Source organism: Streptomyces sp. NPDC056628 (genome assembly GCF_042792555.1).
Taxonomy (GTDB): Bacteria; Actinomycetota; Actinomycetes; order Streptomycetales; family Streptomycetaceae; genus Streptomyces.
This window is the reverse complement of sequence record NZ_JBHTWG010000004.1, coordinates 151,851-209,077: the sequence shown is the minus strand read 5'-3', so window position 1 is coordinate 209,077 and position 57,227 is coordinate 151,851. Positions and strand designations below refer to the sequence as shown.

The window sequence follows — 57,227 nt, the reverse complement described above, 5'->3', positions numbered from 1 at the left end:
CAGCGGTCCTCGCCGAACTCGGCGGCGAGTCCGTCGGTGACGCGGAAGACGCCGCCGAGGGTGCCGACGTCCTCGCCCATGACGTGCACGGACGGGTCGGCGGCCATGGCGTCGCGCATCGCGCGCGTGAGGGCCTGCGCCATGGTGGCCGGCTTGACGGCGACGGTCGTCATCGGTGGGCACCCCCGTGGGAGTCGTGCTCGGCGTCGAGCTCGGCCTGCAACTGCGCCTGCTGCTCCCGCAGTTGCGGGGTGGGCTCGGCGTACACCTGGGCGAACAGGTCCGCCGGGTCGAGCGCCGCGTCCTGGTTCATGCGCTCGCGCAGGTCGGCGGCCATGGCCTCGGCGGCGTCCCGGGCGGCCTGCCGGCCGGCGTCGTCGAGCAGGCCGCGCCCGGTCAGCTCGTGCTCCAGGAGCGCGATGGGGTCGTGGTCGCGCCAGGCGTCCACCTCGGCGTCGCCGCGGTAGCGGGTGGCGTCGTCGGCGTTGGTGTGGGCGTCGATCCGATAGGTGATCGCCTCGATCAGCGTGGGGCCGCCGCCCTCGCGGGCGCGGCGCACGGCCTCGCGGAGCACCTCGTGCACGGCGACCGCGTCGTTGCCGTCGACCAGGCGGCCGGGCATGCCGTAGCCGACGGCCTTGTGGGCCAGCGACGGTGCCGCGGTCTGCTTGGCGAGGGGGACGGAGATCGCGAAGCCGTTGTTCTGGACGAGGAAGACGACCGGCGCCTGCCAGACGGCCGCGAAGTTCAGCGCCTCGTGGAAGTCGCCCTCGCTGGTGCCGCCGTCGCCGACCATGGCGAGAGCGACCACGTCGTCGCCCTTGACACGGGCGGCGTGCGCGAGGCCGACGGCGTGCGGGAGCTGGGTGGCGAGCGGCGTGCACAGGGGGGCCACGCGGTGCTCGTAGGGGTCGTAGCCGGTGTGCCAGTCGCCGCGGAGCAGTGTCAGCGCCTCGACCGGGTCCACACCGCGCGCGACGGCGGCCAGGGTGTCGCGGTAGCTCGGGAAGAGCCAGTCGCGCTCCTCGAGGGCCAGCGCGGCGGCGACCTCGCAGGCCTCCTGGCCGGTGCTGGACGGGTAGACCGCGAGACGGCCCTGCTTGGTGAGCGCGGTCGCCTGCGCGTTGTACCGGCGGCCGCGCACCAGCTCGGCGTACAGCCGGCGCAGCAGGTCCGGGTCGGCCTCCGCGGCCGCCTCGGTGCCGAGAACGCGGTGGGGCTCCGCGTCGGGCAGCAGGGGCGCGGGGTCCATGCGGGGCTGCCAGGCGGGCGGCGGCGATGGCCGGTACGCGCCTCGCTGCTCCATGACCGTCATGACGGCACCTCCTCGTGGGAGCGGCTACGGGAGGCGCGGCGTCCGTGACGCGCCTCACCTACCGATTGTTCGGTCGTCGGCACATTTTGGCTACAGGCACCCCCAGGCTGTGGACAAACGGTTCTCCACAGCCTCCAATGAACGCAGGACGTCCACGCGAGGAGGGTGGGGGGACATGGACTCTGAACAAATGGCCGAAGGGGACGGGGACGGCCCTCTCCGGCCGCCCGCCCGTCCGCTGGACGCCATAGATCAGGACATCCTCCAGATGCTCCAGGCGGACGGCCGTGCCTCGATCCGGTCGGTCGCCGAGCGGGTGCACGTCTCCCGGGCCAACGCCTACGCACGCATCAACCGTCTCGTCGAGGACGGCGTCATCCGCGGCTTCAGCGCCCGCGTCGACCACGAACGGGCGGGCCACGGCACCTCGGCCTACATCACCCTGAAGATCGTCCAGAACTCCTGGCGCACGGTCCGCGAGGAACTGCGCCGGCTCCCCGGCGCCTCCCACATCGCCCTGGTGGGCGGCGACTTCGACGTCCTGCTCCTCGTGCACACCCCGGACAACAGGGCCCTGCGCGAGCTCGTCCTCACCCGGCTCCAGGCGATCCCCCAGGTGCTCAGCACCCGCACCCTGCTGGTCTTCGAGGAGGAGGACCTGGAGCCCCAGGGCTGACCCGCGCGCGGACGGCCCGGCGGACGGTCAGCCGGCCTTGCGCAGCCCGTCGAAGACCAGGCGGACCACCGTCTCGGCGACCTCGCGCTCGCTCGTGCCGCGGCCGTCCGGCCGGTACCACTCGACGATCGAGTTGATCATGCCGAAGACGAGCCGGGTGGCCAGGCGCACCTCCACGTCGGCGCGCACCTCGCCGTCCGCGGCGGCCGCCTTCAGCAGCGCGGCGACCCGGTGGTCGAAGTCGCGGCGCCGCTCCAGCGCCCACCGCTCGGTGTCCGTGTTGCCCCGCACCCGCAGCAGCAGCGTCACGTACGGCAGCTCGGTCATCAGCACCTCGACCATGCGCCGTACGACGTACTCCAGCCGGTCGGCGGCGTGCCCCGTGCGCGCGTGCTCCTCGTCGAGGATGCCGAACAGGCCGTCCAGGGCCCGGCTGACGGCACGCTGCAGCAGCTCCTCCTTTCCGGACACATGGTGGTAGATCGAGGACTTGGAGATGCCGGCCGCCTTGGACAGGTGCTCCATGGAGGTGCCGTCGTAGCCCCGCTCGTTGAAGACCTGGACGGCGACGGAGAGCAGGGTCTCCGGCGTGTACGTGTCGCGCTTGGCAGTGGTCATGGGGTGCTGCCCTCCCGGGTCATGAGGAGCCGCCCTGGCGCTTGTCGGAGGCGTAGGCGTGGCGGTACAGCGCGAGGGACGGCGCGTAGCGGCCCGACGGATCGCGCAGGTGCAGGTCGTCGAGGAGGGCGTAGGCCCAGTTGCGCCCCAGCCTGCGGCTCCACTCGAAGGGGCCGAGGGGGTAGTTGACGCCCAGGCGCATCGCGGTGTCGATGTCCTCCTCGGTGGCGACGCCCTTGGCGACGGCGTCGTGGGCCAGGTCGACGATCCGCGCCACGGTACGGGCGACGATCATGCCGGGGACGTCGCCGATGACGCTGACGTCCTTGCCGAGCGCCTGGAAGAGCCCGGTCGCCTCGACGAGGGTCTGCGGCGAGGTGTCCTGGGAGGCGGACAGCGCGATCCGGGTGGCCCGCCGGTAGTCGAGGGCGAGATCGAAGTACACGACGTCGCGGAACTCCACCGAGGTCTGCCCGTCGGCGAGCGCGAGCTGGCCGCCGCTCGGCAGCACCAGGCGGGTGCCGTGGTCCTCGTCCTCCTCGCGCACCGGGATGCCGGCCTCGCGGATCAGCGCCAGCAGCTCGGAGGCGGGGCCGAGGCCGCCCTCGGCGACGACGTACGCGGGGGTGCGGCCGGGCTCGGCGGTGTGCGGCTCGGGCCGCTCGGCGGCGCCGCTCCCGTCGGAGTAGTCGTACCAGCCGTGCCCGGTCTTGCGGCCGAGCCGGCCGGCCTCGACCAGGCGCCGCTGGGCGAGCGAGGGCGTGAAGCGCACGTCCTGGAAGAAGGACTGCCACACCGAGTGCGTCACGGACTCGTTGACGTCCTGCCCGATCAGGTCGGTCAACTCGAACGCGCCCATCTTGAAACCGCCGCACTCGCGCAGCACCGCGTCGATGGTGGCGGGGTCGGCGCCCTGCGCCTCGTGGACCGCGAACGCCTCGGCGTAGAAGGGCCGCGCGATGCGGTTGACGATGAAGCCGGGGGTGTCGGCGCAGGCGACCGGCGTCTTGCCCCACGCGCGGGCCGTCTCGTACGCGCTCGTGGCCGACGTGACGTCGGTGGCGAACCCGGAGACGACCTCGACCAGGGGCAGCAGCGGGGCGGGGTTGAAGAAGTGCAGGCCGACGAACCGGCCCGGACGGTCCAGCGCGCCGCCGATGGCCGTCACCGACAGGGACGAGGTGTTGGTGGCGAGCAGGCAGTCCTCGCCGACGATGCCCTCCAGCTCGCGGAACAGCTCCTGCTTGACGTCGAGGCGCTCCAGGACGGCCTCGACGACCAGGGCGCAGTCGGCGAGGTCGCCGAGCGCTTCGGCGGGCAGCAGCCGGTCCCGTGCCGCGTCGCGGTCGGCGCCGGTCAGCCGCTCCTTCTCCACGAGCCGGTCCAGCCGGGCGACGATGGCGTCGGCGGCGGCCCGCGCCCTTCCGGGAGCGGCGTCGTACAGCCGTACGGGATGCCCCGCGAGCAGTGCGACCTGGGCGATGCCCTGGCCCATGGTGCCGGTGCCGACGACGGCCACGGGGCTGCTGAGGTCGATTGCTGTCATGGGCGCGATCCTCCCGCACGGGGTTTTCCACAGATGCGGCGGACCCCCTTGAACCGACCGATCGTTCGGTTACTCTAACTCTGACCGCCTGTTCCTGCCCATGTTTCTGCCCAGGTCATGAGCTCGACGGAGAGCTCAGGAAACGAGGAGTTGGTCCCGCATGGCCACCGCCGAACTCACCGCCCACGAGCTGATCGCCAAGCACCGGCCCACTCTCGACCAGGCCCTGGAGGCGATCCGTACCCGCGCCTACTGGTCCCCGCACCCGGAGCACCCCAAGGCCTACGGGGAGAACGGCAGCCTGGACGCGGCGGCGGGCAAGGCCGCCTTCGACGCCCTCCTCGGCAGCCGCCTCGACCTCGGCCAGCCGGGCACGGACGGCTGGGTCGGCGGCGAGGTCTCCCCGTACGGCATCGAGCTGGGCGTGGAGTACCCGCACGCGGACCTCGACGAGCTGCTGCCGGCCATGCGCTCGGGCATGCGGCGGTGGCGGGACGCGGGCGCCGAGACGCGCGCGGTGGTCTGTATGGAGATCCTCAAGCGGATCAGCGACCGGACGCACGAGTTCGCCCACGCGGTCATGCACACCTCCGGCCAGGCGTTCATGATGGCGCTCCAGGCGGGCGGCCCCCACGCGCAGGACCGCGGCCTGGAGGCGGTGGCCTACGCGTATGTCGAGCAGGTCCGCACCCCCGACAACGCCGAGTGGACCAAGCCCCAGGGCAAGCGGGATCCGCTGGCGCTGAACAAGCGGTTCACGCCCGTCCCGCGCGGCATCGCCCTGGTCATCGGCTGCAACACCTTCCCGACGTGGAACGGCTACCCGGGCCTGTTCGCCTCCCTCGCCACCGGCAACGCCGTCCTGGTCAAGCCCCACCCGCGCGCGGTGCTGCCGCTCGCGCTCACCGTCCAGGTCGCCCGGCAGGTGCTCACCGAGGCCGGCTTCGACGCCGACCTGGTGGCGCTGGCCGCCGAGCGCCCCGGCGAGGGCATCGCCAAGGCCCTGGCGACCCGCCCCGAGATCCGGATCATCGACTACACCGGCTCCACCGAGTTCGGCGACTGGCTGGAGGCCAACGCCCGCCAGGCGCAGGTCTACACGGAGAAGGCCGGCGTCAACACGGTCGTCGTGGACTCCACCGACGACTACAAGGGGATGCTGTCCAACCTGGCGTTCTCGCTGTCCCTGTACAGCGGCCAGATGTGCACCACCCCGCAGAACCTGCTCATCCCGCGTGACGGCATCCGCACCGACCAGGGCCCCAAGACCTACGACGAGGTCGTCGCCGACCTCGCGCGCGCGGTCGACGGCCTCCTCGGCGACGACACCCGCGCCAACGCGCTCCTCGGCGCCCTGGTCAACCCGGACGTGAAGGCCCGGCTGGAGGCCGCCCCCGGTCTCGGCGAAGTCGCCCTCGCCTCACGGGAGATCGCCCACCCGGAGTTCCCGGGCGCGGTCGTGCGCACCCCGGTCCTCGTGAAGCTCGACGGCGCCAAGCCCGACGACGAGGCCGCCTACATGAGCGAGTGCTTCGGGCCGGTGTCGTTCGCCGTCGCCGTCGACTCGGCGGCCGACGCGGTGGAGCTGCTGCGGCGCACGGTGCGCGAGAAGGGCGCGATGACCGTCGGGGCGTACACCACCGACGAGGAGGTCGAGCAGGCCGTGCAGGAGGTGTGCTTCGAGGAGGCGGCGCAGCTGTCTCTGAACCTCACGGGCGGCGTGTACGTCAACCAGACGGCCGCGTTCTCCGACTTCCACGGCTCCGGCGGCAACCCGGCCGCCAACGCGGCGCTGTGCGACGGCGCGTTCGTCGCCCACCGCTTCCGTGTCGTCGAGGTGCGCCGCGAGGCTCAGGGCCTGTCCTGAGCCGGGAGGGCGCCCCGGGTCAGACTCCAGTGGTACAGGGTCATCGCCACACTGGTGGCCAGGTTGTAACTGGAGACCTGGGGGCGCATCGGCAGCGCCACCGACCGGTCGGCCCGCGCGCGCAGCCCGGCCGACAGACCGACGCGCTCGGACCCGAACGCGAGGACGGCGCCGTCCGGGATCTCCACACCCCGGATGTCGTCGCCCTCGGGGTCCAGCGCGAACAACGGGCCCGGCGGCAGCTCCGCCACGGCCAGCCGTTCCACGGCCGTGGCGAAGTGCAGGCCCGCCCCGCCGCGCACGACCGTCGGGTGCCAGGGGTCCAGGGTGCCGGTGGTGACCACACCGGTCGCGCCGAACCCGGCGGCCAGCCGGATCACGGCGCCCGCGTTGCCGAGGTGGCGTGGATCGTCGAGGACCACGACCGGGGCGGTGCGCCCGGGCCGCGCCAGCCTCGCCAGGTTGGCCTCGCGGGACGGGCGTACGGCCAGCGCGGCGACCGCGGTGGGGTGCGGGCGCGGCACGAGCGAGGCGTACTCCGCCTCCGTCACCTCGGTCAGCCGCGCGTCCAGGGCGTCCCGCACGTCCGGGGCCAGCTCCTCGGCGAGGGCGAGCGCGGCCTTGCGGTCGACGGCCACCGCCACCGGGATCTCGGCGCCGAAGCGCACGGCGTGCTTGAGGGCGTGGAAGCCGTCGAGCAGGACGGACGTGCCGGAGAGGCGGTGCCAGACGCGCACGGCACCGGTGGCGGGGTCGGTCATGCCGTGAAGCCTACGTGCGCCGGCTCCGGGTCCTCCGGGGTGCGCGGCTCCGGTACCCGCGCCCCGCCGTCGCGGCGCCGCACCGCCCGCCCCAGCCGGGCCCGGGCGCGGACCGCCCCGTCGCCGACCCGGCGCAGGAACGGCGTCGGCAGGAACACCGCGTCCGCCGCGATCATCGCCAGCGAGAAGAACGGCAGCCCGAGGACGACCGCGATCACGGCGTGCTCGGTCATCATCGCGGCGAGCAGGACGTTCTTCACCCTCCGGTGGAACAGGGTGAACGGGAAGGCGACCTGGACGAGGACCGTGCCGTAGGTGATGAGCAGGACCATCGTGCCGCTGGCGGACAGCAGCTCGGCGAGGGCCGGCCAGGGCGAGAAGTAGTCGAGGTGCAGCGGGTAGTAGACGGCCGTGCCGTCCTGCCAGCGGGAGCCCTGGATCTTGTACCAGCCGGCGGTCGCGTAGATCAGGCACGCCTCCGCCATGATCACGAGCAGGGCGCCGTTGTGCGCGATGTTGCCGACGACGTCGAGCAGGATGCGGGGCTGGTCGGTGCGCGCCCGGCGGTCCACCGCCCACCACAGGGCCGTGCCGAGCCACACCGTCCACAGGATCACCGGGATCGTCGGGTCCCCGTCCAGCCGGCCCACGGCGGTGACCGCGCCCAGCGCCAGACCGAGCACCGCCCACAGTGCCGGGCCCACCTGGTCGGGGCCGACACGCTCCCCCCGCGCGCGTGCCTCACCGGCGCGCCGGACCCGGCGCGCGTCCAGCGACCAGACCTGGCCGCAACGCGTGAAGACCAGGTAGACGCACATCAGGTGCAGCACGTTGTCGCCGCCGTCGCCCACGAAGACCGAGCGGTTCTGCAGCGACAGCACCCCGACCATGAACAGCACGGACATCGTGCGGGTGCGCCAGCCCAGCAGGAGCAGCACCGACGCCAGCACGGCGAAGGCGTAGACGGTCTCGAACCAGACCTGGCTCCCCGACCACATCAGGGCGGTGAACGCCCCGTTCGTCCCGACCAGCTGCTGGGCGAGGTCGAAGTCCCAGGGGCCGTCCGGCCCGTACAGCTCCTGACGGTGCGGGATCTCCCGCAGCAGGAACAGCAGCCAGGTCGCCGTGAACCCGATACGGATCACGGCCGTCTGGTACGGGCCGAGGGCGGACTCGGTCATCCGGGCGATGGCGGCGGAGACCGCGAGGGCGACGCGGTTCACCGGGCGTCCTCCCGCTCACGCGTCTCCGGGATCCGCCACCAGGGCAGGACGCGGTAGGCGGGGCGGTCGGAGACGCGCTCGTCGCTCCACTTCGGGGGGCGCACATTGGTGGTGCGGGAGCGCACCTGGACGCGTTCCACGACGCCGCCCTCGCCGGCCGCGCCCTCCCGGTCCAGCCGCAGCTCGACCGTCCGCCGCAGATACGACTCGGAGAGCGCTCCGCGCAGGCCCACCGGGCGGTTCTGGGCGTCGTGCGTGGCGACGAAGAAGTCCCAGGCCCGGCGCAGCGCGTTCTGCTGGGTGTGGCTGGGCAGCGGATTGCCGTCGATGGACCGGCCGTCCTCGGCCGACAGGTCGTACCAGCGGGTGGTGCGGATCCGGCCGTCGGCGGTCGCCACGGCGGCGCGGGCCTGGACGGCGATGTTCTGCTGGAGCGGGTTGGGCGCGAAGAGCTTCCAGTTCTGCTCGAACTCCGGATATATCCAGTCGTCTATCGCCTGGCCGTGCTGCTTGGTGACCGTGTTCGAGGGCGCGACGTGCAGGAAGACCATGCCGGTGTGGACGCAGACGGTGATGGCCACGACCGCGAGGGCGAGAGCCGCGGCGATCTGGTACCGCAGGGAGAGGGCCGCCACCCCCGCACGGGGTTCCGCTTCCGGCTCCGGGGCGAGCGGGGGCACGTCGGCGGCCGGAGCGTCGTGCGGCTCCCCGCCGGGCCCGTGCCACACGGCCGAGCCTGCCTCGTGCGCGTCCATCCTGCCCCGTTTCCCGATTCCGGTCCGTCTTTCCCAGGTGTCGCACGGGAACGGTACTCAGGCTTGCCCGCCGGGCACAGCCCCTGCCGGGCCGCCGTTGCCCACACCCTACGGGGGTGCGGGCGGCGGCATTCCCTTCTTCTAGAACCTGTTCTATCTTGACGGTCCGTCAGATCGCCGTGCCGGACGTGCGAAAGGTCAGGGACCGTGGACTTCACCTTCACCGAGGAGCAGCAGGCGGCGGCCGAGGCGGCCCGCGGGGTGTTCGCCGGGGTCGCGCCCGACGCGGTGCCCTCGCCCGCCCGCGTGCCGGGCGCCGTCGCCGACGGCTTCGACCGCGCCCTGTGGGACCGACTGGCGGAGGCGGACCTGCTGGGCCTGCTGCTCGCGGAGGAGTACGGCGGAGCGGGCCTCGACCCGATCGCGCTCTGCCTCGTCCTGCGCGAGTCCGCGAAAGTGCTGGCCCGGGTGCCGTTGCTGGAGAGCTGCGCCGCCGCGGCCGCCGTCCAGACGTTCGGCACCGGGGAACTGAAGGACCGCGTGCTGCGCCGGGCGGGACGCGGGGACCTCGTCCTGGCCGTCGCCGCGCACGGCCGCACCGGGCACGGCCCGGCCGAACTCGCCGTGACCGCCCGGCAGGACGGCCGGGACTGGCTGCTCGACGGGACACAGACGGCGGTCGCCTGGGCGTACGACGCCGATCTCGTCGTCGTCCCGGCCCGCACCCCCGCCGAGCGCACCGTCCTCGTGGTGCTGCCGCGCGAGGCCGCGGGCCTCTCGCTCGCCGAGCAGTTCTCGACCAGCGGCGAACGGCTGGGGGAACTGCGCCTGGGCGCGGTACGGATCGCCGCGCGGGACGTGATCGACGCCCCGGACGCCTGGGAGTGGCTACGGCACCTGCTGGCCACCGGGACCTGCGCGCTCGCCCTCGGACTGGGCGAACGGGTCCTCGGCATGACCTCGGCCTACGTGGCGAAGCGCGAGCAGTTCGGGCATCCCGTCGCCACGTTCCAGGCGGTCGCCGTGCAGTGCGCCGACCGCTACATCGACCTGTGCGCGATGGAGGCCGCGCTGTGGCAGGCGGCCTGGCGGATCGGCTCGGGGGCGCCGGGCGCCCTGCCCGCCGCCGCGGACGTCGCCGTGGCCAAGATCTGGGCCTCGGACGGGGTACGGCGCGTCGTACAGACCGCGCAGCATCTGCACGGCGGCTCGGGCGCCGACGTCGAGCATCCGCTGCACCGCTACCACGCCTGGGCCAAGCACCTGGAACTCTCGCTCGGCCCGGCCGCGGCCCACGAGGACACCCTCGGCGACCTGCTGGCGGCCCACCCCCTGGGGTGAAGGCGGCCGCGACGGCCGGCTGAAGCGCGTCGACGCCTCAGAGAACGTGCCCCGGCCCGCCGTCGTCGGTCACCACGGGACGCCCCGACGCGGCCCACACCTGCATGCCGCCCTCGACGTTCACCGCGTCGACGCCCTGCTGGGCGAGGTACATCGTGACCTGCGCCGAGCGCCCGCCGGAACGGCAGATCACATGGACCCGCCCGTCCTGCGGGGCGGCCTCGGTCAGCTCGCCGTAACGCGCCACGAACTCGCTCATGGGAATGTGCAGGGCGCCCTCGGCATGACCCGCCTGCCACTCGTCGTCCTCGCGGACGTCCAGCAGGAAGTCGTCGTCCTTGAGGTCCATGACCTCGACCGCCGGTACGCCAGATCCGAATTGCATACTTCGACGCTACCCGACCCGCGCCCCGCACCGCGGGCGCACGGGTCACCGCCCTCTCAGGCCCCGGTGCCGTCCGCCTGCGCGAGCAGTGCCGCCAGCTCCGTCTCCCGTTCGGCGACCTGCGCCAGGAGCTGCTCGGCGATCTCGTCGAGGAGGCGGTCGGGGTCGTCGGGAGCCAGCCGGAGCATCGACCCGATCGCGCTCTCCTCCAGCTCCTTCGCGACCAGGGTGAGCATCTCCTTGCGCTGGGCCAGCCACTCCAGGCGGGCGTACAGCTCCTCCGCCGGCGTCGGGCCCTGCTCCGCGGGCTTGGGCCCAGTCGCCCACTCCTCGGCCAGCTCCCGCAGCAGAGCCTCGTCGCCCCGGGCGTAGGCCGCGTTGACGCGGGTGATGAACTCCTCGCGCCGGGCGCGCTCGCCGGCCTCCTGGGCCAGGTCCGGGTGGGCCTTGCGGGCCAGCTCGCGGTAGAGCTTGCGCGCCTCCTCACTGGGACGCACGCGCTGCGGCGGCCGCACCGGCTGGTCCGTGAGCATCGCCACGGCCTCGGGGAACAGCCCCGAGTCGTCCATCCAGCCGTGGAACAGCTCCTCGACGCCGGGCATCGGCATCACCCGGGCCCGCGCCTCGTCGGCCTTGCGCAGGTCCTCGGGGTCGCCGGTGCGCGCGGCGACCGCCTCGGCGATCCGGGCGTCCAGCTCGTCGAGCCGGGCGTACATCGGGCCGAGCTTCTGGTGGTGCAGCCGCGAGAAGTTGTCGACCTCGACGCGGAAGGTCTCCACCGCGATCTCGTACTCGATCAACGCCTGCTCGGCGGCCCGTACGGCCTTCTCCAGCCGCTCCTCGGGCCGTGCCGCACCGTCCCGCGCGGCCGCGCCGACGGGCACCTCGGCACCGCCGGGCGCCGTCGCGTCGGCGGTCTCGGCCTGGGACTGCTCAGCTTCCGGCGTAGTCACCCGCCCAGCGTAGGCCACCCGGCCGCCGGCTGTTCGAACACCGCCGCCGCGCCCGCCGCAGGGTCCGCTCACACCCCCAGCTCCGCCGCGATCCGCCCCGACCGCACGGCCGCCACCAGATCGGCGTGATCCGCCTCGGTGCGGTCGGCGTAGGCCACGGAGAACGCGGCTATCGCCTCGTCCAGCTGCTCGTTCTTGCCGCAGTAGCCGGAGATCAGGCGCGGGTCGGCACTGTGCGCGTGGGCACGGGCCAGGAGGGCGCCGGTCATCCGGCCGTAGTCGTCGATCTGGTCGGCGGCCAGCGCCGCGGGGTCGACGCTGCCTTTGCGGTTGCGGAACTGGCGCACCTGGAAGGGCCGCCCCTCCACCGTCGTCCACCCCAGCAGGACATCGCTGACCACCTGCATGCGCTTCTGCCCGAGCACCACGCGCCGCCCCTCGTGCTGCGGCGCCGGCCTCTCGAAACCGGCCGTCGCCAGGTGCGGGACCAGGGCCGACGGGCGCGCCTCCTTCACCTGGAGGACCAGGGGCTCACCGCGGTGGTCCAGGAGCAGGACGACATAGGACCGCGTGCCGACGCTGCCGGTGCCCACGACCCGGAACGCCACGTCGTACACCGCGTGGCGCGCCAGAAGGGGGTGCCGGTCCTCGGGGACCGTGGGGACGTAGCTCTCCAACGACGCCGCGACCGCCGCCGCCTCCGCGTCCCCGACCCGGCGCAGCACCGGCGGCGCGTCCACGAACCGGCGCCCGCCGTCCTCGGTCCGCTCCGTCGACTTCGCCGCGAAACGGCCGCTGGTGTTGGACCGCGCCTTCTCCGCGACCCGCTTCAGGGTGCCGGCCAGGTCATGGGCGTCGGCGTGGGAGACGAGCTCCTCGTCCGCGATGGCGTGCCACGCCTCCAGCACCGGGAGCCGGGCCAGCAGGCGCATGGTGCGCCGGTAGGCGCCGACCGCGTCCTGCGCCGCCAGGCGGCACACGTCCTCGCGCGCGCCGGCCTCCCGGCCCGCGAGCACCAGCGAGGTCGCGAGCCGCTTCAGGTCCCACTCCCAGGGGCCCCGAACGGTCTCGTCGAAGTCGTTCAGGTCCATGATCAGGTCGCCGCGCGGGTCGCCGTACAGACCGAAGTTCGCCGCATGCGCGTCCCCGCATATCTGCGCGCCGATCCCGGTCACGGGCGTGCGGGCCAGGTCGTACGCCATGAGCGCGGCCGAACCGCGCAGGAAGGCGAACGGCTTCGCCGCCATCCGGCCCACTCGTATCGGCGTCAGCTCGGCGATCCGGCCGATATTGGACTCCTCGACGGCGGTCACGGCGTCCGGGCGGGCGCCGTCCACGTCGAAGCGGGCGTGCTCCGCTCGCGGAAGCCGCTTGCGCAGCGCCTTCCCCTCCGCCTTGGGCTTACCTCCGGCGTCCCGGTCGGCGAACCCGCGCACCCGCGGCAGCCGGCGGGTCCACGTGCCCGGTCCCGACCCTGACTCGACCGCGCTCGCCCCGCGCTCGGTATCGGTCATCACGACCTCCTCCACCCATCCCGCGCTCCCGCACTTCCACTCTCCCGCGCGAACATCAACTCGGGCCGACCGTACAGGTGGTGGCCGAAACGCGTCAGGGCCTGTGGACAACTCCGGGCCTGTGGAAAGAGACCCGGCCCGGGACGGCGTCAGCAGTTACCGGGCCGCTCCTTCTCCGGAAGATGCTTCATCGCCCAGCCGCCCAGCTCCGTCAGAGCGGGCTCCAGCGCGGCACCGGCCTCCGTCAGGCGATACACCACACGCAACGGCGGCCCCTCGTACACCTCTCGCACCACGAGCCCCGCCGCCGTGAGCTCCGTGAGCCGATCGGAGAGCATGCGCTCGCTGATCCCGGGGACGGCCCGGCGCAGGGCGACGAAGTAGGCGGGGCCGGCGGTCAGCACCGACACGATCGGCCCGGTCCAGCGCTTGCCGAGCAGCTGGAAGACGCGGGTGATGCCCTCGTCCACCCGTTTGCAGCTCGCTACGTCGTGACTCTCCTCACCCGCCATACCCCAAGAGTACTGGGCAGTCGCGTGCGGGTGAAAAAAAGTAAGTGACTGTGTTATCCATAGTCGAGTACGAAGTTAAAGCTCCTGAGGAAAGCTCAACCTCATGGCGGCAGCTCACCCCTCCATGCCCTTTTGATCCCCTTCCTGGAGACGTCATGGCCACCCTGTTGCACATCGATTCCTCGGTCTTCCCAGCCGGAACCTCCTCGTCCCGCACCGTCACCGACGCCTTCCGGCGGACCTGGGAGGAGCAGCACCCCGGCGGCACGGTGATCCACCGCGACCTCGCCGCGCACCCGGTGCCGCACATCTCCGCGCCCGCCCACAGCGCCGGCTTCACGGACCCGTCCACGCACACCTCTGAGCAGGCCGCCGCCTTCGCGGAGCGCGTGAGGCTGATCGAGGAGCTGGAGTCCGCCGACGCCGTCCTGGTCGGCGCGCCGATGTACAACCTGACGATCCCGTCGACGCTCAAGGCGTGGCTGGACAACGTGATCCTGGTCGGCCGCACCGCCGGCGAGGTCCAGTCGCTGAAGGGCACCCCGGTCACCGTCGTCGCCAGCCGCGGCGGCGCGTACGGCCCGGGCAGCCCGCGCGAGGGATACGAGTACGTGCAGAACTACCTGTCGGCGATCTTCAAGGACTTCCTGGGCGCCGATCTCACGTTCATCGTCCCGGAGCTCACCATGGCCCCGGCCGACCCGAAGATGGCCGACCTGGTCCCGCTGTTCGAGGCCTCGCGCGAGCGCGCCCTCGACGAGGCGGCCACGACGGCCAAGACGCTGGCGCAGCGCCTGGCGGCCTGACACCCCGCGCGGGCGCCCGGTGACCTGCCGGCCACGCCCGCCCCCGCCTTCGGACCCTGCCCGCCCGAACGGCCCTCACCACGGCCGCCGCGGCGGGCGGTGTGCCGCGCCCGACCTGAGAGCTTCATCACAGGACAGCCCGTCAGAGAGGGACAGCCGAGGAGCCCTCGGAGCGGCGACGTGGCGAACACAACAGAAGAGGCGGCACCGTGTGAACGGTGCCGCCTCTTCGTCTGTGCGCGAGGGGGGAGTTGAACCCCCACGCCCTTTCGGGCACTGGAACCTGAATCCAGCGCGTCTGCCTATTCCGCCACCCGCGCATTGGGTGTGTCCTCAGGGCCTTTCCGTGCGGTCCGGCGCCTTCCGACATGCAGAACATTAGCACGCTCGCCAGGGTGGATTCACAACCCTTATGCCCGGGCAGCCGCCGTGCGACCGGCGTACGGACGACGTGCGCGCGCCCACCAGCGCAGTCGCGTCCTGACCCGTACCGACGGGACGCACGGCCGCACCGCCGGGGACGTCCGCCGGCGCCCGTAGCCAGGCCACAGGCACGTTCGCTCCGTATCGGCGAGAACTTGTTCACGTATCAACCTCGTACCGGTACCGCACATCTCCCCAGGACCGGACCGGGGTCCGCGGTCAGGTGCGGGACACTGGTCTGCGGCCCCCTCTACGATCCATGGGCAGGACACCGTCCATGAGGAGTTCGAAGGGGAGCTCCCAGGGGAACTTCGAGGGCGTCGACACCTGTCGACCCGGCCGACAGGGGGAACCAGCCGATCGACCGGCGCGTGGATACGATCAGTAAGCAGTACCAGGTGAGGCAGTACCCGCCCCGCGGGATGCAGGACGTAGGCAACGACGGAGGAGGTGCCCCATGGGAGTCCTGAAGAAGTTCGAGCAGCGTCTCGAAGGTCTGGTCAACGGCACCTTCGCCAAGGTGTTCAAGTCCGAGGTGCAGCCCGTGGAGATCGCCGGAGCGCTGCAGCGCGAGTGCGACAACAACGCCACGATCTGGAACCGCGACCGCACGGTCGTCCCCAACGACTTCATCGTGGAGCTGAGCGCACCGGACTACGAGCGGCTGAGCCCCTACTCGGGCCAGCTCGGCGACGAGCTCGCGGGCATGGTCCGCGACTACGCCAAGCAGCAGCGCTACACCTTCATGGGCCCGATCAAGGTCCACCTCGAGAAGGCCGACGACCTCGACACGGGTCTGTACCGGGTGCGCAGCCGAACCCTCGCCGGCTCCACGAACCAGCAGGCCGGCGGCCCCCAGGGACCCGCCCCGGCCGCACGCCCCGGCGGCGCCCCGGGCGGCTACGGCTACCCGCCGGCCGCCGCGCCCGCCCCGCCGATGCCGGCCGCGCCGCCCCCCGGCGGACGTCCCGGCGGCTACGGATACCCGCAGCCCGCCGGCGGCTCGCGTCCTCCCGCCGCCCCGGCGCCCGGCGGACGCACCCGCTACTGGATCGAGATCAACGGCACCCGCCATCAGATCTCCCGCGCCACGCTCGTGCTGGGCCGCAGCACCGAAGCCGACGTGCGGATCGACGACCCCGGCGTCTCCCGCCGGCACTGCGAGATCCGGACCGGAACGCCCTCGACGATCCAGGATCTCGGGTCCACCAACGGCATCGTGGTGGACGGGCAGCACACCACCCGCGCTACGCTCCGCGACGGCTCGCGGATCGTCGTGGGCAGCACCACCATCATTTACCGGCAAGCCGAAGGGTGAAGCGGGGGCAATGTCAGAGCTGACCCTCACGGTCATGCGGCTGGGTTTCCTGGCCGTACTGTGGCTGTTCGTGATCGTGGCCGTGCAGGTCATCCGCAGCGACCTGTTCGGTACGCGTGTCACCCAGCGCGGGTCCAGGCGAGAGGCCGGGCGGCAGCAGCAGGCCGCCCGCCAGGCCGCCGCGCCGCCGCAGCAGCGCGGCCAGCAGGGCGGCGGCCGCCAGCGCCGTAACGCCCCCACCAAGCTGGTCGTGTCCGAAGGCACCCTCACCGGAACCACCGTCGCCCTCCAGGGCCAGACGATCACCCTGGGCCGGGCGCACGACAGCACGATCGTGCTGGACGACGACTACGCGTCCAGCCGGCATGCCAGGATCTACCCGGACCGCGACGGCCAGTGGATCGTCGAGGACCTCGGTTCCACCAACGGCACGTACCTCGACCGAACGCGGCTGACGACCCCCACGCCTGTTCCGCTGGGCGCGCCGATCCGCATCGGCAAGACCGTCATCGAGCTGCGGAAGTAGTACGAACATGAGCGAGCGGAGCGAGCACGCAGCGGTGGCCCCCACCCCGGGCCCCGGCGCGCTCCCGACCGGAGGGTGGGCACCGTGCGGATGTACCCGGAGCCGACGGGCGAGGTGCGCATGAGTCTGTCACTGCGCTTCGCCGCCGGATCGCACAAAGGCATGATCCGGGAGGGCAACGAGGACTCCGGATACGCCGGACCCCGCCTGCTCGCCATCGCCGACGGCATGGGCGGCGCGGCCGCCGGCGAGGTCGCCTCCTCCGAGGCCATCTCCACCATCGTCGCGCTCGACGACGACGTACCGGGCTCCGACCTGCTCACCTCGCTCGGCACCGCCGTGCAGCGCGCCAACGACCAGCTGCGCTCGATGGTCGAGGAGGACCCGCAGCTGGAGGGCATGGGCACGACGCTCACGGCCCTGCTGTGGACCGGACAGCGCCTCGGCCTCGTCCATGTCGGCGACTCGCGCGCGTACCTGCTGCGCGACGGCGTCCTCACCCAGATCACGCAGGACCACACCTGGGTGCAGCGCCTGGTCGACGAGGGCCGTATCACCGAGGAAGAGGCCACGACCCACCCGCAGCGCTCCCTGCTGATGCGCGCGCTGGGCAGCGGCGACCACGTGGACCCCGACCTGTCGATCCGCGAGGTCCGCGCCGGCGACCGGTACCTGATCTGCTCCGACGGCCTGTCCGGCGTCGTGTCCCACCAGACCCTGGAGGACACCCTCGCCAGCTACCAGGGCCCGCAGGAGACGGTCCAGGAGCTGATCCAGCTCGCCCTGCGCGGCGGCGGCCCCGACAACATCACGGTGATCGTCGCGGACGTCCTCGACCTGGACACCGGGGACACCCTCGCCGGGCAGCTCTCCGACACCCCGGTCGTGGTCGGCGCGGTCGCGGAGAACCAGCAGCACCACCTGCACGACAACGGCATCATGCAGACCCCCGCGGGCCGCGCCTCCGGGCTCGGCCGCCAGGTGCCCGGCCAGGGCGGGGGCGGCGAGTTCGGCCCGCCCGGCTCCGGCGACACCACCGGCTATGTGCCGACGGCCGGCTTCGGCGCCTACACCGACGACGACTTCGTCAAGCCCGGCAAGGGCCGCAAGTGGCTGAAGAGATCCTTCTACTCGGTTCTCGCGCTCGCCGTCATCGGCGGCGGCGTGTACGGCGGCTACCGCTGGACGCAGACGCAGTACTACGTCGGCACCAACGACGAGCACGTCGCGCTGTACCGCGGGATCAGCCAGGACCTGGCCTGGGTGTCGTTGTCGAAGGTGGAGAAGGACCACCCCGAGATCGAACTCAAGTACCTGCCGCCCTACCAGCAGAAGCTGGTGGAGGCGACCATCGCCGAAGGCGGTCTGAAGGACGCCCAGGCGAAGATCGACGAACTGGCGCTGCAGGTGTCCGCGTGCAAGAAGCGGGCCGAACGCCAGGCCGCCGAGAGCGAGAAGAACGCGAAGACGGGCGAGGGCGAGGCCGGAGGCACCACGGGAACCACCCGTACCTCCCTCACGTCCAAGGCGACATCGACACCGTCGACCAGCCCTTCGACCGCACCTCCCTCGTCCACCTCCCCGACACCGACTGCGACGCCAAACCCCGGCCCGACCCTCTCGGAGGAAGAGCAGAAGGTCGTCTCGAACTGCGGTACGCAGTAGGCAAGCCGTGAGAGGCCCCGTCACACGATGAGCAGTACTACGAACTCGCCGACGCACCACACGTCCACGATCGGCGCCATCGGCGCTCCGAGCCGCCGCAACACCGAACTCGGGTTGCTGGTCTTCGCGGTCGTGATCCCGGTGTTCGCCTACGCCAACGTGGGTCTGGCGATCAACGACAAAGTGCCGGCCGGCCTGCTCGCCTACGGCATCGGCCTGGGCCTGCTGGCAGGCATAGGCCATCTCGCCGTACGCAAGTTCGCGCCCTACGCGGACCCGCTGCTGCTGCCGCTGGCCACGCTGCTGAACGGGCTCGGCCTGGTCATCATCTGGCGCCTGGACCAGTCGAAGCGTCTTCAGGCGAGCAGGACGTTCGTCGAGGCGGCACCGCGTCAGCTGCTGTACTCGGCCATGGGCGTGGCCCTGCTGGTGGCCGTCCTGATCTTCCTCAAGGACCACCGCGTCCTGCAGCGCTATACCTACATCTCCATGGCCGGAGCCATGCTCCTGCTGGTGATGCCGCTGATTCCAGGCCTCAGCGCCCCCACCTACGGCGCCAAGATCTGGATCAAGATCCCCGGCCTCGGCACGCTCCAGCCCGGCGAGTTCGCGAAGATCGTCCTCGCCGTGTTCTTCGCCGGTTACCTCATGGTCAAACGCGACGCGCTTGCGCTGGCCAGCCGCCGCTTCATGGGCCTGTACCTGCCCCGCGGCCGTGACCTCGGACCGATCCTCGTGGTCTGGATCATCTCGATCCTCATCCTGGTCTTCGAGACCGACCTCGGTACGTCCCTGCTGTTCTTCGGGATGTTCGTCATCATGCTGTACGTCGCCACCGAGCGGACCAGCTGGATCGTCTTCGGTCTGCTGATGTCCGCGGTCGGCGCCGTCGGTGTGGCGAGCTTCGAGCCCCACATCCAGACGCGTGTGCACGCCTGGCTCGACCCGGCGAACGAGTTCAAGCTCAGCCGTTCCGGCGTCCAGGACGGCATCGTCCACTCCGAGCAGGCCATGCAGGCCCTCTGGGCCTTCGGCTCCGGCGGCACCCTCGGCACCGGCCTCGGCCAGGGCAACTCCGACCTCATCGGCTTCGCCGCCAACTCCGACTTCATCCTCGCCACCTTCGGCGAGGAGCTCGGCCTGGCCGGCGTCATGGCGATCCTGCTGCTCTACGGCCTGATCGTCGAACGCGGTGTGCGCACGGCCCTCGCGGCCCGCGACCCCTTCGGCAAGCTGCTCGCCGTCGGCCTGTCCGGCGCCTTCGCCCTCCAGGTCTTCGTCGTCGCCGGCGGTGTCATGGGCCTCATCCCGCTGACCGGTATGACGCTGCCTTTCGTGGCGTACGGCGGTTCCTCCGTGATCGCCAACTGGGCCCTGATCGGCATCCTGCTCAGGATCAGCGACACGGCCCGCCGTCCCGCGCCGGCCCCGGCGCCCAACCCCGACGCCGAGATGACCCAGGTGGTCCGTCCGTGAACAAGCCCCTACGCCGGATCGCGGTCTTCTGCGGACTCCTCGTTCTGGCCCTGCTGATCCGTGACAACTGGATCCAGTACGTCCAGGCCGACGAGCTGAGGACCGACAAGAACAACCGTCGCGTCATCATCGAGCGCTACGGCACCCCGCGCGGCAACATCATCGTCGACGGCAAGGCCATCACCGGCTTCAAGGAGACGAGCGGCAGCGACTTCAAGTACAAGCGGACCTACGTCGACGGCCCCATGTGGGCGCCGGTCACCGGATACGCCTCACAGGCCTTCGGCGCCACGCAGCTGGAGTCCATCGAGGACGGCATCCTCACCGGCAACGACGACCGCCTGTTCTTCCGCAACACCCTGGACATGATCACGGGCAAGGAGAACAAGGGCGGCAACGTCGTCACCACGCTCAACGGCGCCGCGCAGAAGGCCGCGTACGACGGTCTGAAGGCGCGGGGCGGCAAGGGCGCCGTCGCGGCCATCGAGCCGTCCACCGGCAAGATCCTGGCGCTGGCGTCCTTCCCGTCGTACGACCCCACGTCCTTCGCGGGCAACTCCACGACGACCGACACCAAGGCGTGGACGGGCCTGCAGAAGAAGAACAACCCGGCCGACCCGATGCTCAACCGGGCGCTGCGCGAGGTCTACCCGCCCGGCTCGACCTTCAAGGTCGTCACCGCGGCCGCCGCGCTGGAGCACGGCCTCTACACGGACGCGGACGAGAAGACGGACTCCCCCGACCCGTGGGTCATGACGGGGACGGACACCAAGCTGCCCAACGAGGGCAACATCCCCTGCAAGGACGCGACGCTGCGGGTCGCCCTGCAGTACTCCTGCAACACCGTCTTCGGCAAGATCGGGGCGGACCTCGGCAACGAGAAGATGCTGGAGACCGCGAAGGCGTTCGGCTTCACCGAGGAGCAGTTCACCCCGGTCCGCGCCACCGCCTCCGTCTTCTCCGACGACATGAACCCGTCGCAGACCGCGCTGTCCTCCATCGGCCAGTTCAACACCGCCACGACGCCGCTGCAGATGGCCATGGTCGCCTCCGCCGTCGCCAACGGCGGCACGCTGATGAAGCCGTACATGGTCGACGAGCTCCAGACGCACAACCTGGACGCCATCGAGAAGACGGACCCGGAGGAGCTGGGCAAGCCGCTGTCGGCCGAGAACGCCCAGATCCTGCAGTCGATGATGGAGACGGTCGTCGAGAAGGGCACCGGCACCAAGGCGCGGATCCCGGACGTCACGGTGGGCGGCAAGACCGGTACCGCCCAGCACGGTGTGGACAACAGCGAGAACCCCTACGCGTGGTTCATCTCCTACGCCAAGGTCGACGACAGCGCGCCGGTGGCCGTGGCCGTGGTGGTCGAGGACGAGAACGCCGTCCGTGGCGACATCTCCGGCGGCGGTCTCGCGGCGCCCATCGCGAAGAGCGTGATGGAGGCGGTCATCAACAGCAAGAAGTGACCCCGCTCACGTCCCCTTCACATCGGTGCACGTTGCGATACCGGTCCTGTATCGGGTTACGGGCTTGGCCAGGTCACGCAGGATGAGCCGGGTACCGTATGCCCGGACGGACCACCGCCACACCCACAAGGGTGAGGGCGGGACCGACGGAGAGGGCTGGTAGGTAGCTATGGAAGAGCCGCGTCGCCTCGGCGGCCGGTACGAACTGGGCCAGGTGCTCGGTCGTGGTGGCATGGCGGAGGTATACCTCGCGCATGACACCCGGCTCGGCCGCACCGTGGCGGTGAAGACGCTGCGGGCGGACCTCGCGCGCGACCCGTCCTTCCAGGCCCGGTTCCGCCGGGAGGCCCAGTCGGCCGCCTCGCTCAACCATCCCGCGATCGTGGCGGTCTACGACACGGGCGAGGACTACATCGACAACGTGTCGATCCCGTACATCGTCATGGAGTACGTCGACGGGTCCACGCTGCGTGAGCTCCTTCACAGCGGCCGCAAGCTGCTGCCGGAGCGTGCCATGGAGATGACCATCGGCATCCTCCAGGGCCTGGAGTACGCCCACCGCAGCGGCATCGTCCACCGCGACATCAAGCCGGCGAACGTCATGCTGACGCGCAACGGCCAGGTCAAGGTCATGGACTTCGGCATCGCCCGCGCCATGGGCGACTCCGGGATGACGATGACCCAGACCGCGGCCGTCATCGGCACCGCCCAGTACCTCTCGCCGGAGCAGGCCAAGGGCGAGCAGGTCGACGCCCGGTCGGACCTGTACTCCACCGGCTGTCTGCTGTACGAGCTCCTGACGGTCCGTCCGCCGTTCGTCGGCGACTCCCCGGTCGCCGTCGCGTACCAGCACGTGCGGGAGGAGCCCCAGGCCCCGTCGGTCTTCGACCCCGAGATCACGCCCGAGATGGACGCGATCGTGCTGAAGGCCCTGACGAAGGACCCCAACTACCGCTACCAGTCGGCCGACGAGATGCGCGCCGACATCGAGGCCTGCCTCGACGGCCAGCCCGTCGCCGCCTCGGCCGCGATGGGTTCGGTGGGCTACGGCGGCTACCCCGACGACCAGGCGACGACGGCCCTGCGCCAGACCGACGCCGGCGCCACGTCGATGCTGCCGCCGATGAACCCGGACGACGGCGGCTTCGGTTACGACGACCGCGTCGACCGGCGCCGGCAGAAGAAGTCCAACACCTCCACGATCCTGCTGGCCGTCGCGGCCGTGCTGGTCCTCGTGGGCGCCATCCTCATCGGCAAGTGGGTCTTCGACGGCAACACCGCGAGCAATGACTCCGTCGCCGTCCCGAGCCTGATCGGCGAGAGCCAGAGCGCGGCCAAGGATCTCCTCGCCAACGTCGACCTCCAGCTGGGCGAGGTCAAGCAGGACGAGTGCGAGAACCAGCCCAAGGGCAAGATCTGCTCGCAGAGCCCCGACTCCAAGACCAAGGTGGACAAGGGCTCCGCGGTCGACATCGTGGTGTCCACCGGCGCCCCGAAGGTGACCGTGCCGAGCGTGATCGGGCTCAGCCTGGAGGACGCCCGGAAGAAGCTGGAGGGCGACGACTTCCAGTTCACGATCAAGACCGAGACGCGCGAGGTCTCCTCCGAGGAGCCCGGCACCGTCCTGGACCAGGACCCGCAGCGCGGCGACGAGGTCGAGAAGGGCTCCACGGTCACCCTGACCGTCGCCAAGGCGCAGCAGAAGTCGACCGTCCCGGACGTCGTCGGCCGGACCTGTGACGAGGCGAAGGCGCAGATGGAGGCCAGCGACCTGACCGGCAACTGCACCGAGGTCGACACCCAGGACCCGAACCAGGTCGGCAAGGTCATCTCGACGTCTCCGTCGGCCGGCAGCAAGGTCGACAAGAACTCCACGGTGACCATCCAGATCGGCAAGCAGGCCGCGCAGAAGGCGCAGGTGCCCAACGTCGTCGGTCAGACGGTCGGCCAGGCCAAGCAGACCCTTCAGGCGGCCGGGTTCACGAACATCCAGTTCGAGAACGGCAGCGACCAGGGTGACAACGCCTTCGTCATCCGGCAGGATCCCAACGCCGGCCAGCAGGCCGACCCCGCGAACACCACGGTCAAGCTGACCACGGTCGGCTTCGGCGGCGGCAACAACGGAGGCGGCGGCAACGGCGGGAACAACGGCGGCGGCTTCGGCAACTGACCGGCACGGGCCGGCCGGTCCCCGACCGCATGAGCGAGCCCCGGTGTCCTGGAGAGGACACCGGGGCTCGTCCGTGTCCGGGGCACACCCGGGCCGGTCCGTCTCAGCGGATCAGCGCAGTTCCTCCGGCGGCGTCCGCTGCTCGTCCACCTTCTCGACCCGCTCCAGCTCGCCCCACACGACGTACCGGTAGCGGCTCGTGTAGACCGGCGTGCAGGTCGTCAGGGTGATGTAGCGGCCCGCCTTGGTCTTCCCCGACTCCTTCGGGACGGCGCCGAGGACCTGGACGTTGTACTTCGAGGTCTCCGGCAGGACGGAGTAGACCTTGTAGACGTACCACTTGTCCTTCGTCTCGAAGACGATCGGATCGCCCTCGGCGAGCTTGTGGATGTTGTGGAACTTCGCGCCGTGCCCGTCCCGGTGCGCCGCGAGGGAGAAGTTGCCCTTCTTGTCCGACGTCGGCAGCGTCGCCTTGACCGGGTCGGTGTAGTACCCGGCGACCCCGTCGTTGAGGATCTTCGACGTCGTGCCCTTCTCGACGAGGATCTCGCTCCTGCTCATCGCGGGGACGTGGAGGAAGCCGATGCCGGCCCCGGAGTCGAACTCGACGGGACGGCCGGAGCCGTCGTCCTGGTGTGCCCAGCCGTCGCGGACCTTGTCGGCCTGTTTGTCGGCCGCGCGGTCGGCGAGGACGTTCGTCCACCACAGGGAGTAGACGACGAACAGGCCCATCACCAGGCCCGCCGTGATGAGGAGTTCACCGAAGACGCTGATCACCGCCGCCACGGGACCCAGACGGCGGCGGCGGTCCGGCCGGCGCGGGGACTGACGTGTCGCGGAGCGGTCCGCGTACTCGGTGTCGTCGGTGGTCGATGCCACGTTCATCTGCCCTTAACTGACGAGCGCATCCGGCTTGCCCTTGCTGCGCGGCCGTTCCTCGACCATCTTGCCCCAGACGATCAACCGGTACTTACTGGTGAACTCCGGCGTGCACGTGGTGAGCGTGATGTAGCGGCCCGGTTCGGTGAATCCCGATCCCCGCGGAACCGGCTCCAGCACACTGACGTTGCTCGGCGACGTCACCGGCAGGACGGACGCCATCTTGTACACGAAGAACTTGTCCTGCGTCTCCACGACGATGTCGTCGCCCGGGGTGAGCCGGTTGATGTACCGGAACGGCTCGCCATGGGTGTTGCGGTGCCCGGCCAGCGCGAAGTTGCCCGTCTTGGCGTCCGGCATCGCCGTCTTCAGCTTGCCCTCGCCGTAGTGGCCGACCATGCCCCGGTCGAGCACCTGCTTGTTGCTGATGCCCTCGGCGATCGGCACCACGACGTCCAGTTTCGGGATGTGCAGCAGGGCGAAGCCCTGGCCCGGCTCGAAGCTGCCCGGGTTGCGCTTGCCGCTCGCCCAGTCGTTCTGGAGGCTGCTGGCCTCCTTGTCCGCCTGTGCGTGCGCCCGGACGTTCGTCCACCACAACTGGTAGCTCACGAACAGCAGCATCAGCACGCCGGTGGTGATGAACACCTCGCCGATGGCTCGGCTCGCCAGCGTCGCGGCGCTGGGCTTGCGGGCGCGCGCCTGCCGCCGGGCCTCCAGGCGTGAGCGGGGGGCCGTGGGAGCGTCCGGCTCCGTCTCCACGGTCTGCGGGTCCGGCCGTCCGGCACCACGGCGTCCGTGGCGCCGTTTGGCGGCCCTTCTACGGGCAGCGCGGCCACCCACGGGGGATTCGTCGGCGGTCTCCGCGGAAGGGGCGCCAGAACGCGCTCCGGCGGCGACAGCGGTGTCGGCTATCCGCAGGGCGACGGTCTCGTCGTCCGCGGGCGGTATGTACGGCTGCTGCGGCTCCGCGTGCTGGGGCCGGGTGGACTGCGCCTGCGTGTACCGCGGCTGGGCGTACGGCTCCTGGTACTCCTCCGTGCCGTACGTCTGCGCTCCGTACCGCTCGCTGCCGTAGCCGTCGGCGCCGTAGCCGCTCTGGGCCGGGGCGGCGGCCGCGGTGCCGCCGTACCAGTCCCCGTGCGCACCGGGGTCCCCGTACGGCTGCTGCCCGTACGGGGTGCCCTGGTCGCCGGCGCCGCCGTAGGAGTCCGTGGAGGACTGCCCGTAGGAGGTGCCGGACTCGCGCTCGGGGCGCAGCGCGGTCACGCCGTGGCCCTGCCCACCACCGGGGCGAGCCCCGCCGACCTCGCCACCGCGCCCTCGTCGCCGCATTCGGCCAGCCAGTTGGCCAGCATCCGGTGCCCGTGCTCGGTCAGCACGGACTCGGGGTGGAACTGCACCCCTTCGACCGGGAGTTCACGGTGCCGCAGGCCCATCACGATGCCGTCGTGGGTGCGGGCGGTCACCTCAAGCTCGGCGGGCACGGTCGCGGGCTCCGCCGCCAGCGAGTGGTAGCGGGTCGCCGTGAACGGGGTCGGCAGGCCCGCGAAGACGCCCTTGCCCTCGTGCTCGACGAGCGAGGTCTTCCCGTGCAGCAGCTCCGGGGCCCGGTCCACCACACCGCCGTACGCCACCTGCATCGACTGCATGCCGAGGCAGACCCCGAAGACCGGGACGCCGGTCGCGGCGCAGTGCCGCACCATGTCGACGCAGACCCCGGCCTCCTCGGGGGTGCCCGGACCCGGCGAGAGCAGGACGCCGTCGAAGCCGTCCTGGGCGTGGGCCGTGGAGACCTCGTCGTTGCGCAGGACCTCGCATTCGGCACCCAGCTGGTAGAGGTACTGGACCAGGTTGAAGACGAAGCTGTCGTAATTGTCCACGACGAGGATGCGCGCGCTCACTGGTTGTCCACCGTCACATCGTTGAAGGGCAGCAGCGGTTCGGCCCACGGGAAGACGTAGTTGAAGAGGACGTAGACCACGGCCATGACCAGCACGAGCGAGATCAACGCCTTCAGCCACGCGTTCCCCGGCAGATGCCGCCAGATCCAGCCGTACATGCCGTCCCTTCCGTCGCACCACGGCACCAGAATCACGCCGTACCGTCACCAGACTAACGGCGCAGGGCCTTCGGTTTCCCGGCCTCCACAGGCTGCGTGGAGTCCAGGTGGGCCCACACGATCAGCCGGTGACTGTGCCCCCACTCGGGATCGCACGTGGTCAGCGTCAGATAGCGGCCCTCACGCGTATACCCCGACTTACGGGGCACAGGGTCGATCACCTCAATGTCGGAGGGCACTGTTTTGTAGGGGCCTTTGTCGATCCTGTACGTGAACCATGAGGTTCCGTCCGTCAGCACCACCGCGTCGCCCGGGCGCAGCCTGGGGAAGTCCTTGAAGGGGTCGCCGTAGGTCCGCCGGTGACCGGCGACCGAGAAGTTGCCCTTCTGTCCCAGCTGGGCGGTGTTCGCGTAGTGGCCGAGCCCCTTCTTCAGGGTCCTGGTGGCCGTGCCTTCGAGCACCGGCTTGTTCCACGTGAAACCAAGACGCGGGATGTACATGATCGCGAAAGGCCTGTCCGCCGTGTACGGGGCGGGCGTCGGCGGACCGGCGGGCGCCTGCGACACGCCCGATGCCCCGGACGCGCCGGACGAGGGGCGCATCGCGCTCTGGGCCCACTGTTCCTGTAACTGGTCGATCTGGTCGTCCATGACGGTGTCGGCCCGTACGCCCGTCCAGAACAGCACGTAGACGACGAAGAGGACGATCACCGTGCCGACGGTGACGCACAGCTCGCTGACGGTCCTGACGACGACGCGCACCGGCAGCTCCAGTGAGGCTCACTCCACGGGCTTGGCGTACTGCAGATCCACTGTGCCCGAGTAGCCCGGCAGAGTCACCGTCCCGTCCTCCGTGACTTTCCAGCCGAGGCCGTAGACGTTGACGTAGACCATGTAGTTCTGGATCGCCCGCGAGGCCGCGAGGGCCTGCTGCATCTTCTCCGGATCACCGACCGCCGTGATCTTGTACGGCGGCGAGTACACCCGGCCCTGGAGGATCAGGGTGTTGCCCACACAGCGCACGGCGCTCGTGGAGATCAGCCGCTGGTCCATGACCTTGATCCCCTTGGCGCCGCTCTCCCACAGGGCGTTGACCACGGCCTGGAGATCCTGCTGGTGGATGACCAGGTAGTCCGGCTGGGGCTCGGGGTAGCCGGGGAGCTTGGCGGTGGCGTCCGGTGGGGCGTCGTTCAGCGTGACGGTGATCGCCTCACCGGTCAGCTTCTGCGTCCCCGACCTGACCTCCAGCGCGGACAGTTTGGCGTCCTCGGCCTTGGTGCTGCCGTCGTCCCGTTCGGCGAGCGCCTCCACGTCGTTCCGCAGGGCCGCGTTGGTCTCGTCGAGCCGGCCGTTCTTGTGGCTGCGCTCCTGGATGAGGTCGGAGAGTTTCAGCAGCGAGGCGTCCGTACGGATGTCGGTGCCCTTGGCGGTGTTGAAACTGGTGAAGAAGATGAGCCCGGCGAGGGCGAAGACGGCGGCGGTGAGCACCCGTACGGGTCGGAATCGGCCACGGACAGGGCTGGATCCCGTACCGGGGGATTCGGCAGAATTGCTCAACGTACCCTTATCTCCTTCGGCGCCACGGAAGCACTACGCTAACGGACGCCCGGGGGAGCCCCCAGTGTCCCCTTGTACGCTGCCCCGAGCCCGACCCAGTTCCCTGCGCGGCCACGCAGCGCATCGACAGGAGAGACCCTCGTGCCGAAGTCACGTATCCGCAAGAAGGCCGATTACACGCCGCCGCCGTCGAAGCAGGCGACCGCCATCAAGCTGACCAGCCGCACTTGGGTGGCACCGGTCATGCTGGCCATGTTCGTCATCGGTCTCGCCTGGATCGTCGTCTTCTACGTGACCGACGGTTCCCTGCCCATCGAGGCGCTGGGCAACTGGAACATCGTGGTGGGCTTCGGTTTCATCGCCGCCGGATTCGGTGTCTCCACGCAGTGGAAGTGACGGCCCGCGCGGGAGAGGGAGCGGCGGCCACTTCGCGGTGAACGCAGCTCTGCCCACGGCTATCCACTGAGTTATCCACAGCGGTTTTCCACAGTGTTGAAAAAGAACGACGATCTGTGGATAACCAACGAGGATTGACGCCGGTGTGACGGAACTACCGGTGATCATGGACCGTCGAAAGCTTGTTCGCCCCCTGTCTGACCTGCGGAAACGTTGGTCCACGACAGGGGGCGTCCTGCTGCCCGCACACTGTGCACAAGATCCGCCACCCGCTGTGGACAACTGTGCGTCTCAGGTGGCAGAACCCGCTGCTCAGGTGAGCTGAAGGGTTCTGAGGGCGGTCACCAGGACGACCACCGCCAGGACCGCGGCACAGGTGCCGTACTGGATCAGCGCGCGGTGCTCACGTGGGGCGTGGACCATGGCATAACCGATGACGACGCCGGCCACCAGACCGCCGATATGGGCCTGCCAGGCGATGTTGCTCCACCCGAAGGTGAAGATCAGGTTGATCACGAGCAGGGCGATGATCGGGCGCATGTCGTACTGGAGGCGGCGCATCAGGACGGCCGTCGCGCCGAACAGGCCGAAGATCGCGCCGGACGCCCCGAGCGACGCCGTGGTCGGCGCGGCCAGCAGATAGGTGAGGGCGCTGCCCGCGAGCCCCGAGCCGAAGTACAGGGCGAGATAGCGGGCCCGGCCGAGGGCCGCTTCGAGCGGGCCGCCCAGCCACCACAGGCTGAGCATGTTGAAGGCGAAGTGCCAGATCGCCTGGTGCGTGAACATCGAGGTCACCAGGCGGTACCACTCGCCGTCCGCGACCCCCGAGGTCGTCTGGAAGGGAGCGGGCGGCCAGGCCCCGATCAGGAAGAGGTCGTCCAGCAGCGCTTCATTCGTCCGTACGGCGATGAACACCGCGAGGTTGATCCCGATGAGGATCTTGGTGATCAGGCGGGGATCGGCCGCGATGCTGCCGCCCGCGAGCGTGCGGGGCCGGGCGGCGTCCGGGGCGTGGCCGGTGCCGGAGCCGGTGCGGACGCACTCCGGGCACTGGAAGCCGACGGAGGCGCTGATCATGCACTCCGGACAGATGGGACGGTCGCAGCGGGTGCAGCGGACACCGGTCTCGCGGTCCGGGTGGCGGTAGCAGACGGGCAGGCTCTGAGCGTCCTGCGGGCTACCCACCGGCTGGTCCATCGGATCCCCTAGGTCGTCGTCCGCGGCGCACAGGCCCATACACCGCCCCGCCCATCCTTACGGACGAGCGGGGCGATTGGTTCCCTTGGTTCCCCGCGGGAGGTGTCGGACGCCCGAGCGGTCGATGTCCGCGTCAGCCCTGACGCGTCTCGATCACGACGGACTCGATGACGACGTCGTTCACCGGACGGTCGGTGCGCGGGTTGGTCTGCACCGAGGCGATCGTGTCGACCACCTTCTGGCCGGCCGCGTCGGCGACCTCGCCGAAGATCGTGTGCTTGCGGTTCAACCAGGTCGTCGGGGCGACGGTGATGAAGAACTGCGAGCCGTTGGTGCCCGGACCGGCGTTCGCCATGGCCAGCAGGTACGGCTTGTCGAAGGCCAGGTCGGGGTGGAACTCGTCCTGGAACTGGTAGCCGGGGCCGCCCGTGCCGTTGCCCAGCGGGTCGCCGCCCTGGATCATGAAGCCGCTGATGACCCTGTGGAAGACGGTGCCGTCGTAGAGCCTGGCCGCGGACTTCTCGCCGGTGGCGGGGTTGGTCCACTCACGCTCGCCCTGGGCGAGTTCGACGAAGTTCCTGACCGTGACCGGCGCGTGGTGGGGAAGAAGCCGCACCACGATGTCGCCGTGGTTGGTCTTCAGGGTGGCGTAGAGCTGCTCGGCCACGATCTGCCTTCCGTTGTCGTCCTGTGATCCCTCGATCCTCGCACGGACGGTCCCGGCGGTGGCCCGGCGCCCGTCAACCGGCACCCAACCGGGCAGATCGCTTGCGGAAAACGCGTCGAGTCCCCCCGTGGCGGGGGCGCGACACGGCGAACCGTGGCATTGTCGACGACAAGCCGCTGTTGCCCCATATTGATCTGTTATTCGATCACTTTCACCGCACCCGAATGCCCGCCCTCACATGCCCCACCGTGTTCCGGGAGGCATGATCCGTAAAAGGGTGGAAAGTCGAATTACCGTACGCCACCGAGGAGGAGGAACCCGTGACCCGCATCGACAGCGTGCGCGCCGCGACCGGCTCGGCGAAGGACAGCGTGCTGCACGCCGCGGAAGTGGTGGCGCCCTACGCCGACACCGCCAAGGACAGGGCCGCCCACTACGCACACGAGGCACGCGTACGGCTCGCGCCCAAGGTGTCGCTGGCCACCGAGCAGGCCCGCGCCCAGTACGGCGCCCACGTCGCCCCGCGCCTGGAGCAAGCCCGCGCCCATGTACCGCCGAAGGTCGACCAGGCCGCCCAGGAGGCGGCGCTCCGCACCCGCAAGGCGGCCCTGCAGGCCGCCGAGTACTCCCGGCCCAAGCTCGAGCAGGCAGTGGCCGCGGCCGGACCCGTCACAGAGGAAGCGGCCGCCCGTGGGGTCGCCGCACTGGCCGCCCTGCGCGGTCAGGTCTCGCCGAAGGACGTGCAGAAGCTGGTCCGCAAGCACCAGCGGCGCGCCAAGGCCGGCCGTCTCGCGAAGACCCTGGCCGTCGTCGGTCTGCTCGCGGGCGGCGCCTTTGCCGCCTGGAAGTGGTGGGACAAGCAGGCGAACCCGGACTGGCTCGTCGAGCCCCCCGCCGCGACGGAGGTGCCGGAGTCCGGCCGTCTGACATCGGTCGACGGCACGGACCAGAGCGGGCTCGACCCCGAGGTCCAGGCGAAGGAAGCCGAGGAGGCCGCCCGGCGCGACGAGGGCAGGTGACCTGAGCATCGGTCACATCGGCTCGTTCCAACACCGCCAGGGGGCGGGAGACTTGAAGTCTCCCGCCCCCTGGCGGTGTTTCACGTGGAACATCGGCTGCTGCCGAAGATCGGCTGTCTTCGAGCGTCGTCGGCCTCCGCTCGAATCTGTGAGGCGGCTGTGTTCACACCTCCGCCCACGATGACGTTTGCAACGACTTGTGCGCGCGAGCTCCACACAAGCTCCCCTAACGGAATGCACCCTTCTGATTACCTGATCGCCTGAAGACCAGCTCACACGGGGGTTCGACCGCACCGCACAGACACCGACGAGCCCCCGGCCGAGAGCTTCCGCACCCGGGCCGGCGACATCGAGAATGTTTGCGCAAATATGTGCAACGTCACCGCGGCACTCCAGCCGGTGACGCACGTCACGGCCACACGGACAGAAGAACAGCGGCTGGACAGACGAAACCGGCCAGCACCCGAGAGGGTGCCGGCCGGTCCGGAGAGTGGAGCCTAGGGGAGTCGAACCCCTGACATCTGCCATGCAAAGACAGCGCTCTACCAACTGAGCTAAGGCCCCGGAAGAGGAGCATCCGACAGGAACGAGCACGTCCCGGCGGCTACCGCAGACCAGACTACCGGGTCGCGCCCCGTATCTCGCAAAAAAGAAGGGGGGTCCCGATGCACAACCACTCTCCGTAAGATGCTCGGCGTGGTTCGCTACAGCGAACCACGGTTTTGGGGAAGCGATGGGGAGACGCAATGGATGCCGCACAGCAGGAAGCCACCGCAAGAGCGCGGGATCTGCAGCGGAACTGGTACGGGGAGCCGCTGGGGACGCTCTTCCGTAGGCTCATAGACGATCTTGGTCTCAACCAGGCTCGTCTCGCGGGGGTTCTGGGACTGTCCGCGCCGATGCTGTCGCAGCTGATGAGCGGCCAGCGGGCGAAGATCGGCAATCCCGCCGTGGTCCAGCGGGTGCAGCTGCTGCAGGACTTGGCGGGGCAGGTCGCCGACGGCAGCGTGAGCGCGGCCGAGGCCACCGAGCGCATGGAGGAGATCAAGAAGTCGCAGGGGGGCTCGGTGCTCAGCAACACCACACAGACGACGAGCAGTTCGGGCGCGCCCACCGTGAAGAGGGTGGTCCGTGAGATCCAGTCACTGCTGCGCTCGGTCGCGGCCGCCGGGGACATCATCGAGGCCGCCGACAGTCTCGCCGGGACCCACCCGGAACTGGCAGAGTTCCTCCGGGTGTACGGCGCCGGCCGGACGTCCGACGCGGTCGCGCACTACCAGTCGCACCAGAGCTGAGCTGAACCCTGGGCCCGGTCGCCGAAGGGGATCGGCGACCGGGCCGACGGCTGAGTGGACGCCGGCCCGCCGGTGCTTCCGAGGACCGCGCCCCACGGGGAGCCGGGCGGGAGGAGTCGTATCGGCCGTCGTGGGGGAAGCAAGGGGGATGACCACAGGGGGAGGAGCGACGCACAGCCATGGGTGAGGTCTTCGCCGGCCGGTACGAACTGGCCGACCCGATCGGGCGCGGAGGCGTCGGTGCCGTCTGGCGTGCCTGGGACCACCGCCGCCGCCGGTACGTGGCGGCCAAGGTGCTCCAGCAGAGCGACGCGCACTCGCTGCTGCGGTTCGTCCGGGAGCAGGCCCTGCGGATCGACCACCCTCACGTGCTCGCCCCGGCCAGCTGGGCCGCGGACGACGACAAGGTCCTCTTCACCATGGACCTGGTGGGCGGCGGTTCGCTCGTCCACCTCGTCGGGGACTACGGGCCCCTGCCGCCTTCGTTCGTGTGCACACTGCTCGACCAGCTGCTGGCGGGCCTGGCGGCCGTGCACGCCGAAGGCGTCGTCCACCGGGACGTCAAGCCCGCCAACGTGCTCCTGGAGGCCACCGGGACGGCTCGACCCCGGCTGCGGCTGTCCGACTTCGGCATCGCCATGCGGCTGGGCGAGCCGCGGCTGACCGAGACCAACCTCGTGGTGGGGACGCCCGGTTATCTCGCTCCCGAGCAACTCCTCGGCTCCGACCCGGACTTCCCGGCGGATCTGTTCGCCGTGGGACTCGTGGCGCTGTACCTGCTGGAGGGGGCCAAGCCGGACGCCAAGGCGCTCGTGCAGTACTTCACCGAGCACGGCACACCGGGCCCGCCCAAGGGCATTCCGGAGCCGCTGTGGCAGATCGTCGCGACGCTGCTCCAGCCCGATCCGCACGCGCGGTTCCGCACCGCCACGGGCGCGCGCAAGGCCCTCGCGTCGGCCGCAGAGCTCCTCCCGGAACCCGGCCCCGACGACGAACTGATCGAGATCTTCGACCAACTCGGCCCCCTGCCGGTGGGATTCGGCCCGGAGGGGCCCCAGACGCGCGCGCCCGGGGTGATCGACGGGACGGGCACCACCTCGGGTGCCCTGCGGGTGGACAGGTCCGGACCGGCCGGAGCCGGCTCGTCCGCGTCCCTGACCGGGGACCACCCGCCTTCCGTGCCACCTCGCCCCGTCCCGTCCCCACCCGTGTCGGCGCCATCCATACCGGCCCCACCTGCAGTGGCGCCACCGGTGCCGTCCGCTCCCGCGCCGGCACCGCCCCCACACCGCCCCGAGGCGCCGCGGCAGGGCATCCGGACGCCCACGGCCCCCTCACCGTCCGCCGGCGGCCATCGGCTGCCCAACATGTCGGACACCGGCAGCTTCCCGCTGCCCCCGCCCGACAGCACCGCGTCCACCGCCCGCGCCACCGCGCCCCCACCGCCGTACGACCGCACCCGCGACCTCGCCGCCCATCGATCCCCCGTCCCGCAGCACCCGTACGGGCCCCCGGCCCCCGCGGAGCCGCCGACGCCCACTCCCGCAGCCGCACCCGCACCCGCACCCGCACCCGCACCCGCACCCGCACCCGCACCGACGCCGTATCACCGCGTCGACGCCTCTACTGCCTCATACACCGCCCAGAGCCCGCAGGTTCCCTTTTCATCGCCGCCCGTCGCGCAGCCCCGTCGTCGCGCCGGTCATCGGGCCGTGCGCCGGCCCGGTCCTCCCGCCAAGGTGGCCGTCCCGCTCCTGCTGCTGGCGCTGGTGTGCTACGTCGTGGGGTTCTGGGCGCTCAGCCGGATCTGAGCCCCGGCGCACGACCGCCGCGCTCTCCTGGCCCTCCGGGCGCTCCTACGGGCTACCGAGCCTCCGGCGCGCGACCACCCTCCACACGCCGAGTACCCCCAGCAGAGCCGTCCCCGTACCGATGCCGCTCACCGCCAGCACGGTCATCGCGGCATCCCCGTGCCCGCCTCCACCCGCCGTACCGCCCTTGGCCGGGCCCTCGGTGACCTCGCCCAGTTCCAGGTCCACGGGCACGGCCTCGAAGACGTCGTCCGGCCTGGGCTCACCCGCGTAGTCGGGCACGGCCTTCTCCGAGCCGTCCGTCCGAACCCGCAGGGCCACGCCGAAGGGCCCGTCGCCGAACTTGTCGGCCACCTCGGACGCGAGGTGCACGACCAGGTAGTAGGAACCGGCGAACCGCATGGCGCTGAGCCGGTCCGGTCCCGCGTACCGGTTCTCGTAGGCGACCGGAGGCAGGGGCGGCAGTGCGGCGGACTCCCGCCGGCCGGCGTAGTTGGCGCTCACGTCGTCGACGAACCCGCGCGCGGGGTTGTAGAGCGTGAGGCTCAGCGCGCCGGTCGTGTAGCCGCCCCGGCCGTCCGCGGCGGCCAGTTCGGCGGTCGCGGAGAGCTGCCCGCCCCAGCCGACCGGCACCTTGTAGAAGAGCGTGCCGCCGGGCTCGATGTCCGCACCCCACACGCCCGGGCCGACGGGCACCGCCGAGGCGAAGCCCGAGCCGCCCTCGCGCGCGACGGGCTCGCCGGTGGCGGGCGCCGGGGTCCGCGAGTTCCAGGCTTCCGGGACCTCGGCAGCGGGCTCGCGCAGCGCCGGCTCGGAGACGACGAACAGCTCCAGGTCCCAGGCGTCCGGCGCGGTCACCGGCGTACCGACGCGCTCGACGACCACGTCGTAGGTGCCCGCCGTCTTGCAGCGGGGCCGGTCGGCGGAGATCTCCCGGGCGCCCCAGGCGGCGATCGGACGGGCGCTGCGGACGATGCCGAAGGTCTCGGTGTCGAAGGAGCAGGAGCGGCCGGCGGCGTCCTGCACGGTCACCTTGATGCCCTCGCCCGCGGAGACCGTGCTGCCGGGGGCGGGGGCCGCGGTGGCGGAGACGTAGGTGTCGGAGGTGGCGTCGAGTTCGAGGGAGTAGTGGACGACCCCGTCGCCGGGCAGCGAACTGCGGTACGTCGTCCCGGCGGAGAGGGGCTTCGCACCGGCCGTGGTAGGCGCGCCGGCGACGCTCGTGGCGTCCGGGGCGAAGCCGTACGGACCCGGCGTCCCGGCGGCGAGCGCCGCGGGCACCGGCAGAGCGGCCGTCGTGCACAGCAGCAGCGCCCCCACGGCGGCCGACCGCGCACGGCCCGCGTGACGCGCCGTACGCGCCCCCTGCCGTGCCCCCGTACGCCGTCTCATCCCGCGCCACCCCTCGTCGTCGCTTCCGGACCGTCGCCCATCCTGCCCAGCCCGGCGACCCGGCACCCCCGCATTCCGTACGCCCGTCCGAAACGGAGGCGTCTAGACGCTGTGGCCGGCTTCCGCAACTCGAGGAACGGTCGCCGTGCGTTGCTCCGAACACACGAAACCCCGGCCGCGTCGGCGGCCGGGGTCGGTGTCGAATCCGTCGTGACGGCTCACGAACCCGTGGGCACGGAGTCAGTCGCCTCCGTCCACAGATCCTGCTCGGCGCGATCCGCCTGGATCTGGCGGTACACGAGGAGCCCGCCGATGGCGGCCAGTGCGACCAGGAGAAGCTTCTTCACCGCGCGACCTCGTCTTTCCTTGACGTAGGGGACCTCTGGCGCCCGACTATACACACCGGCCGAGACCGATCGGTGACCTGCGTGGGGGCTCAACTGCCGCCCGGCACACCCCAGTAGATGGGGACGAACCGCCAACGGGCCGGAGAGTGATCACCCCCGGACGGAGGGTGACTTTGCCGCCTGCCGCCACTTTTACCACTCTTCGCGCCTTATGCAGCCATTCGAGTGCTGTTCATCTGAAGATCGACGCGCCACGGGCGTCGGTCCATGACTTCGCGACCCACATCAACATCATGAGGAAAGTACGCAAATCGCCCAACCTGAAAGTGAGGGGCCATGACCAGGAACAAGGTCATGAATCTGTGGACCGCCATCGTCACCGCCTTCCTCGCGCTGTTCACGGCGCTCGGCTTCGTCTCGAACACCGCGGCCGCGGCCTCGCCGCAGACCGAGACCTCCTCCCGCAACACCGGCCGCAACGACAGCGAGCGCAGCGCGGAGCTCGCGGTGCCGGCGCCGCCCCCCTGGGCCTGGTCCTACGCCAGGGCCCTGCCTCCCACGATGAAGCAGCGCATCCGGGCGGAGGCCCACGGAAAGACCCCCGGCTGCCGGCACCGTCCGCTCTCGGACAGGGAAGCGGCGGCATCGATCCCGGCGACCCGCGAGTGCGCCACGGCGGCCTCCCCGGCCCAGCCCCTGGTGCCCCACCAACGCTGACCCCTCGGGCCCGCCCGAGCGACAGCCTCCCGCAGTACGGACGTAACGCGATAACAGCAGTACAGGCAGCACACAGCACACAGCACACAGCACACAGCACACAGCACACAGCACACAGCACACAGCAGTGAACGACGACGCAGAACGACGCCCTCCGCTACGGCGGCACGTCAATCCGCTTCGACGATGTGCCGTAGATAGGCCCCGGGTTCGTTGAGATAACGACGCCAGTGGTCGACGAGCTCCAGATCCCGCCAGCCGGCGGGACGCATTCCGTGGTCGCCCACCTCGATGATCTCGGCGCCGGGTAGCGCCGTGAGCACGGGTGAGTGCGTGGCGCAGACGATCTGCGCACCGGAACGCCCCAGGCGATGCAGCAGCCCCACGAGTTGAAGACAGGAAGCGAACGACAGCGCGGCCTCGGGTTCGTCCATGACGTACAGCCCGGGCCCCTCGAAACGCTCGCGGAAGGCCATCAGAAAGCCTTCGCCGTGGCTCATCTCGTCCACGGCCCCCGAGAGCCTTCCCGTCATCTGCTCCCGGCCCAGCGCGTCCAGCGCCGTCTCCGCCCGCAGGAAGAACCCCCTGCGGCGCGTCCGAGACCCGCGCAGCATGCGCCGCCCGGCCGCCGTCGCCTCGAACCGCACCCGCGAGCCCAGCTCCGAGGGCTCGCGGGCACTGGCGTACCGGTAGCCCGCGGACCCGCCCCAGGAGTCCAGGCCGAACCCCTCCGCCAGCGCCTCGACCAGCGTGGACTTCCCGGAGCCGTTCTCCCCCACCAGGAACGTGACGGGCGCGGAGAACCGCAGCCCCTCCTCCACGAGCTGCCGCACGCACGGCACGGACCACGGCCACCGCCCCTCCGCCGCCTCACCCGCGGTGACATGCGCATAGGCCCGTTCCACGATCACCCCGCCACACTCCCACCCACCACTGACAACGGCCTCCCGCCCGGTACCCCGGACGCGCTTCCCGGCCGCTCTCACCCGGAATGCAGAAGACCCCCGGACCGATGGTCCGGGGGTCTTCTCGCTGGTGGGGCTAACAGGATTTGAACCTGTGGCCTCATCCTTATCAGGGATGCGCTCTAACCAACTGAGCTATAGCCCCGCCGCGCTCTGCGGTGTGTCTCCCGCGCGCTGACTCCTGAACATTAGCGCACGACACGGGCAGTCCCAAAATCGGTTCTCGGGGGGGCTTACGGCAGGGCCTGGGCCCTGCCTCACTCGTCCTCCGCGAGGGTCAGCTCGACGCCGCCCACGAAGCCCGCGGAGAGGTTGTAGATGAACGCGCCGAGGGTCGCCAGCGCCGTCGCGAGGACGACGTCGATGACCGCGATGATCGACGTGAACAGCAGGACGTTCGGCAGCGACAGGAAGGACTGCAGGTCGAAGCCGTTCGACTCGTTCGAGCCGGTGGCCTCGGAGATCGTGCCGCCGACCGTGGAGAAGACGCCCATGGCGTCCATGACCATCCACAGCACCGCGGCCGCGACGATCGTGCAGATGCCCAGCGCGATGGACAGCAGGAAGCTGACCTTCATCACCGACCACGGGTCCGCCTTGGCGACCCGCAGCCGCGCCTTGCGGGTGCGCGGGGTCGTACGCGCCCCGGTGCGCGGCTTGCGGACCGCGCCGGCCGGAGCGCCGCCGCCGGCCGTCTGATAGGCCTGCGGCGGGTGGTACGGACCGCCGGCCTGCTGAGGCTGGCGTTCACCCGGCAGGGGCGACGCCTGCTGGGCGCCCCCCGGTGCGGCCGGGCCCCCACCGGCCGCGTAGGTGTCCGTCACGGTTCCCCCCTGGGATCCAGGTGCGTCGGGCGTGGACGCGCCCTTCGCGGGCGACGACTTGATCGCCTTCAGCTGCGTGGTGTGGGTGTCCGCCGCCTGCGCGGCGGAGCCACGACCGCCGCCGCCCGTCTCCGAACCGGCCGGAGAACCGGCCGGGATACCGGACGATCCGGCGCCCGTGGCTCCGCTCACGATGACTCACTCCTCGTGCTACTCGGCAGAGGGCGCGTCACCCTCGTCCGTGCCGGTGGTCGCGACCCCCTCGGCGGTCTCGTCGACGGCCACGTCGCCGTCGACCTCCTCCGCCTCGCGTCCCGCCTCGGCGTTGCGTGCGATACCTACGACGGCATCGCGCTTGCCAAGGTTGATCAGTTGGACGCCCATGGTGTCACGGCCCGTCTCCCTGATCTCGTTGACTCGCGTACGAATCACACCGCCGCCGAGCGTGATGGCGAGGATCTCGTCGGTCTCCTCGACCACCAGCGCCCCGACGAGCGAACCGCGGTCCTCGACGATCTTGGCGGCCTTGATGCCCAGGCCACCGCGACCCTGGACGCGGTACTCGTCGACGGCGGTCCGCTTCGCGTAACCGCCGTCGGTGGCAGTGAACACGAACGTACCGGGTCGAACAACATTCATCGAGAGGAGCTCGTCCCCCTCGCGGAAACTCATGCCCTTGACACCCGAGGTGGCACGGCCCATGGGGCGCAGCGCATCGTCCGTGGCGGTGAACCTGATCGACTGGGCCTTCTTGCTGATCAGAAGCAGATCATCGTCGGCCGAGACCAGTTCGGCACCGATCAGTTCGTCGTCGGAGCCGTCCTCCCTCTCACGGAGGTTGATCGCGATGACACCACCGGCGCGCGGCGAATCGTAATCCTTCAGAGGCGTCTTCTTGACCAGGCCCGCCTTGGTGGCGAGCACGAGGTACGGCGCCGCCTCGTAGTCGCGGATCGCGAGGATCTCGGCGATGGCCTCGTCCGGCTGGAAGGCCAGCAGGTTGGCCACGTGCTGCCCGCGCGCGTCCCGGCCGGCGTCCGGAAGTTCGTACGCCTTGGCCCGGTAGACACGGCCCTTGTTGGTGAAGAAGAGCAGCCAGTGGTGCGTGGTCGAGACGAAGAAGTGGTCGACGATGTCGTCTTCCTTCAGCTTCGTGCCGCGCACGCCCTTGCCGCCGCGCTTCTGCGCCCGGTAGTCGTCCGTCTTGGTGCGCTTGACGTAGCCGCCCCGGCTGACGGTGACCACGATGTCCTCTTCGGCGATGAGGTCCTCGATGGACATGTCGCCGTCGTAGGGCACCAGCATGGTCTTGCGGTCGTCGCCGTACTTCTCGACGATCGCGGCGAGCTCCTCGCTGACGATGCCGCGCTGGCGGACCTGGGAGGACAGGATCTCGTTGTACTCGGTGATCTTCGTCTGGAGCTCGTCGTGCTCCTGGACGATCTTCTGGCGCTCCAGGGCGGCCAGTCGGCGCAGCTGCATCTCGAGGATGGCGTTGGCCTGGATCTCGTCGATCTCCAGGAGCTCCATCAGGCCGCCGCGCGCGATATCGACGGTGTCGCTGCGCCGGATCAGCGCGATGACCTCGTCGATGGCGTCCAGGGCCTTCAGCAGGCCGCGCAGGATGTGCGCCCGCTCCTCGGCCTTGCGCAGCCGGAAGCGCGTACGGCGGACGATGACCTCGATCTGGTGCGTCACCCAGTGGCGGATGAACGCGTCCAGGGAGAGCGTGCGCGGGACGCCGTCGACGAGCGCCAGCATGTTGGCGCCGAAGTTCGTCTGCAGGTCCGTGTGCTTGTAGAGGTTGTTCAGGACGACCTTGGCGACCGCGTCCCGCTTGAGGACGATGACCAGGCGCTGGCCCGTGCGGGACGACGTCTCGTCGCGGACGTCCGCGATGCCGCCGATCTTGCCGTCCTTCACCAGGTCGGCGATCTTCTGCGCGAGGTTGTCGGGGTTGACCTGGTAGGGCAGCTCCGTGACCACCAGGCACTGGCGGTTCTGGATCTCCTCGACCTCGACGACCGCGCGCATCGTGACGGAGCCGCGGCCGGTGCGGTACGCCTCCTCGATGCCCTTGCGGCCGACGACGAGGGCGCCGGTCGGGAAGTCGGGGCCCTTGATGCGCTCGATCAGCGCGTCCAGCAGCTCCTCGTGCGAGGCCTCGGGGTTCTCCAGGTACCACTGGGCGCCGGCGGCGACCTCGCGGAGGTTGTGCGGCGGGATGTTGGTCGCCATGCCGACCGCGATACCGGCCGAGCCGTTGATCAGCAGGTTCGGGAAGCGGGACGGCAGAACCGTCGGCTCCTGGGAGCGGCCGTCGTAGTTGTCCGTGAAGTCGACGGTCTCCTCGTCGATGTCACGGACCATCTCCATCGACAGCGGCGCCATCTTGCACTCCGTGTAGCGCATGGCCGCCGCCGGGTCGTTGCCCGGAGAGCCGAAGTTGCCGTTGGAGTCGACGAGCGGCATGCGCATCGACCACGACTGGGCGAGGCGTACCAGGGCGTCGTAGATCGAGGAGTCGCCGTGGGGGTGGTAGTTGCCCATGACGTCGCCAACCACGCGCGCGCACTTGTAGAAGCCGCGCTCGGGGCGGTAGCCGCCGTCGTACATGGCGTACAGGACGCGGCGGTGGACGGGCTTGAGGCCGTCCCGGACGTCCGGCAGCGCACGCGAGACGATGACGGACATCGCGTAGTCGAGGTACGAGCGCTGCATCTCCGTCTCGAGCCCGACGGGCTCGACACGCATGGCGAGTTCGCCGCCCTCTTCAGGGGTGACGGAAGTGTTCTCGTCGGCCATTGCTGGTGAAGATCCTTCCTGGTGCGGTCAGCTGAGACCGACTCAGATGTCGAGGAAGCGGACGTCCTTGGCGTTTCGCTGGATGAACTGGCGGCGGGCCTCGACGTCCTCGCCCATCAGGACCGAGAACAGGTCGTCGGCCTGGGCGGCGTCGTCGAGGGTGACCTGGCCGAGGACGCGGTGCTCCTGGTCCATGGTCGTGATGCGCAGCTCCTCGGCGTTCATCTCGCCGAGACCCTTGAAGCGCTGGATCGAGTCCTCCCTGATGCGCTTGCCGCGCTGGCGGCCCATCTCGATCAGCGCGTCGCGCTCGCGGTCGGAGTAGGCGTACTCCACCTCGTCCCGGCCCCACTTGATCTTGTAGAGCGGCGGACGCGACAGGAAGACGTGCCCGGCCTCGACCAGCGGACGCATGAAGCGGAACAGGAACGTCAGCAGCAGGGTGTTGATGTGCTGGCCGTCGACGTCGGCGTCCGCCATCAGGATGATCTTGTGATAGCGCAGCTTCGCGATGTCGAAGTCCTCGTGCACACCCGTGCCGAAGGCCGAGATCAGCGCCTGGATCTCCTGGTTCTGCAGGATCTTGTCGATCCGCGCCTTCTCGACGTTGAGGATCTTGCCGCGGATCGGGAGGATCGCCTGGTACTCGGGGTTGCGGCCGGACTTGGCCGAGCCGCCGGCGGAGTCACCCTCGACGATGAAGATCTCGCACTTGATGGGGTCGTTCGACTGGCAGTCGGAGAGCTTGCCCGGCAGGGACGCGGTCTCCAGCAGGCCCTTGCGGCGGGTCAGATCGCGCGCCTTGCGGGCGGCCACGCGCGCGGTGGCGGCCTGGATGCCCTTGCGGATGATGTCCCCGGCCTCGTTCGGGTTGCGGTCCAGCCAGTCCGCCAGGTGCTCGTAGACGACCTTCTGGACGAAGGTCTTCACCTCGGTGTTGCCCAGCTTCGTCTTGGTCTGGCCCTCGAACTGAGGCTCGCTCAGCTTGACCGAGATGATCGCCGTCAGACCCTCGCGGATGTCGTCGCCCGTGAGGTTGTCGTCCTTGTCGCGCAGCAGCTTCTTGTCGCGCGCGTACTTGTTGATCAGCGAGGTCAGCGCGGCGCGGAAGCCCTCTTCGTGGGTACCGCCCTCGTGCGTGTGGATGATGTTGGCGAAGGAGTAGACGCCCTCGGTGTAGCTGCTGTTCCACTGCATCGCGACCTCAAGGGACAGGTGCTTGTCCTTGTCCTCGGCCTCCAGGTCGATGACGGTGGGGTGCACCACGTCCCCCTTGCGGGAGTTGAGGTACTTCACGAAGTCGACGATTCCGCCCTCGTAGCGGTAGTCGACCGACTTGACCTCGGCCTTCTCGTCGGCGCCCGCCTCGTCCGCGCCGGAGGTCGCCTTCGCCGACTCGCGCTCGTCGGTGAGCCGGATCCGCAGGCCCTTGTTGAGGAACGCCATCTCCTGGAAGCGCCGCGAGAGCGTCTCGAAGGAGTACTCGGTGGTCTCGAAGATGTCCGGGTCGGCCCAGAAGGTGACCGAGGTGCCGTGCTCCTCCGTCGCCTCGTGCCGGGCGAGCGGGGCGGTCGGGACGCCGAGCTTGTAGTCCTGCGTCCAGCGGTAGCCGTCGGTCTTGACCTCGACGGCGACCTTGGTGGACAGGGCGTTCACCACGGACACGCCGACGCCGTGCAGACCGCCGGAGACCGCGTAGCCACCGCCGCCGAACTTGCCGCCCGCGTGCAGCACGGTCAGGACGACCTCGACGGCCGGCTTGCCCTCGGACGGGACGATGCCCACCGGGATGCCGCGGCCGTTGTCGACGACGCGGACGCCGCCGTCGGGGAGGATCGTCACGTCGATCGTGTCCGCGTAACCGGCCAGGGCCTCGTCGACGGAGTTGTCGACGACCTCCTGCACGAGGTGGTGCAGTCCGCGCTCGCCGGTCGAACCGATGTACATACCGGGTCGCTTGCGAACGGCGTCCAGGCCTTCGAGGACGGTGATGGCGCTGGCGTCGTACGAAGAGGTGACCTCGGCGCTCGACGAAGCGCCCGCGCCGTCGGCGCCGGCGTCGGTGGACGGAATGTTCTCGTTGGGGTTGCCGGAATCGGCCACGAAGCGCCCTTTCTGGCACAGCACGAGCCAAGCTCGTCGGCGGGTTGCCGGAGCGGCTGCGGCATGTTGCGTTGGTAAGCCTTGATCAGCGTTGCTCAGCGTGTCCCGGACGGTCCCCACGACTGGGGCGGGATTGTCTTCCAGTCTACCGGTAGCGCTGACAGTGATGGGGGTTTGCCGGTACCTGAGTCCGCATGTGCCGCCCTGAACCCGGCTCGGAGGACTCCCGATATAGGGAAGGGGGCTCCAAGAGGCTCACAGCGGCACTCAGCGCTTCGAGCCGTCAACCCTTGGCTACTTCGGAGTCCCCTCGCGATTCGCAACCGCGTGCGGTTGTACGACGAACGCCTCGCGCACGTCGATCCGGGGCCGGAGAGAGACACTGATGTGATGTCTGTCACCTGCGTCCGATGGGGCCGCGGAGACGCCTGTGCCGACTGATTCGGGCGCTTTTTCGGCCGGGGCGGGGCTGCGGAGACAGCGCCCGGGACCGGTGCCGAACGGGCTCAGCCGTAAGTGTCGCCCGGGCCCGTGCTGCCGGGCGCGCGCAGCGGGCCGTAGCGGCGGGCGGGACCGCCGGGGCCCTGCACCTTGATCTGCCGGACGGACCCGTGACCCAGGTCCTCGTTGAGCCTGGCGACCAGCGTCGGCGCGAGCAGCCGCAGGTTCGTCGCCCAGGCCGTGGAGTCGCAGCGCACGACCAGGATCCGCTCGTCCTCGTCGTACCGCTCCGGTACGCAGTGCTTGGCCACGTCCTCGCCGACGATCTCCGGCCAGCGGCCCATCACGCCCCCCACGGCCGCCGGGGTCTCCCAACCGCGTTCGGTGATCAGGCGGTTGATGGCCGCGCCGAGCGCCAAGGGGTCGCGTCCGTCGGCCCGCGCGCCGGAGCGCAGGCCTCCGCCGCGCCGGGCCTGCTTCTTCTGGTGTGCCGCGTCCCCACGCGCGCGTGCCTGCTCCTTGGCCGCCCGCAGCGCCACGCGCGCGAGGTCGACCCCGGAGGGCTCGGGCGTCCTGGCGGCCTCCCCAGGTGTTCCAGGGGAGGCGGGAGGGTTCTCGGACGGCTGGTCGCTCATACGCGCTCCACCGCCCCCTCGGACACGGCGTACCGCGCCCCGGTCAGGACCTGCGGTACGTCGTCGTCGACCGCGGCGGTCACCAGGACCTGTTCGCCGGGCGCGACCAGCTCGGCCAGGCGCTCGCGGCGCCGGCTGTCCAGCTCGGCGAAGACGTCGTCGAGGACCAGCACCGGCTCGTTGCCCTCGGCGCGCAGCAGGTCGTAGGAGGCCAGACGCAGAGCCAGCGCGTACGACCAGGACTCGCCGTGCGAGGCGTATCCCTTGGCGGGCAGCTGGCCCAGCTTGAGCAGCAGGTCGTCGCGGTGCGGGCCGACGAGGGTGACGCCTCGTTCGATCTCCTGCTTGCGCGCCTCGGCCAGCGCCGCCATCAGCTGTTCGAACAGGTCCTCACGCGTGTGTGCCTCGCCGGGCGCGGACGGCTTGTAGTCCAGGGCGACGGGACCGCCGCCGGGGGCCAGCTGTTCGTACGCCTTGTCGGCCAGCGGCTGGATCGCGGCGATCAGGTCGAGGCGCTGGGCGAGCAGCTCCGCGCCCACGCGGGCGAGGTGCTGGTCCCAGACGTCGAGGGTGGACAGGTCCATGGACCGGCCGCCGTGCCGGCGGGCCAGCGCGGAGGACTTCAGCAGGGTGTTGCGCTGCTTGAGCACGCGCTCGTAGTCGGAGCGCACGCCCGCCATGCGCGGGGAGCGGGCGGTGATCAGCTCGTCGAGGAACCGCCGGCGCTCGCCGGGGTCGCCCTTGACCAGCGCCAGGTCCTCCGGGGCGAACAGCACGGTCCGGACGATGCCGAGCACGTCACGCGGTCTGACCTGCGACGATCTATTGATGCGGGCGCGGTTGGCCTTGCCTGGATTGAGCTCCAGCTCGACCAGCTGGGTGCGCTCGCCCTGCCGTACCTGGGCGCGGACGATCGCGCGCTCGGCGCCCATGCGCACGAGCGGCGCGTCGGAGGCGACGCGGTGGCTGCCGAGGGTGGCGAGGTAGCCGACGGCCTCGACGAGGTTCGTCTTGCCCTGCCCATTGGGGCCGACGAACGCGGTGACGCCCGGGTCGAGCGGGACCTCGACCCGGGCGTACGAGCGGAAGTCGGCCAGCGAAAGATGCGTGACGTGCATGGTCGTTCGCCGACCTCCCCCAACGTGTGGTTCAACCGTCCCCAGCTGTGGACAACCGGGGTTGTCCAGGGTGCCAGATCGGCTTCCCCGGACGGTGCACCGCCTGCGGCCGCGGCCACAGGCGGAGTGTGGATTACTTCTTCTCCACCGCGTGCCCGCCGAACTGGTTCCGCAGGGCCGCGATCATCTTCATCTGCGGCGAGTCGTCCTGCCGCGAGGCGAAGCGCGCGAACAGCGAGGCCGTGATCGCGGGCAGCGGCACGGCGTGGTCGATCGCGGCTTCCACAGTCCAGCGTCCCTCTCCGGAGTCCTGCGCGTAACCCCGGAGCCCCTCCAGGTGCTCGTCCTCGTCGAGGGCGTTCACCGCGAGGTCCAGCAGCCAGGAGCGGATGACCGTGCCCTCCTGCCAGGAGCGGAAGACCTCCCGGACGTCGGTCACGGAGTCCACCTTCTCCAGCAGCTCCCAGCCCTCGGCGTAGGCCTGCATCATGGCGTACTCGATGCCGTTGTGGACCATCTTCGCGAAGTGGCCCGCGCCGGCCTTGCCGGCGTGCACCGAGCCGAAGTCGCCCTCGGGCTTGAGGGCGTCGAAGATCGGCTGCACCTTGGCGACGTCCTCGTCGGAGCCGCCGTACATCAGCGCGTAGCCGTTCTCCAGGCCCCAGACGCCGCCGGAGACACCGCAGTCGACGAAACCTATGCCCTTGGCCGCCAACTGCTCGGCGTGCTGCTCGTCGTCCGTCCAGCGGGAGTTGCCGCCGTCCACCACGACGTCACCGGGCTCCAGCAGCTCGGCCAGCTCGTCGATGGTCGACTGGGTCGGGGCACCCGCCGGGACCATCACCCAGACCACGCGCGGGCCGGGGAGCTTGCCCACAAGCTCTTCCAGGCTGTGGACGTCCGCGAGGTCAGCGTTGCGGTCGTATCCGACGACGGTGTGGCCCGCGCGACGGATCCGCTCGCGCATGTTGCCGCCCATCTTGCCGAGGCCGACGAGACCGAGCTCCATCAGTTGTGTTCCTTCGGTTGCTGTGGCGTGTGAGGCACCTTCGTACCCGCGTACGAGCCTAAACCCGGACGTCCGCGCACAGCTGTGGGCATACGCGCTCATACGTACACCCTCATCTGGGACTTCCCACAGGCCGGGCGGCTTTCGTCCCCGGCCTGTGGACAACCGCGGTGACCGTCAGCCGCTCAGGCGCACCGGCATGATCAGGTACTTGTAGGCCTCGTCCGCCTCCGCGTCCAGGGCCGGCTTGCCGCTGAGCAGCGCGGGCTTGGTGGACGTGGTGAACGACAGCTGCGCCACCGGGGAGTCGATCGCGCTCAGGCCGTCCAGCAGGAAGGTCGGGTTGAAGGCGATCGAGATGTCGTCGCCCTCCAGCTGGGCGTCGACCCTTTCCACAGCCTGTGCGTCGTCGCTGGAACCGGCCTCCAGGATGAGCACGCCCTGCTCGAAGCTGAGCCGCACCGGGGTGTTCCGCTCGGCGACCAGGGCCACGCGCTTGACGGCCTCGACGAACGGCGCCGTCTCGATCACGGCGACCGAGTTGAACTCCGTCGGGAACAGCGTGCGGTACTTCGGGAGGTCGCCCTCCAGCAGACGGGTCGTCGTCCGGCGCCCGGCGCCCTCGAAACCGATCAGGCCCTCGCCCGCGCCGGAGCCGGAGAGCGCCAGGGTGACGCTGTCACCGCTGGTGAGCGCCTTGGCGGTGTCCAGGAGGGTCTTGGCCGGCACCAGGGCGACCGCGGAGGCCTCCGGGTTCTCCGGCTTCCACAGGAACTCGCGGACCGCGAAGCGGTAGCGGTCGGTGGAGGCCAGCGTGACCGTGTCGCCCTCGATCTCGATGCGCACACCGGTGAGGACGGGCAGCGTGTCGTCGCGACCGGCCGCGATGGCGACCTGGGCGGCGGCGGAGGCGAAGACCTCACCGGGGACGGTGCCGGTGGCGGTGGGCATCTGCGGCAGCGCCGGGTACTCCTCCACCGGCAGGGTGTGGAGGGTGAAGCGCGAGGAGCCGCAGACCACGGTCGCCCGTACACCGTCTGTGGAAATCTCCACCGGCCGGTTGGGGAGGGCGCGGCAGATGTCGGCGAGGAGACGGCCGGACACCAGGACGGTGCCCTCCTCCTCGACCTCGGCCTCCACACCCACCCGGGCGGAGACCTCGTAGTCGAAGCTGGACAGGCTCAGCTGACCGTCCTCGGCCTTCAGGAGGAGGCCGGCGAGGACAGGCGCCGGCGGACGGGCCGGGAGGCTGCGCGCCGCCCAGGCCACGGCCTCCGCGAGTACGTCGCGTTCCACCCGGATCTTCACTGTTGCCGCCTCCTGCTGTTGCCGGCGCTTCTCGGCCTGCCTGGCTTCGTCGTCTGTCTCGGTGTCGTCGGCCCCAGTGAGGGGAAGGACACCGGGAACAGTCTGACGCACCCCACTGACAGTAGGTGCCTCTCGGGGTCAAGTCGTGACGTGGGGCAGCCAGGGACCGGACAGCGAGTTGTGCACAGGGCCCTCTTCGAAACGAATTCCCAGCTCTCTCTAGTTGGGAGTAGTAGTAGGGCCTGTGGATACCGTGGATAACCTCGTTTGCCCAGCTCAGGGCGGAGATTTTGTCCACCGGGCCTGTGGGTGGAGGCCGTGGACAACCGGCCGCTTCTGTGGAGAACGGAAAGTTCTGCACACCCCGTGCACAGGACAGGGCGACTTCTCCCCAGCGCCGTCCCCAGCTTTACCCGCCTTTCCCACAGGGCAACCCGGCACCTTCGTGTGACGCCTTTCACTCGCCCCGGTGAGGAGCCGCGTCGCGTTGCCGAACAGTGGACAGCGGTGTGGAGAAGCTGCGGATCACTGGGGACAACCGGCTCCAGGCTGTGGGTTGCCCGTGGACAAGTTCGTGCACAGCCTGTGGATCTCTTCGTCGTCCACAGTCTGTGGAGATCGTTCGTCCACGAATCCACAACCGGTTGACCTGGTCTGATGGTCCTTCGACAGGCCGGCCTGTGGACGCAGTCTGGACAACTTTCCGGTCCCCAGGGTGTGGACGCGAGAAAGTCGCCGAATCTGTGGAGGAAGACCGTAACCCGGCAGCTAATCGAACAGCCGTCGTCGAAGGACACCGTGCGGGAGAGAGCGCCGGACATGACGAAGGGCGCCTCCGGATCTCTCCGGAGGCGCCCTCGACGGTGTGCGGCCGGTCCCCGACGTGCCGGAGGCGGGTCCGTCAGCCGTTCTTGATGCGGTTGGTGAGCTCGGTGACCTGGTTGTAGATGGAGCGCCGCTCGGCCATCAGATTGCGGATCTTGCGATCGGCGTGCATCACCGTGGTGTGGTCACGGCCGCCGAACAGCGCGCCGATCTTCGGCAGCGACAGGTCCGTCAGCTCGCGGCACAGGTACATGGCGATCTGGCGGGCCGTGACGAGCGCCCGCCCGCGCGAGGTGCCGCACAGGTCCTCGACGGTGAGGCCGAAGTAGTCGGCGGTGGCACCCATGATCGCCGTGGAGGTGATCTCCGGAGCCGAGTCCTCGCCGCCGGGGATCAGGTCCTTGAGGACGATCTCCGTCAGGCCCAGGTCGACCGGCTGCCGGTTGAGCGACGCGAACGCCGTCACCCGGATCAGCGCACCCTCCAGCTCGCGGATGTTGCGCGAGATACGGGAGGCGATGAACTCCAGCACCTCCGGCGGGGCGTTGAGCCGCTCCTGGACCGCCTTCTTGCGCAGGATCGCGATGCGCGTCTCCAGCTCGGGCGGCTGGACGTCGGTGATCAGACCCCACTCGAAGCGGTTGCGCAGCCGGTCCTCCAGGGTGACCAGCTGCTTGGGCGGCCGGTCGCTGGAGAGCACGATCTGCTTGTTCGCGTTGTGGAGCGTGTTGAAGGTGTGGAAGAACTCCTCCTGCGTCGACTCCTTGTCCGCGAGGAACTGGATGTCGTCGACGAGCAGGATGTCCATCTCGCGGTAGCGCTTGCGGAAGCTGTCGCCCTTGCCGTCGCGGATGGAGTTGATGAACTCGTTGGTGAACTCCTCCGAGCTCACGTACCGCACGCGCGTGCCGGGGTAGAGACTGCGCGCGTAGTGCCCGATCGCGTGCAGCAGGTGCGTCTTGCCGAGCCCCGACTCCCCGTAGATGAAGAGGGGGTTGTACGCCTTCGCGGGCGCCTCGGCGACGGCCACCGCGGCCGCGTGCGCGAAGCGGTTGGACGCGCCGATGACGAAGGTGTCGAAGAGGTACTTCGGGTTCAGCCGCGCGGTGGGTTCACCCGGGCCGGACGCCGGCGCGGGCTGCGCGGCGAGCGGACCGGGGGCGCCGGAGGCCGGAAGGTTCGAACCGACCGGCCCGCCGCGGTGCACATGACCGGAGCCCGGCGGCGGATCGGGCAGCTCGCGGCGCGGACCGCGGTCGTACTCCGAACGCGGCTGGTCGTAGTCCGGGCGCTGCTGCTCGTACTCGGGCCGCGGCTTGTCGTAGTCCGGCCGCTGCTGCTCGTAGTCGGAGCGGCGCTGGTCGCGGTCGGGGCGGTTCCCGTCGTACGACGACCGGTCCACCGGCTGCGGGCGGTAGTCCTGGGACGGGGAACCGTAGGAGTCCTGCCCGTAGGAGTCCTGCCCGTAGGAGTCCTGGCCGTACGACTCCTGCGGCGAGGCGTACGGGTCCCGCTCGGGGAAGCCGAAGCGCTGCTGCTGCCAGCCGTACTCGTCCTGGGACGGGCGCGGCCAGCTGCCCGGCGCGGGCTCCGAGCGCTGGTACTCGCCGGGGTAGGCCGGGCGCGCGGTCGGCAGCGGGTCGGACATGTGGTCGTCGGCGCGGTGCCGGCCGTAGCCCTCGTACGACGGGAGCTCCGGCTCCTCGTAGCGGGGCTTGGGCGACGAGGGCGCGGGCGGGGCCGGGGGCTCGCCCGCCGAGTCGTCGACGGTGATCGCGATGCGGATCGGGCGGCCGCACTCACGGGTCAGGGTCTCGCTGACGACCGGGGCCAGCCGGCCCTCCAGTACGCCCTTCGCGAATTCGTTCGGCACGGCGAGCAGTGCGGTGTCGGCGACCAGGGCGAGGGGCTGGCAGCGCCGGATCCAGTGCTCGTCCTTCGCCTCCACACCCTGCACCCGGCCCTCACCGAGGAGCTGCTCGAGTACTCGTGGCCACACTGCGGCAAGATCGGCAGGTACGTCAGCCACAGGGCACGCTCTCTCACGGGTCCCACGAACGTGTGATTGTGGGACGGGTCGGGATTCAATCGGGTGGAGTCAGAATCGGGGGGGACAAGGGAACGAATCGGAGTTCCGTCACGGTAGTCAGCGCGACGGGTACGGTTCAAGTCGTTGTCCCCAGCCTGTGGATAGTGTCCCTCAGTCGCGGCTGGTTTGACCGGATGGCGTAGCCGCGCGTACCGTAACCAGGTCGAGTTGTCGATGGCTGCTGCCGCCTGCCTCCGATGGGCACAGGTCACGTCAGGTGATCGGATAGCGGTGCACTCGGGCGTAACTGCGAGCTACTCGTGGGCGCACGGTGACAGCCAGGACGGCACCCGCCACCACCGATTTATTACTGGAGCCCCCGAGTGAGCAAGCGCACCTTCCAGCCGAACAACCGTCGTCGCGCGAAGACCCACGGCTTCCGGCTGCGTATGCGCACCCGTGCCGGCCGCGCGATCCTCGCGTCCCGCCGTAGCAAGGGTCGCGCCCGTCTGTCCGCCTGATCCCGGTCAGGTCATGCCGTCGTGCTGCCCACCGAGAACCGGCTGAGGCGGCGCGAGGACTTCGCGACCGCGGTACGACGAGGGCGCCGGGCAGGACGCCCGCACCTCGTCGTCCATCTTCGTAGCGGTGCCACGGACCCGCATGCGCCTGGGGAGAGCGCTCCCCCGGCGCGTGCGGGTTTCGTCGTGAGCAAAGCCGTGGGTGGTGCAGTCGTGCGGAACAAGGTGAAGCGCAGGCTTCGCCATCTCATGCGCGATCGAGTCGACCAGCTGCCCCCCGGTAGCCTGGTAGTCGTACGAGCGCTACCCGGTTCGGGTGACGCCGAGCATGCACAGCTGGCCCGAGACCTGGACGCCGCTCTGCAGCGGCTCCTGGGAGGGGGCACGCGATGAAGTACCCACTGCTGGCTCTGATCAAGCTGTACCAGTGGACGATCAGTCCGCTGCTGGGACCGGTGTGCAAGTACTACCCGTCGTGTTCCCACTACGGCTACACGGCCATCGACCGGCACGGTGCGATCAAGGGCACGGCGCTCACCGCCTGGCGCATCCTGCGATGCAACCCGTGGTCACTGGGCGGTGTGGACCATGTCCCGCCGCGCAAGCGGCCGCGGTGGCACGAGCTGTTGCGCAACGCATGGCGCGCACGCAAGGGCGGGCCCTCCGCCGCCGAAACGGCCATTGAAGAGAATGTTCCTTCGAGCCCGGCCGCAGAGACCTCGCCCCATGCCCAAGGAGCATGATTAGTGGACACGATTGCCAGCCTCTTCAGCTTCATCACGACACCCGTCTCATGGGTCATCGTCCAGTTCCACTCGGTGTACGGCGCCCTCTTCGGTGAGGACACCGGGTGGGCCTGGGGCCTGTCCATCGTGTCCCTGGTGATCCTGATCCGTATCTGCCTGATCCCGCTCTTCGTGAAGCAGATCAAGGCGACCCGGGCCATGCAGACGCTCCAGCCCGAGATGAAGAAGATCCAGGAGCGCTACAAGAACGACAAGCAGCGTCAGTCCGAAGAGATGATGAAGCTGTACAAGGAGACGGGCACCAACCCGCTCTCCTCGTGCCTTCCCATCCTGGCGCAGTCGCCGTTCTTCTTCGCCCTGTACCACGTGCTCAACGGCATCGCGACGGGCAAGACGATCGGCGTCATCAACGACGATCTGCTCGCCAGCGCCCGTAAGGCGCACATCTTCGGTGCCCCGCTCGCCGCGAAGTTCACGGACAGCGCGGACAAGGTCTCCCAGCTCGGCGCCACGCTGGTGGACGTCCGGGTCGTCACCGCGGTCATGATCGTCCTGATGTCGGCGTCGCAGTTCTACACGCAGCGCCAGCTGATGACCAAGAACGTCGACACCACGGTGAAGACGCCGTTCATGCAGCAGCAGAAGATGCTCATGTACGTCTTCCCGGTCATGTTCGCCGTCTTCGGCATCAACTTCCCGGTCGGTGTCCTCGTCTACTGGCTGACCACCAACGTGTGGACCATGGGCCAGCAGATGTACGTCATCCACAACAACCCGACCCCGGGTTCCAAGGCCCAGGCCGCCTACCTGGACCGCCTGACCAAGCGCGTCACGCAGCACGGCAAGGTTCGCGGGCGCGGTGAGAAGGCCATCGTCAAGGCGATCGTCGCCAAGGGCCGTGACCGCAACGAGCACGAGCGCAAGTTCATCAACGGTCTCTCCAAGGCGAACCTCGCGGCGCAGCCCGACGGCACCGTGATCAACAGCGAGGGCGCCGTCGCCACCGTGACCGAGGACGGCACCCAGGCCGGTGGTGCTCCCCGGCGCCAGCAGCCCAAGCGGCAGAGCAAATCGCAGCGCCAGTCGGGCGCCCAGAAGCACTCTGACGAGCCGACGTCCCTGCAGAAGTCCGACGAGCCTGAGGACGCCAAGCCCGCCGCGGCCAAGAAGCCCGCGCCGAAGTCCGCGGGCCAGGGTCGCAGCAAGGCCCAGTCCGGGCAACGCAAGGGCGGTCCGCAGCGCCCCAAGTCCCCGTCCAAGAAGTAAGAAGGAGCCCATCCCGTGACGGAAGGCACCACCTCCGCCGCCGCCGAGGGTGCAGACACCCTGACCCGCCTGGAGCAGGAGGGCGAGATCGCGGCGGACTATCTCGAGGGTCTGCTGGACATCGCCGATCTCGACGGCGACATCGACATGGACGTCGAGGCCGACCGCGCCGCTGTGTCGATCATCAGCGACGCCGGCGGCCGCGACCTGCAGAAGCTGGTCGGGCGTGACGGCGAGGTGCTGGAGGCGCTGCAGGAGCTCACGCGTCTCGCCGTGCACCGGGAGACCGGGGACCGCAGCCGGCTGATGCTGGACATCGCCGGCTACCGCGCCCAGAAGCGTGCCGAGCTCTCCGAGCTGGGCGCCAAAGCCGCTGCCGAGGTCAAGAGCAGCGGCGAGCCGGTCAAGCTGAAGCCGATGACGCCGTTCGAGCGCAAGGTCGTGCATGACGCGGTCAAGTCGGCGGGGTTGCGCAGCGAGTCCGAGGGCGAGGAGCCGCAGCGGTTCGTCGTCGTTCTGCCCGCCTGATCGGCCTTACGTTCTCCCGGCCCCGTCTGCCCGCAGGCGGGGCCGAACTTTGTCAGCGATAGTTCTCGTGGTTCTGGTCCGGCGCCTGGTGCGCCGCGCCGTACGGAAGGACGGTCCCCGTGACGGAGGCAGCGGAGCTTCCCCCCGCGCCCGAGCAGGCACGTGAGGTGTTCGGCGATCGCTTCGCGGATGCGGTCCGCTACGCCGAACTGCTCGCCGAGGCGGGTGTGCAGCGTGGCCTGATCGGGCCACGGGAGGTGCCTCGTCTGTGGGAGCGGCATCTCCTGAACTGCGCGGTGCTCTCCGAGGTCGTACCCGAGAACGTGACGGTGTGCGACGTGGGCTCGGGTGCCGGTCTCCCTGGTATCCCCCTGGCCCTGGTCCGGGAGGACCTGAAGATCACCCTGCTGGAGCCGCTGCTGCGGCGTACGACCTTTCTGACGGAGGTCGTGGAGCTGCTCGGGCTGGACCATGTGACCGTCGTGCGGGGTCGCGCCGAAGAGGTGATGGGGAAGCTGCAGCCGGTTCATGTCGTCACCGCGCGTGCCGTGGCCCCGCTGGACCGGCTGGCGACCTGGGGTATCCCTCTGCTGCGGCCCTACGGTGAGATGCTGGCCCTCAAGGGAGACACCGCGGAGGAGGAGCTGAAGAGCGCGGCCACTGCGCTGAGCAAGCTCGGTGCCGTGAACACGTCCATCCTCCATGTGGGTGAGGGTGTTGTGGATCCGCCGTCCACGGTCGTCCGGGTCGAGGTCGGGGAGAGCCCGGGCGGTGTGCGTTTCGCGGCGAAGCGCGCCAAGGCAGCCAGGACGGGGCGCACACGTCGGCGCCGCTGATCCGTCCTGACGACCAGACGTACGCCACACAAGCTGGCAAACCTACCCATGCCGGAGTGTCGCGACAGTTCGGCCTCGGTCGCTGTGCATCGTGTTTCACGTGAAACGTCGCTCACTGTTGCATGGCATCATCAGCCGCGGCCGCGCTGCTGCCGAACCTCGAGATCGGAAGCCTCTCGGTTCTCTCGGAGAGGGTGTTTCTGACAACATTTCGTCCCCCGCGAGGGGCACGGAGTTGTCCACAGAGGTGGATTTCTCCACAGAACACCAGGCCTCACTGGTTCACGACCCCGAAGACATGGGAGGCTCTGTTCATTGCGAGCCTGAAGTCGAGGAGAGTGAATCCTTGCGGTCCGACGCCAACATCGCGGGACCGATGACCGATCCGGTCCCCGGTCCCCGTACCGAGTCGATGGGGGAGGATGTTTCACGTGAAACACCGCCCCCGATGGACGACACTCCCATCGGTCGTGCTGCCCAATTGGCGGTGGAAGCTCTGGGCCGCGCCGGCGAGGGCCTGCCACGGCCCGAGCAGACCCGCGTCATGGTTGTCGCCAACCAGAAGGGCGGCGTAGGCAAGACGACCACCACGGTCAACCTTGCCGCGTCCCTGGCTCTGCATGGCGCCCGTGTGCTGGTCATCGACCTCGACCCGCAGGGCAACGCATCCACGGCCCTGGGAATCGACCATCACGCCGAAGTTCCCTCGATCTACGACGTATTGGTGGAGAGCAAGCCGCTGGCCGAAGTCGTCCAGCCGGTCCCCGACGTCGAGGGGCTCTTTTGTGCCCCGGCCACGATCGATCTCGCCGGTGCGGAGATCGAGCTGGTCTCGCTGGTGGCGCGGGAGAGCCGACTGGAGCGGGCCATCCAGGCGTATGAGCAGCCCCTGGACTACGTCCTCATCGACTGCCCGCCCTCGCTCGGCCTGCTGACGGTCAACGCACTGGTGGCTGGCCAGGAGGTCCTCATCCCGATCCAGTGCGAGTACTACGCGCTGGAGGGCTTGGGACAGCTCCTGCGTAACGTCGACCTGGTGCGGGGGCACCTCAACCCCGCCCTGCATGTCTCGACGATCCTGCTCACCATGTACGACGGCCGGACACGGCTGGCATCGCAGGTCGCGGACGAGGTGCGTAGCCACTTCGGCGAAGAGGTGCTGCGGACGAGCATTCCCCGCTCGGTCCGTATCTCCGAGGCGCCGAGCTACGGGCAGACGGTCCTGACCTACGATCCAGGATCGAGCGGTGCCCTGTCTTATCTTGAGGCGGCACGAGAAATCGCTCTGAGGGGCGTCGGTGTGAACTACGACCCGACGCAGGCTCATATCGGAGCCCAGAGCAACCCGAACATGGTGGAGGGGATCCAGTGAGCGAGCGACGGAGGGGGTTGGGTCGTGGTCTCGGCGCACTGATCCCTGCTGCACCGACCGAGAAGACCGTGCCCCCGCCGGCGCTGGGCGGCACTGCCGGCACGTCGCCGGTGGCTGTTCCGGTGCTGAGCGACCGCGGCGTGGCCGCGGCCAAGGTGGCGACACTCCCGCCTGTTTCACGTGAAACAGAGGAGCCGTCGGCGAACAACGCGGTCGAGACCCCCTCGGCTTCCATGGGCGCTCACTTCGCTGAGATCCCTCTCGACGAGATCACGCCGAACCCGCGCCAGCCGCGTGAGATCTTCGACGAGGACGCCCTGCAGGAGCTCGTCACCTCCATCCAGGAAGTCGGCCTCCTCCAGCCGATCGTCGTACGTCAGCTCGGGCCCTCCCGCTACGAGCTGATCATGGGAGAGCGGCGCTGGCGGGCCTGCCGCGAGGCCGGCCTCGAAGCGATCCCGGCGATCGTGCGAGCCACGGACGACGAGAAGCTTCTCCTGGACGCCCTCCTGGAGAACCTGCACCGCGCACAGCTGAACCCGATCGAAGAGGCAGCGGCTTACGACCAGCTGCTGAAGGACTTCAACTGCACGCACGATCAGCTGGCGGACCGCATCGGCCGGTCCCGCCCCCAGGTCTCCAACACCCTGCGTCTGCTGAAGCTGTCCCCCAAGGTCCAGAACCGGGTGGCGGCCGGAGTCCTCTCCGCCGGGCACGCCCGGGCCCTGCTTTCGGTCGATGACCCGGAGGAGCAGGAGCGCCTCGCCTACCGCGTGGTGGCCGAAGGGCTCTCCGTCCGGTCCGTCGAGGAGATCGTGACGCTGATGGGCTCGCGCCCGCAGAAGGCGCCGCGCTCGAAGGGGCCGCGGGCGGGATCGGTGCCCTCGCCGGCGCTGTCCGACCTCGCTACCCGGCTCTCGGATCGTTTCGAGACGCGGGTCAAGGTCGAGCTGGGACAGAAGAAGGGCAAGATCACCGTCGAGTTCGCCTCTCCCGAGGACCTCGAGCGGATCCTCAGCACGCTGGCTCCGGGGGAGAAGCTCGCACTCCAGAAGAGCCTCCTCGGCGACGACGCCGAGGACGCCGAGAGTTGAGCCCAGGGCGACTCTGATCAGGTCGCTGATCGGGTTCTTCGGTCGTGAGTGCGGGTCGTGGGGGGGGGGGGGGGGGCCGCCCCCCGCGGCGGGGGGTTTTTGGTTGTGGGGGGTGAGGGAGGAGGGGTAGAAGTGGGGGGGGGTA

The 57,227-nt window shown here is 70.1% G+C and carries 53 protein-coding genes and 3 tRNA genes (1 of these 56 only partly in view); 23 read left to right on the top strand and 33 right to left on the bottom strand.

The window, feature by feature from the left end; translation table 11 throughout:
• Positions 1-173 carry the 5' portion of an alpha-ketoacid dehydrogenase subunit beta gene (locus ACFRAC_RS08560; RefSeq protein ID WP_382922458.1) on the bottom strand. 832 nt of this gene lie to the left of the window's left edge, so 173 of the gene's 1,005 nt are visible here — the first part of the coding sequence; its start codon is at positions 171-173; its stop codon lies off the left edge, out of view.
• Positions 170-1,315, bottom strand: coding sequence for a pyruvate dehydrogenase (acetyl-transferring) E1 component subunit alpha (pdhA, locus tag ACFRAC_RS08555; protein WP_382922456.1), 1,146 nt, complete (start codon positions 1,313-1,315; stop codon positions 170-172). The genes ACFRAC_RS08560 and pdhA overlap by 4 nt, the downstream gene beginning before the upstream one ends.
• A gap of 190 nt (positions 1,316-1,505) precedes the next feature.
• On the opposite strand from pdhA, the gene ACFRAC_RS08550 reads away from it, so the two are divergent.
• A complete protein-coding gene (locus ACFRAC_RS08550) occupies positions 1,506-1,991 on the top strand; it encodes an Lrp/AsnC family transcriptional regulator (RefSeq protein ID WP_361351616.1) in 486 nt (161 codons plus the stop codon).
• 27 nt (positions 1,992-2,018) lie between these two features.
• Here ACFRAC_RS08550 and ACFRAC_RS08545 read toward each other — a convergent pair whose 3' ends face one another.
• Positions 2,019-2,609 carry a TetR/AcrR family transcriptional regulator gene (locus ACFRAC_RS08545; protein ID WP_382922454.1) on the bottom strand — a complete coding sequence of 197 codons (591 nt, stop codon included), beginning with the start codon at positions 2,607-2,609 and terminating at the stop codon, positions 2,019-2,021.
• Between the two features lie 19 nt (positions 2,610-2,628).
• Positions 2,629-4,155: a 3-hydroxyacyl-CoA dehydrogenase gene (locus ACFRAC_RS08540; protein ID WP_382922452.1), complete on the bottom strand. Its 1,527-nt coding sequence runs from the start codon at positions 4,153-4,155 to the stop codon at positions 2,629-2,631.
• 160 nt (positions 4,156-4,315) lie between these two features.
• Here ACFRAC_RS08540 and paaN point away from each other — a divergent pair, with 160 nt between their 5' ends.
• On the top strand, positions 4,316-6,022 hold the full coding sequence (paaN, locus tag ACFRAC_RS08535) for a phenylacetic acid degradation protein PaaN (protein ID WP_382922450.1): 1,707 nt from the start codon (positions 4,316-4,318) through the stop codon (positions 6,020-6,022).
• Here paaN and ACFRAC_RS08530 read toward each other — a convergent pair.
• From ACFRAC_RS08530 to ACFRAC_RS08520, 3 genes are read right to left on the bottom strand one after another with little or no spacing between them, the layout of a single operon-like run.
• A complete protein-coding gene (locus tag ACFRAC_RS08530) occupies positions 6,007-6,783 on the bottom strand; it encodes a TrmH family RNA methyltransferase (RefSeq protein WP_382922448.1) in 777 nt (258 codons plus the stop codon). The two genes, paaN and ACFRAC_RS08530, sit on opposite strands and share 16 nt — an antisense overlap.
• Positions 6,780-8,006, bottom strand: a complete 1,227-nt coding sequence (locus ACFRAC_RS08525) for an HTTM domain-containing protein (RefSeq protein ID WP_382922446.1) — start codon at positions 8,004-8,006, stop codon at positions 6,780-6,782. The genes ACFRAC_RS08530 and ACFRAC_RS08525 overlap by 4 nt, the downstream gene beginning before the upstream one ends.
• Complete coding sequence (locus ACFRAC_RS08520) at positions 8,003-8,761, bottom strand: DUF5819 family protein (RefSeq protein ID WP_382922444.1); 759 nt, start codon at positions 8,759-8,761, stop codon at positions 8,003-8,005. The genes ACFRAC_RS08525 and ACFRAC_RS08520 overlap by 4 nt, the downstream gene beginning before the upstream one ends.
• A 207-nt stretch (positions 8,762-8,968) precedes the next feature.
• On the opposite strand from ACFRAC_RS08520, the gene ACFRAC_RS08515 reads away from it, so the two are divergent.
• Positions 8,969-10,102: an acyl-CoA dehydrogenase family protein gene (locus ACFRAC_RS08515; RefSeq protein ID WP_382922442.1), complete on the top strand. Its 1,134-nt coding sequence runs from the start codon at positions 8,969-8,971 to the stop codon at positions 10,100-10,102.
• A gap of 37 nt (positions 10,103-10,139) precedes the next feature.
• Here the strand turns inward: ACFRAC_RS08515 and ACFRAC_RS08510 are convergent, their stop codons facing one another.
• The 4 genes from ACFRAC_RS08510 to ACFRAC_RS08495 form a co-directional block, all read right to left on the bottom strand.
• Positions 10,140-10,487 (bottom strand): rhodanese-like domain-containing protein, encoded by a 348-nt coding sequence (locus tag ACFRAC_RS08510; RefSeq protein WP_382922440.1) that lies wholly within the window; start codon positions 10,485-10,487, stop codon positions 10,140-10,142.
• A 56-nt stretch (positions 10,488-10,543) separates the two neighbouring features.
• Entirely contained in the window at positions 10,544-11,440 is an 897-nt protein-coding gene (locus ACFRAC_RS08505; RefSeq protein ID WP_382922438.1) for a hypothetical protein, read from the bottom strand.
• A 68-nt stretch (positions 11,441-11,508) separates the two neighbouring features.
• Entirely contained in the window at positions 11,509-12,954 is a 1,446-nt protein-coding gene (locus tag ACFRAC_RS08500; RefSeq protein WP_382922437.1) for a DUF2252 domain-containing protein, read from the bottom strand.
• A gap of 149 nt (positions 12,955-13,103) precedes the next feature.
• On the bottom strand, positions 13,104-13,466 hold the full coding sequence (locus tag ACFRAC_RS08495) for a winged helix-turn-helix transcriptional regulator (RefSeq protein ID WP_382922435.1): 363 nt from the start codon (positions 13,464-13,466) through the stop codon (positions 13,104-13,106).
• Between the two features lie 155 nt (positions 13,467-13,621).
• On the opposite strand from ACFRAC_RS08495, the gene ACFRAC_RS08490 reads away from it, so the two are divergent.
• A complete protein-coding gene (locus ACFRAC_RS08490; RefSeq protein ID WP_382922433.1) occupies positions 13,622-14,272 on the top strand; it encodes an FMN-dependent NADH-azoreductase in 651 nt (216 codons plus the stop codon).
• A gap of 236 nt (positions 14,273-14,508) precedes the next feature.
• Here the strand turns inward: ACFRAC_RS08490 and ACFRAC_RS08485 are convergent.
• Positions 14,509-14,592, bottom strand: a tRNA-Leu gene (locus ACFRAC_RS08485).
• Between the two features lie 560 nt (positions 14,593-15,152).
• Here ACFRAC_RS08485 and ACFRAC_RS08480 point away from each other — a divergent pair.
• From ACFRAC_RS08480 to pknB, 6 genes are all read left to right on the top strand, one after another.
• The gene (locus ACFRAC_RS08480) at positions 15,153-16,013 is read left to right on the top strand and encodes an FhaA domain-containing protein (protein WP_382922431.1); all 861 of its coding nucleotides are present in this window, start codon (positions 15,153-15,155) and stop codon (positions 16,011-16,013) included.
• A 10-nt stretch (positions 16,014-16,023) separates the two neighbouring features.
• Positions 16,024-16,539: an FHA domain-containing protein gene (locus tag ACFRAC_RS08475; protein WP_062665985.1), complete on the top strand. Its 516-nt coding sequence runs from the start codon at positions 16,024-16,026 to the stop codon at positions 16,537-16,539.
• A 90-nt stretch (positions 16,540-16,629) separates the two neighbouring features.
• A complete protein-coding gene (locus ACFRAC_RS08470; RefSeq protein ID WP_382922712.1) occupies positions 16,630-18,204 on the top strand; it encodes a Stp1/IreP family PP2C-type Ser/Thr phosphatase in 1,575 nt (524 codons plus the stop codon).
• Positions 18,205-18,231: 27 nt separating this feature from the next.
• Entirely contained in the window at positions 18,232-19,680 is a 1,449-nt protein-coding gene (locus ACFRAC_RS08465) for an FtsW/RodA/SpoVE family cell cycle protein (RefSeq protein ID WP_382922429.1), read from the top strand.
• Positions 19,677-21,152, top strand: coding sequence for a peptidoglycan D,D-transpeptidase FtsI family protein (locus ACFRAC_RS08460; RefSeq protein ID WP_382922427.1), 1,476 nt, complete (start codon positions 19,677-19,679; stop codon positions 21,150-21,152). Before ACFRAC_RS08465 ends, ACFRAC_RS08460 begins: the two co-directional genes overlap by 4 nt.
• 169 nt (positions 21,153-21,321) lie before the next feature.
• On the top strand, positions 21,322-23,322 hold the full coding sequence (gene pknB / locus ACFRAC_RS08455) for a Stk1 family PASTA domain-containing Ser/Thr kinase (protein ID WP_382922424.1): 2,001 nt from the start codon (positions 21,322-21,324) through the stop codon (positions 23,320-23,322).
• Positions 23,323-23,433: 111 nt separating this feature from the next.
• On the opposite strand, the gene ACFRAC_RS08450 is transcribed toward pknB, so the two are convergent.
• Genes ACFRAC_RS08450 through ACFRAC_RS08425 form a run of 6 tightly spaced genes read right to left on the bottom strand, consistent with a single transcriptional unit; the run spans position 23,434 to position 27,816 of the window.
• A complete protein-coding gene (locus ACFRAC_RS08450) occupies positions 23,434-24,207 on the bottom strand; it encodes a class E sortase (protein ID WP_382922422.1) in 774 nt (257 codons plus the stop codon).
• A 6-nt stretch (positions 24,208-24,213) separates the two neighbouring features.
• Positions 24,214-25,467: a class E sortase gene (locus tag ACFRAC_RS08445; RefSeq protein WP_382922420.1), complete on the bottom strand. Its 1,254-nt coding sequence runs from the start codon at positions 25,465-25,467 to the stop codon at positions 24,214-24,216.
• Entirely contained in the window at positions 25,464-26,102 is a 639-nt protein-coding gene (locus tag ACFRAC_RS08440) for an aminodeoxychorismate/anthranilate synthase component II (RefSeq protein ID WP_361351494.1), read from the bottom strand. Before ACFRAC_RS08440 ends, ACFRAC_RS08445 begins: the two co-directional genes overlap by 4 nt.
• A complete protein-coding gene (locus ACFRAC_RS08435) occupies positions 26,099-26,260 on the bottom strand; it encodes a hypothetical protein (protein WP_086866155.1) in 162 nt (53 codons plus the stop codon). Before ACFRAC_RS08435 ends, ACFRAC_RS08440 begins: the two co-directional genes overlap by 4 nt.
• Before the next feature lie 53 nt (positions 26,261-26,313).
• On the bottom strand, positions 26,314-27,021 hold the full coding sequence (locus ACFRAC_RS08430; RefSeq protein ID WP_382922417.1) for a class E sortase: 708 nt from the start codon (positions 27,019-27,021) through the stop codon (positions 26,314-26,316).
• Positions 27,022-27,039: 18 nt separating this feature from the next.
• A complete protein-coding gene (locus ACFRAC_RS08425; protein ID WP_382922415.1) occupies positions 27,040-27,816 on the bottom strand; it encodes a DUF881 domain-containing protein in 777 nt (258 codons plus the stop codon).
• A gap of 141 nt (positions 27,817-27,957) precedes the next feature.
• Between ACFRAC_RS08425 and crgA the strand changes: the two genes are divergently transcribed.
• Positions 27,958-28,212 carry a cell division protein CrgA gene (crgA, locus tag ACFRAC_RS08420; RefSeq protein ID WP_062665968.1) on the top strand — a complete coding sequence of 85 codons (255 nt, stop codon included), beginning with the start codon at positions 27,958-27,960 and terminating at the stop codon, positions 28,210-28,212.
• Between the two features lie 312 nt (positions 28,213-28,524).
• Here crgA and ACFRAC_RS08415 read toward each other — a convergent pair whose 3' ends face one another.
• The gene (locus tag ACFRAC_RS08415; protein WP_382922413.1) at positions 28,525-29,409 is read right to left on the bottom strand and encodes a rhomboid family intramembrane serine protease; all 885 of its coding nucleotides are present in this window, start codon (positions 29,407-29,409) and stop codon (positions 28,525-28,527) included.
• A gap of 133 nt (positions 29,410-29,542) precedes the next feature.
• Complete coding sequence (locus tag ACFRAC_RS08410; RefSeq protein WP_382922411.1) at positions 29,543-30,076, bottom strand: peptidylprolyl isomerase; 534 nt, start codon at positions 30,074-30,076, stop codon at positions 29,543-29,545.
• A 320-nt stretch (positions 30,077-30,396) separates the two neighbouring features.
• Between ACFRAC_RS08410 and ACFRAC_RS08405 the strand changes: the two genes are divergently transcribed.
• The gene (locus ACFRAC_RS08405) at positions 30,397-31,095 is read left to right on the top strand and encodes a DUF5324 family protein (protein ID WP_382922408.1); all 699 of its coding nucleotides are present in this window, start codon (positions 30,397-30,399) and stop codon (positions 31,093-31,095) included.
• A 491-nt stretch (positions 31,096-31,586) separates the two neighbouring features.
• On the opposite strand, the gene ACFRAC_RS08400 is transcribed toward ACFRAC_RS08405, so the two are convergent.
• Positions 31,587-31,659, bottom strand: a tRNA-Ala gene (locus ACFRAC_RS08400).
• Between the two features lie 182 nt (positions 31,660-31,841).
• Here ACFRAC_RS08400 and ACFRAC_RS08395 point away from each other — a divergent pair.
• Positions 31,842-32,390, top strand: coding sequence for a DNA-binding protein (locus ACFRAC_RS08395; RefSeq protein WP_108707798.1), 549 nt, complete (start codon positions 31,842-31,844; stop codon positions 32,388-32,390).
• 179 nt (positions 32,391-32,569) lie between these two features.
• Complete coding sequence (locus tag ACFRAC_RS08390; RefSeq protein WP_382922406.1) at positions 32,570-34,201, top strand: serine/threonine-protein kinase; 1,632 nt, start codon at positions 32,570-32,572, stop codon at positions 34,199-34,201.
• Positions 34,202-34,246: 45 nt separating this feature from the next.
• Here ACFRAC_RS08390 and ACFRAC_RS08385 read toward each other — a convergent pair whose 3' ends face one another.
• Positions 34,247-35,593, bottom strand: a complete 1,347-nt coding sequence (locus ACFRAC_RS08385; RefSeq protein WP_382922404.1) for a hypothetical protein — start codon at positions 35,591-35,593, stop codon at positions 34,247-34,249.
• A gap of 218 nt (positions 35,594-35,811) precedes the next feature.
• Positions 35,812-35,940 (bottom strand): DLW-39 family protein, encoded by a 129-nt coding sequence (locus ACFRAC_RS08380; protein WP_003999697.1) that lies wholly within the window; start codon positions 35,938-35,940, stop codon positions 35,812-35,814.
• A gap of 336 nt (positions 35,941-36,276) precedes the next feature.
• Between ACFRAC_RS08380 and ACFRAC_RS08375 the strand changes: the two genes are divergently transcribed.
• Positions 36,277-36,657 carry a DUF6344 domain-containing protein gene (locus tag ACFRAC_RS08375; RefSeq protein WP_382922402.1) on the top strand — a complete coding sequence of 127 codons (381 nt, stop codon included), beginning with the start codon at positions 36,277-36,279 and terminating at the stop codon, positions 36,655-36,657.
• 170 nt (positions 36,658-36,827) lie between these two features.
• Here the strand turns inward: ACFRAC_RS08375 and ACFRAC_RS08370 are convergent, their stop codons facing one another.
• The 10 genes from ACFRAC_RS08370 to dnaA form a co-directional block, all read right to left on the bottom strand.
• A complete protein-coding gene (locus ACFRAC_RS08370; protein ID WP_382922400.1) occupies positions 36,828-37,568 on the bottom strand; it encodes an AAA family ATPase in 741 nt (246 codons plus the stop codon).
• 122 nt (positions 37,569-37,690) lie between these two features.
• Positions 37,691-37,767 (bottom strand) — tRNA-Ile (locus tag ACFRAC_RS08365).
• Between the two features lie 112 nt (positions 37,768-37,879).
• Entirely contained in the window at positions 37,880-38,638 is a 759-nt protein-coding gene (locus ACFRAC_RS08360) for a DUF3566 domain-containing protein (RefSeq protein WP_382922398.1), read from the bottom strand.
• Between the two features lie 18 nt (positions 38,639-38,656).
• The gene (gene gyrA / locus ACFRAC_RS08355) at positions 38,657-41,251 is read right to left on the bottom strand and encodes a DNA gyrase subunit A (protein ID WP_382922396.1); all 2,595 of its coding nucleotides are present in this window, start codon (positions 41,249-41,251) and stop codon (positions 38,657-38,659) included.
• 42 nt (positions 41,252-41,293) lie between these two features.
• Positions 41,294-43,354 carry a DNA topoisomerase (ATP-hydrolyzing) subunit B gene (gene gyrB / locus ACFRAC_RS08350; RefSeq protein ID WP_382922394.1) on the bottom strand — a complete coding sequence of 687 codons (2,061 nt, stop codon included), beginning with the start codon at positions 43,352-43,354 and terminating at the stop codon, positions 41,294-41,296.
• Positions 43,355-43,860: 506 nt separating this feature from the next.
• Positions 43,861-44,430 carry a DUF721 domain-containing protein gene (locus ACFRAC_RS08345; protein WP_382922392.1) on the bottom strand — a complete coding sequence of 190 codons (570 nt, stop codon included), beginning with the start codon at positions 44,428-44,430 and terminating at the stop codon, positions 43,861-43,863.
• On the bottom strand, positions 44,427-45,548 hold the full coding sequence (gene recF / locus ACFRAC_RS08340) for a DNA replication/repair protein RecF (protein WP_382922390.1): 1,122 nt from the start codon (positions 45,546-45,548) through the stop codon (positions 44,427-44,429). Before recF ends, ACFRAC_RS08345 begins: the two co-directional genes overlap by 4 nt.
• Before the next feature lie 133 nt (positions 45,549-45,681).
• Entirely contained in the window at positions 45,682-46,557 is an 876-nt protein-coding gene (gene gnd / locus ACFRAC_RS08335) for a phosphogluconate dehydrogenase (NAD(+)-dependent, decarboxylating) (RefSeq protein WP_382922388.1), read from the bottom strand.
• A gap of 177 nt (positions 46,558-46,734) precedes the next feature.
• Complete coding sequence (gene dnaN / locus ACFRAC_RS08330) at positions 46,735-47,865, bottom strand: DNA polymerase III subunit beta (RefSeq protein ID WP_062665940.1); 1,131 nt, start codon at positions 47,863-47,865, stop codon at positions 46,735-46,737.
• A 901-nt stretch (positions 47,866-48,766) separates the two neighbouring features.
• Positions 48,767-50,719, bottom strand: a complete 1,953-nt coding sequence (gene dnaA / locus ACFRAC_RS08325) for a chromosomal replication initiator protein DnaA (protein WP_382922386.1) — start codon at positions 50,717-50,719, stop codon at positions 48,767-48,769.
• 383 nt (positions 50,720-51,102) lie between these two features.
• Here dnaA and rpmH point away from each other — a divergent pair, with 383 nt between their 5' ends.
• The 8 genes from rpmH to ACFRAC_RS08285 all read left to right on the top strand — a co-directional run bounded on the left by rpmH (position 51,103) and on the right by ACFRAC_RS08285 (position 57,082).
• Complete coding sequence (rpmH, locus tag ACFRAC_RS08320; protein ID WP_003956500.1) at positions 51,103-51,240, top strand: 50S ribosomal protein L34; 138 nt, start codon at positions 51,103-51,105, stop codon at positions 51,238-51,240.
• Positions 51,241-51,261: 21 nt separating this feature from the next.
• Positions 51,262-51,633: a ribonuclease P protein component gene (gene rnpA, locus ACFRAC_RS08315; RefSeq protein WP_382922384.1), complete on the top strand. Its 372-nt coding sequence runs from the start codon at positions 51,262-51,264 to the stop codon at positions 51,631-51,633.
• The gene (gene yidD, locus ACFRAC_RS08310) at positions 51,630-51,983 is read left to right on the top strand and encodes a membrane protein insertion efficiency factor YidD (RefSeq protein ID WP_055621059.1); all 354 of its coding nucleotides are present in this window, start codon (positions 51,630-51,632) and stop codon (positions 51,981-51,983) included. Before rnpA ends, yidD begins: the two co-directional genes overlap by 4 nt.
• Before the next feature lie 3 nt (positions 51,984-51,986).
• Positions 51,987-53,252 (top strand): membrane protein insertase YidC, encoded by a 1,266-nt coding sequence (gene yidC, locus ACFRAC_RS08305; RefSeq protein ID WP_382922382.1) that lies wholly within the window; start codon positions 51,987-51,989, stop codon positions 53,250-53,252.
• Between the two features lie 15 nt (positions 53,253-53,267).
• A complete protein-coding gene (locus ACFRAC_RS08300) occupies positions 53,268-53,780 on the top strand; it encodes a protein jag (RefSeq protein ID WP_382922380.1) in 513 nt (170 codons plus the stop codon).
• 119 nt (positions 53,781-53,899) lie between these two features.
• Positions 53,900-54,616: a 16S rRNA (guanine(527)-N(7))-methyltransferase RsmG gene (gene rsmG, locus ACFRAC_RS08295; protein WP_382922378.1), complete on the top strand. Its 717-nt coding sequence runs from the start codon at positions 53,900-53,902 to the stop codon at positions 54,614-54,616.
• Between the two features lie 298 nt (positions 54,617-54,914).
• Positions 54,915-55,988 carry a ParA family protein gene (locus tag ACFRAC_RS08290; RefSeq protein ID WP_382922709.1) on the top strand — a complete coding sequence of 358 codons (1,074 nt, stop codon included), beginning with the start codon at positions 54,915-54,917 and terminating at the stop codon, positions 55,986-55,988.
• Entirely contained in the window at positions 55,985-57,082 is a 1,098-nt protein-coding gene (locus tag ACFRAC_RS08285) for a ParB/RepB/Spo0J family partition protein (RefSeq protein ID WP_382922376.1), read from the top strand. The genes ACFRAC_RS08290 and ACFRAC_RS08285 overlap by 4 nt, the downstream gene beginning before the upstream one ends.
• The last annotated feature ends 145 nt before the right edge of the window (positions 57,083-57,227 follow it).

Coding starts and splice junctions, on each gene's coding strand:
- pdhA (WP_382922456.1), bottom strand. CDS start 1,315: ATGACGGTCATGGAGCAGCGAGGCGCGTACCGGCCATCGCCGCCGCCC.
- ACFRAC_RS08550 (WP_361351616.1), top strand. CDS start 1,506: ATGGCCGAAGGGGACGGGGACGGCCCTCTCCGGCCGCCCGCCCGTCCG.
- ACFRAC_RS08545 (WP_382922454.1), bottom strand. CDS start 2,609: ATGACCACTGCCAAGCGCGACACGTACACGCCGGAGACCCTGCTCTCC.
- ACFRAC_RS08540 (WP_382922452.1), bottom strand. CDS start 4,155: ATGACAGCAATCGACCTCAGCAGCCCCGTGGCCGTCGTCGGCACCGGC.
- paaN (WP_382922450.1), top strand. CDS start 4,316: ATGGCCACCGCCGAACTCACCGCCCACGAGCTGATCGCCAAGCACCGG.
- ACFRAC_RS08530 (WP_382922448.1), bottom strand. CDS start 6,783: ATGACCGACCCCGCCACCGGTGCCGTGCGCGTCTGGCACCGCCTCTCC.
- ACFRAC_RS08520 (WP_382922444.1), bottom strand. CDS start 8,761: ATGGACGCGCACGAGGCAGGCTCGGCCGTGTGGCACGGGCCCGGCGGG.
- ACFRAC_RS08510 (WP_382922440.1), bottom strand. CDS start 10,487: ATGCAATTCGGATCTGGCGTACCGGCGGTCGAGGTCATGGACCTCAAG.
- ACFRAC_RS08500 (WP_382922437.1), bottom strand. CDS start 12,954: ATGACCGATACCGAGCGCGGGGCGAGCGCGGTCGAGTCAGGGTCGGGA.
- ACFRAC_RS08495 (WP_382922435.1), bottom strand. CDS start 13,466: ATGGCGGGTGAGGAGAGTCACGACGTAGCGAGCTGCAAACGGGTGGAC.
- ACFRAC_RS08490 (WP_382922433.1), top strand. CDS start 13,622: ATGGCCACCCTGTTGCACATCGATTCCTCGGTCTTCCCAGCCGGAACC.
- ACFRAC_RS08480 (WP_382922431.1), top strand. CDS start 15,153: ATGGGAGTCCTGAAGAAGTTCGAGCAGCGTCTCGAAGGTCTGGTCAAC.
- ACFRAC_RS08475 (WP_062665985.1), top strand. CDS start 16,024: ATGTCAGAGCTGACCCTCACGGTCATGCGGCTGGGTTTCCTGGCCGTA.
- ACFRAC_RS08470 (WP_382922712.1), top strand. CDS start 16,630: ATGTACCCGGAGCCGACGGGCGAGGTGCGCATGAGTCTGTCACTGCGC.
- ACFRAC_RS08465 (WP_382922429.1), top strand. CDS start 18,232: ATGAGCAGTACTACGAACTCGCCGACGCACCACACGTCCACGATCGGC.
- pknB (WP_382922424.1), top strand. CDS start 21,322: ATGGAAGAGCCGCGTCGCCTCGGCGGCCGGTACGAACTGGGCCAGGTG.
- ACFRAC_RS08450 (WP_382922422.1), bottom strand. CDS start 24,207: ATGAACGTGGCATCGACCACCGACGACACCGAGTACGCGGACCGCTCC.
- ACFRAC_RS08435 (WP_086866155.1), bottom strand. CDS start 26,260: ATGTACGGCTGGATCTGGCGGCATCTGCCGGGGAACGCGTGGCTGAAG.
- ACFRAC_RS08415 (WP_382922413.1), bottom strand. CDS start 29,409: ATGGACCAGCCGGTGGGTAGCCCGCAGGACGCTCAGAGCCTGCCCGTC.
- ACFRAC_RS08395 (WP_108707798.1), top strand. CDS start 31,842: ATGGATGCCGCACAGCAGGAAGCCACCGCAAGAGCGCGGGATCTGCAG.
- ACFRAC_RS08390 (WP_382922406.1), top strand. CDS start 32,570: ATGGGTGAGGTCTTCGCCGGCCGGTACGAACTGGCCGACCCGATCGGG.
- ACFRAC_RS08385 (WP_382922404.1), bottom strand. CDS start 35,593: ATGAGACGGCGTACGGGGGCACGGCAGGGGGCGCGTACGGCGCGTCAC.
- ACFRAC_RS08375 (WP_382922402.1), top strand. CDS start 36,277: ATGACCAGGAACAAGGTCATGAATCTGTGGACCGCCATCGTCACCGCC.
- gyrA (WP_382922396.1), bottom strand. CDS start 41,251: ATGGCCGACGAGAACACTTCCGTCACCCCTGAAGAGGGCGGCGAACTC.
- ACFRAC_RS08345 (WP_382922392.1), bottom strand. CDS start 44,430: ATGAGCGACCAGCCGTCCGAGAACCCTCCCGCCTCCCCTGGAACACCT.
- recF (WP_382922390.1), bottom strand. CDS start 45,548: ATGCACGTCACGCATCTTTCGCTGGCCGACTTCCGCTCGTACGCCCGG.
- gnd (WP_382922388.1), bottom strand. CDS start 46,557: ATGGAGCTCGGTCTCGTCGGCCTCGGCAAGATGGGCGGCAACATGCGC.
- yidD (WP_055621059.1), top strand. CDS start 51,630: ATGAAGTACCCACTGCTGGCTCTGATCAAGCTGTACCAGTGGACGATC.
- ACFRAC_RS08290 (WP_382922709.1), top strand. CDS start 54,915: ATGGGAGGCTCTGTTCATTGCGAGCCTGAAGTCGAGGAGAGTGAATCC.